Genomic DNA, 57,671 nt, shown 5'->3' on the forward strand with positions numbered 1-57,671 from the left:
AAAACAATAAAGAACTAACAGTAGGTCATCTTGAAAAAGCCATATTAGCTGGTCGTTTAGATGAAGAGGTTATAAATTTCTGAAATACAACTAATAGGAATATACACAAGCCGAGATGTATTCTCCGTATTATAACAAAACACGTACTGATAGCTCTTCTTTTAGCTTCCAGAAGGTTAACTTCCTTAAAGCAAGAGATTTTTATCCAGGACATAAAGGAAAGAAATAGTTGTATCCGGGGCATCCTTCCTATACGTTATCTCATTTTGCCCCCTTAACCATATCTGCCGCTATTTGAAGTGATGATTGCCGCGCTTTCTGAAGTGCGGCAACTTCATTTGGCGGTAACTTGCTGCTACAGCCGCACATTTTCAGTCATTTTCAGACACCTTCAAATACCTCTGAAAAAGCCTAAAGAGCTGGCGGCGCCGTTATTGAGGAATAAACAGCCGGTGTAGAACTCTTGATCTGGGAAGCAATTTCCCTGCCAGCGCAGGAGGCAGGCATCCTTAGGCCTCACCTGTTGGTGGGCTATTTTAGCCTCGATTCCTTTAAATATGTTGGCTATTTCCAACATATTATATTATTTTGTGGATAATATCCAACAAATGAAAAGTAAAAAACAAGTGTTATTTCCCAAGCACCAGAAGGTGCTGGAACAGATGGGCGAGAATATCAAGCTGGCAAGGAAACGAAGGAAACTGACAACCATCCAGGTTGCTGAACGGGCAAATATCGACAGATCGACACTCTATGAAATTGAAAAGGGAACTGGCAGTGTATCATTGGGCGCCTATTTCAATACATTACGTGTTCTGGGACTGCAGGAAGATTTTCTTAAGCTGGCTGCGGATGATGAATATGGCAGGAAATTACAGGATCTTCAACTGATAAAAAATAAATAACAGGTGGCAGGCAGGACAAACATATGGGTATATGCACATTGGTTGGGGATGCCGGAACCACAATGCATCGGTGTGCTTTCTGCACAGCAGGCTAAGGGTAGAAAAGCTTTTGGTTTTGAGTACGCTAAGGAATGGATGCATTCAAAAGCGCAAATGACACTGGATCCCGATATATCATGGTATACCGGAATCCAATATCCCAATAATAAAGAAAATTTTGGTGTTTTCATGGATTCCATGCCCGACACCTGGGGAAGGACGCTGATGAAGCGGCGTGCGGCACAACAGGCGAGGGATGCAGGAAAGCCAGCCCCCAACTTATATGATATTGACTTCTTATTAGGGGTGTATGATGAAAGCCGCATGGGAGCATTGAGGTTCAAACTTGATCCTGCTGGTCCTTTTCTTGACAACAATAAAACATCGCCAACACCGCACTGGTCTAACGTCAAGGAACTACAACATGCTGCCGCTATGATTGAATCAGATGATGATAGCGCTGAGACAAAAAAATGGATTGCCATGCTGATTGCCCCCGGGTCTTCATTGGGTGGAGCCCGGCCGAAAGCAAATATACTTGATGATGAGGGCCACCCCTGGATCGCTAAGTTCCCATCCAATAATGACACTATTGATAAGGGTGCATGGGAATACCTTGCCTATCAATTAGCGTTGAATGCGGGCATATATATGACCGAATCACGAATTGAAAAAATTGCCGGTAAGCACCATACCTTTTTTACAAAAAGATTTGACAGGCTGAAAGGTGAAAGAATACATTTTGCTTCTGCCATGACTATGACCGGTAACAATGAAGATACCATTAAAGAAAATCCAGCCAGTTATCTAGACCTGGCAGAGTTTATACAGTATGAAGGGGCTAACAACAAAGCAGATTTACACCAGTTATGGAAACGAATTATTTTCAACATAGCTATTTCTAATACGGATGATCATCTACGCAACCATGGTTTTATTATAGCAGACGATGGATGGCAACTCTCTCCAGCTTATGACATCAATCCATCTATAGATAAAGATGGACTTGCCCTCAATATCGACACTGATAACAACGCACTTGATGTTACGCTTGCTAAAAGTGTAGGTGCCTATTTTCAATTGGACAACGCGCGAATGGATGAAATTATTGATGAAGTGGCCACAGCAGTGGGGCAATGGAAAAAGATAGCCGATAACATTGGCATACACAGGACAGAGCAACAAAGAATGGAGGGGGCATTTTTAAATCTGCACAAATAAACCATGCCTGCCGATTTCAACGATAACCGTTTGGTCCCTCCGCATTTTTGGGTCGGGTAGTTGTATATTTTAAAAAATCATCTTCCACTATGCAGCACTTAAATTTTGTTTTACAAAAAACAGTACAATTGGCCCGTAAACAAAAAACATGGCCAAACAAACAGGTCCCGTTATCTGGGAAAAAACCATAGGTCCCGTCTCTTTTTACAAGAGATGCGGCGTTGGCTGTGTACGTATGAAAAGCAACCTTACCACCGAACGCTGGCGCTCCGACCCCGTCTTCGCAGGAAGCCGCAAAAGCGCCGCCCGTCTGGCGCTGGCTGCTACACTCGCCAGTGCTTTCTATCAAACCATTCCGGAACAGCACCGCAACTATCCCCACTACAAACAGCTCGTGGGCGTAGCGCAGCATATGTTCTGCAAAGGATATGATATACAACAAGTAAACAAAGTCCTGCATTTCACCATTAGCCGCTACCTCCGTAAACTGGAGGCCGCAAACCCCAACAGGAAACCCGTGCGGTCTCCTTTCGCAGCAATACATTCACTGAAAACCAAACCCGTATTTACGAAGGCGGTGCGGCATCAACTGGCAGCGCCACAGGTCAGAACCATAGCTGCCAATAGCGCCGCCTTCAAACAATGGCCCGTAATAATGCCACCCCGTGGCAGCCCAACCAGTATTACCGGCTATTGCCAAGGAACATCCGCGCTGCTATCCCATTCTGCCATCTGCTCTCTAATGGCAAGCCTCTCCATGTCCCTACCTGCTCAATCGGCTACTCTATTCCCGGATGCAACCCCAAAAACACCAGAAAAACATCCGGAAAACATTCCAGGTAACAATTTTTTGCCCTTCGGCTTCCTTATAGTCCCATAAAACAACCGTCTCCGCCCATCTACGAAGAACTACGCTTTAAATAAGAACGATAAATATACTCAAGAGCTTCTCTAAGCGAACAACTCTCCACCCACTCCCCAGGTCTTCAACTGGATCCAAAACGGGAGATACATTTTTTCAATAGTTTCCGCCAAACCATTCCTCTTCCATAGCTACCTGCTCCCCTCCACCCTAAACGATCTTGTTACCGATTCGCCGCTTTCATCCACCACGGTTATCGTATGCGGCCCTTCGCTGGGGTTGAGGGCTATTTTGTGAAATTGCCGGGTGGTGCCTACAAACTGCTCATCGAGGTGCCAGTATAGAACACTGTTTGCGTTGCGATGTGTTGCTGAGAAAATGGTGTTTCCTTTCTCTCCTGATATTTCACGGGGGATAAAGATAACAGCCCCTTCTTCGGGATATACCAGTTCCAGTGGTTTATTCGTCTCTGCATTACAGCCCGGCATGAACGGCGGCAGCGGCTTATAATCTGTATGATGCTGCTTGTAATAATACTCCATGGTGGGGGGCAGCACAAACCAGGAGGGATGCTGCATATCTGCCGGCGATTCGCAGTTGGCGGTAACGCGGTAGGTACCTGTTTTATCGAGGTGTATGCTCCTGTGATAAGGACAAACAGCGGCATTGATGGCACTGGCCGATACCAGCATGGTGTCGGCGGTAAGGCAATCAGGTCCGGCCTTGTAGCCCGACTGACGGCAGATGGGTAAATAAATAAACCCTGATTGCGGCGGATCGAACCACTGTGACGCAGGGAGTATCCTGAAGATATCAAACAACACAGGAGCCGCTGTATTAATACCCGTTAAACCCGGACGGCCCTCGCCGGAGGTATTACCAACCCACACGACTACACAATACTTTGGGGTAACGCCAATGGCCCAGCCATCCCTGAAACCGAAGCTGGTGCCCGTTTTCCAGGCTATCCGCTGCGCCGATCCGAATAATCCCCACAGCCCCTCCTCGCCGGGACGCATTACTTCCGTCATGGCATTGAACATATGCCATAACGCAGGATAATCAAACAGGCTGCCTTCGTTTGCCCGCTCCTCATTCGTTTTTTCCTTCTCCGGTTCTGCCGCCTGGTCGCCTGTCGTTCTGCCGTCTATCTTCGGCATAAACCAATCGGCGCTGTTCCATTTACCCTTGTTTTTGGCGGCGTGTTTGTACATGCGGGCCATGCTGCTGTATACGCCGGCCAGCTCAAAGGGCGTTACTTCACAGCCGCCGAGGATGAGGCTCATGCCGTAGAAGTCGGCAGGATGCGAGAGGGTGGTAATGCCGCATTGTTTAAGCACATTGTAGAAGCGGGGATACTTATACTGCTGCAGCATTTTAACGGCAGGGATATTGAGGCTTCGTGCCAGCGCCCTGTTGGCGGGAACGGCGCCATCGTAACCCAGGTCGAAGTTCTGAGGAGTGTAGCCGTTGAAGCGGGTGGGTATATCAGGAACCAGCTGCCGGGGCAGGAAACGGCCCTCTGTTAACAGCGATGCGTACAGGATGGGCTTTAATGTACTGCCGGGACTGCGTGGCGCGGCCAATACATCTACATGACTTTCCAGGGAGGAGTCTGATGGCTGGTAAATGTTGCCGGTGTAGGTAAGCACGTTGCCCGTTTCCACTTCTACCACCATGGCGGCGATATTGTTGATCTGGCTGCCTCTTAACGCGGCGTGGTGTTGCTGTAACAGCATGTTCACCCGTTCCTGCAGTTGTATGTCTATCGTTGTTTGTAAGCCGGTGCTGTTATAGGCATCAGTATGACTGTAATAAATTTTTTTAAAACGTTCGAGCAGGTGTGGCGTGATCTGCGGTAATGCCTGCGGTGCGCCGGGTAAAGGCTCCTGCATGGCCAGCATGCAGGTGGTGCTGTCGATGGTTTTATTGGCCAGCAGCTTTTCCAGCAGGGCATTTCTTTTATTCAGCAACAGGGTCCTGTTCTTGCCGGGGTGTATCACCGAAGGGGCATTGGGTAATACAGCCAGGGCTGCCATTTCGCCCCAGCTGAGCTGTGCGGCGTTGCGGCCATAGTAACGCCAGGCGGCTGCATCCAGTCCTACTACGTTGCTTCCGAAAGGGGCATTGCTGGCGTATAGTGCGAGGATCGTCTTTTTGCGATGGGTGCATTCTAATCGCACCGCCTGAATGGCTTCCACCATTTTGTTCCAGATGTTGCGGCTGTGAGGGCCGCGGCTGAGGCGCATGACCTGCATGGTGAGGGTGCTGCCGCCACTAACGGTTCTGCTGCCTTTCAGGTTCTGTACAACAGCTCTGCCAATGGCAAGCGCATCTACGCCGGGATGATAAAAGAATCGTTTGTCTTCAAAAGCAACGATGCATTTCTCGAATTTCTCCGGTACCTCTTTGTTATAAGGAAAACGCCATTGCCCATCGGATGCGATAGCCGCATTAAGAAGGTTGCCCTCCTTATCGGTTAATACAAAACTGGTGGGTTTTGTAAAAAGCCGCGAAGGAAGGCAAAACCAAAAGCAGATCAACAATACTGCTGCTATCGCTATTATTATTTTCTTCTTCTTAGTGATAAAATGTTTGTTTATACATTATTCAGTTACCGTTACCCACTTGCCTTCTACGCCGCCACTTAACGTGTAGTCGTACATAGCTTCGCAATATACGCCAGGCCAGTAGTATTTACCGGGATAAGCCGCGTTCAGCTGTACATAATAAGTCACCGATTCGCCCTGGCGAAGATCGAAATAATGATATACCCTGTCATCACGGATATCCATATAAGACGAAGGGGACGATTTATAACTGCCTTCGCTGTTATAGAGGCGGGTATTCAATATTTCCCATCCACTGGGGAAGATCTGTGCTAACGCCATGTTGCTGTACATGCCACGCTGGCCAGGGTTCGTAACAGTTACTTTGGCAACAAAGTCTGTTCCCTGTTTGATGGCTGTTGGATCAATGGACTGGCCGCTGCTGGTGAGGTAGCTTACATTCACCTGTAATACGGCGGGGTTATTATTTACAGGTACCGGAGTGGTTGCCAGCGGTTGTCCCTGGTTAATCACACGCACGTATAATACATTATTCCCCTTGTTGCTTAACTGCACTTGTCCTTTCCCGTTTTGCCAGTTGACAGCAGTTTGCGTTACCGGGCTGTTGCTGTTGATAGTGGTGGACTTGCCGTTGATGCTGATGGTTGCTTTTATTTTTTGTCCATTGGAATTGGCGCCGCTGTACTTCGCGATGGCGATAAGGGAGTAAGCAGTTGTTTGCGTGCTGTACCAGGTTTCCTGTGATAGCTGTGAAGCTATCTGGCGAACAAGCTGGTCGGCTTCTCCCTTACGTCCCATTTGCGTTAAGGTTTCCAGTACCATCGCCTGGTCGCGCAGGCTGCTGCCGAAAGTAGCGCCTGGTGTTGTTCTTGCCGGGAAACTCACCGGTAAACCGGAGATGAGTTGTAACGCCACCTTTGTTTGTCCTGCAAGGTGATAAGCTGCTGCGAGCCGCCATTTGGCTTCCGGCGTCAGGAACTTGAATTCTTTTAAGCGGTTCATGGCCCCTGTTTCCGGTGCTTTGGCCAATGCCAGCAGGTACAGGCGGTAAGCCTGTGTAAGATCGGTGCCATACCAGGCGGCAGAAGTAACATTCCACCCGGCTGCTTTGCTGCGCTCATAACTTCTCCATTGCTGCAGGAGCTGGCTGGGTACATTATATCCCCTGGCCTGCGCTTCGAGCAGGAAATGACCTGCATAGTTGGTACCCCATTCATCGCTGTTGCCATAACCCGGCCAGTAGCTGAAGCCGCCATCAGGCGCCTGGAAATTCTGCAGCTTCTGGATGGCAACTTTTACATGCCTGTCTATATCGCGTTTTTGCGTTTCATTCAATTCCAGTAATTGTCCCAACACCAGTTGCGGGAATGCCGATGAGGTCGTTTGTTCCACACAACCGTGCGGATAGTTTACCAGGTAACTTAACCGCTTTTGCAGGTTCATGGCAGGAAGGCTCGATACTTCAACAACGGCTTTGGAAGTATTGCCGGCGCCGATAATAGCGACGGTGTTGTTCCAGTTCTGACCAGACTGTACCGTACCTTCAGTTACCTGTGTGGTATAGGGGTTGGCATTGCGGATATCGATCTCTGTTTCATAAACGGTTTGCTCGTTACCACTCGACGCGGTAATGGTGAAATTGCCGATACCTGTATTTGCTTTTACCCTTGCATTGAAGTACACCTGGCGTTCTCCTGTTCCTGCGAAGCTTACCGTTTGTGTGCCGCTGGCTTCAATGAACGGATTGCTCTTAATGCTTAAGTTAACATTCCTGATATGGTTTTCTGTTGCGAAAACAGTAACGGGTATTTTAACCTCTTCAAGCGGGCCAAGCACCCGTGGCAGGGTTGCCAATAACATCAGCGGCTTTTTCACCGTAACGCTTTTCTCGGCCATGCCATAGGCAAGGCCTTTGCCCGGGTCGCCCGCAGCAATGACCATAGCTCTTACGCTACCCATATACGATGGCAGTTTAAACTGGTGTGTTTTGCCGCTGCCGGAGAAGGGGCCGAGGAATTGCACTACCGGCTTGAAGCGGTTGGCTCTTCTTGTTTTGGAAGCCAGCTCCCCTTCGCCGTCGCCACCTATGGTCAAGATCCTTTCCAGCTGTCCGCCCCATGCGCCTATCACTTCATCATACAAATCCCAGCTTTTCACACCCAGCGCTTCTTTGGCGAAGAAGGCACTATGCGGATCAGGCGTTTTAAAACGGGTAAGATCGAGCAGCCCTTCGTCGACGATGGCGATAACATAACTCATCTTTTTGCCGTTTGCTTCCGATACGGTGATATTCACCGGCTGCTCCGGCCTGATAACATCAGCCATCTTTATAACCGGTTTCAGGTAGGTGTTCTTATCTTCTATGGTAATGGGTAATACGCCATACATACGGATAGGGCGGTCGTTGACGGTTTGAGCATGTGGTTGCAACAGGCTCACGTTGGCGTAAATATTAGGCGCCATTTCCTTCTCCGCGGTGAAGGAGAAATGGGTTTGTCCCTTTTCCGTTTTTACCCAATGCGTCTTTAATACTTTGCTGCCGTTTTCAATGCTGATGAGCGCACGTCCGCCGGCACTGCTTGGAATGGTGAGCGTAATTTTATCGCCCGCCTGGTATTTTTCTTTGTCTGCCGTAAACGATAACATTGCTGCTGCCGAGGCATTGGAATTATCGCCCCTGCTTTGCCAGCCATAGTCATCGGCATAGAAGGTTTTACCCGTCGTATGCCCGCTGCGTAAATCACGAACCAGTACCAGGTAACGGCCCCAGTTCTCAGCGCCGATCTTGATGTCGTAACCGCCTTTACCATTGGTAATGGCAATGGTTTCTTCTTTTACCAGCTTGTTATAACTGTCTTGTGTAAAGTTGGTAAGGTCGCCGCCGGAATGATCCCACCACCAGCGCCATTGAATTTTATACAATTCTATTTTAAGCGTGCTGGTGCCTGGCATGGCATTACCCCTGGTATCAACATCGGCGATATCGAGCCGGTGTGTTTTGCCTGTTTGCAGGTAACCCCAGGTTTTATCGCCTTCAGGAATGCGTATGCCTGCATAAGAAGCATAAGGGTTAAAAGGCATGGCAACATTATCGATACTGAAGTTACCGCCTGGCTCAAATACTTTCACCACCAGGTTGGCCAGCAACTGGCCGGGCGCCTGCTCGCCGCTTTCAAAGGCGGGGTTGATGGCGGCCTTTCCTTCTGCACTTAAAGCACCATCGAAAATGGTTTTGCTTTGCGTGGTAAAAGAGCTGGTAGGGTTATCGAATACATAGTCTTTGAACTTGGGAAAACTGGTGGGTTTCTTATACAGCTGTGCGTCTACGCGTGCTTTCAGGTTTTCGGCAGTGGCGCCAAATAACCAGCGGGCGCTGAGTGTGGCGTTTACATTTGCATTTTTACCCAACGCCTCGATGCCGCCGAAGTCGAGGTCTATTTTCAGGCGGTTGGGCATCACCGTTTCAATCTTCAGTCTTTTCTCGAAAGTAGCGCCGCCAAGTTTTACCTTACAAAGCCAGTTGCCGGTAGGGGCGTCAACATCGGTTGCGGTTTTAAATACATTGAAACCATCGCCGGCATTGGGTTGTACCATCCGTTTGTAAAGTTGTCCGCGTGGCGATACCAGTTCCATTTCAACAGGATGTCCATCGGGTAACTGGTGGTCTTTGTCCTGTATAATGCAGCTCAGGAACAAGCTGTCGCCGGGGCGCCATACACCACGCTCTCCGAAGATGAATCCTTTGATGCCATTTTTTACTTCAGCACCGTCGACATCGAACCTGCTCAGCGGAAGTGTGTTGCCTTCGTCTAATTTGAGATAGCTTTTTTCTTCTCCTTTTTTAGCTATGAGCAGGAAAGGCCTGCGTGTAATGGGCAGCAGCGCCAACCCGTCTTTGTCGGTAGTGCCGGAGCCTATCACCTGTTGCTGGAAATCGAGCACCTTCAGTTCTACCTCGCCCATGGGATCGGTGCTGAGGATGTTGTTTACGGCAACAAACAGGCTGTTGTTATTGCGTTTGGCTGTTAAGCCAATATTGGTGGCCAGGATATTGCGGCTGGCAAAACGTTCTTTGTTGAAGTAACTGCGGGAGCAGGGATTGTCGCGTTGTTCCCAGTTATAACCATAAGGATAATAGGTATCGTAACGGCGCCAGAAGGCATCGTCTTCATCTACATTATTTTCATCGTCGCCATAGTAATAATCGTAGTCCTCTTCTTCATTGTTCTCTTTTTTGTCATCCGTAACCTGCTGGCAGGTATACAGCGAGTATTCGGGCTTAAAGCCTATGAACACGCGGTAGATAGCGCCGGGTTCGGTTTTTACATATTTATCTATGTCGAGCGAGAAGCGGTTTTTACGATGCAGGTTCAATGACGGATCGTTGTCGAGTTTAATAGTAGCCTGTACCAGCGGTTTGGCTACACGGCGTAGTTCCTGCTCGCCATCGAGATTGTTGCGTTGCAGGAATTGAAGTATATTGTTCTCATAGATCTTTATAATGGAAACGTCTACTGCCTTCAGGTTAATGGCATCGAAAGGCAAAACCAGTTTGCCGGTGCTGTTGGGCAGGATCTCGCCGCGGCCATAAATTTTAACGGAGGGAAGCCTGTTTTCAAAGAAAACATTGGCGGAAAAAGCTGTCTCTAATTTTTCTTCCCACTGATTGCGTATGCCGGGGTGCACCGCTACGGTATAATCGCCGTCGAGTTTGCCGGAGGAATACACCTTCACTTCGCTGCCCAATATAGTATAACTCAATTCTTCCTGGTTGCTGATGTTGATGAGGCCATCGAGTGTTTGTCCTATGGCAAGCATATCGCTGAACTGTACCAGTGCATATTGCTCTTCGGCCTGCACCGCTTTAATGTCAAGCACCTTGAAATCGCCGATGGCAGGAATGGCGATATCCTTGCTGTCTTTTTGCCGGGCGTTGATGGCGCTGCCGTCCCATTGCAGCGAAAGATTGCCGGCGTTGTTACTGCGGTTGATGGGGGTAATAACAAAGCCATGCGTTTTATTGGGATCGTTATGTTGCCAGGTGATCTTAGCGGCGCTGCCATTTACGGCAACCTGGAGCATCTTTTCCACTTTGGCGCCTTCTTCCACATCGGCGGTGATGATCTGCCCGCTGAAGCTCATCTCTGTTTTATTGAGGGCGCGCAAACCATTTTCCTGTACTTCAAATGCAGGTTTTATCGTCTGGATATTAAACTTAAACTCTTTGTAATCGCCGGGTACTTTCATGACCTTATCGAGCCTGAAATTCACTTCATACAATTCATCGGGTTTCAGTTCTTTTGCCGGTTTAAATTCAATGGTACGTGCATCGGTCCAGTAAGCATTGCCTTCTACTGCAGGGGAGAAGCTGAACAGCGCTTCCTTTATATTTTCGTTAAGCGTATGCGTAGTAGCGGCATCCGCGGCCAATTGAATGCGGATGGTGCTCTTTTTCGAAACCACACCAGCGCTATACGCATTGATATACTGGCTGAAGGCAGGGTTTACTTTTACAAGTTGCTTCTTGTTTGTACAGGCGCAGAATATAAAACACACAAAGGTGAGCGCAAAGAGGAAGGTAGCTTTCATACGTGTCCTAATATATTATAGACTGAAAATAAGGAAATTAAACCAGATGTTTTTATTTGTTCCGCCTACCTTTTCCCATTTGTCCGTTGTTTATATTTCTCTTATGAATAATGCCTTTTATAGTTGGCGAAAGCTGTCATGGAATTTTTCGTTCCTTGTTTGGGTGAGCGTTGCGAACGGAAAATTTCATGTACGTTTGAAAGAAAAAGTATGCCCATTCGAATGGTGGATGATCCGGACGATCAGTCGGATAATTCCAATGACGACAGGGGAGGAGGTTCCCGGTTTCCCGGTGGCGGTGGAGGCGGTGGTTTGTTTCAGTTGCTGCCGTTGCTGCTGGGGCTGGTAATACGTCGTCCTGCATTGCTGCTGGTGCTGCTTGCCGCCGGTGGTTTCTTTATGCTGCGCAATGGTTGTAACTATAGCCAAAGCCCTTCTACCCAGGAGCAGCTGGCGCAGTTTGGTACGGGTGGCGTGTTCGATCCCAAACAGTTTGATAAAGCCCAGATCTATGAAGGCCTGGATGCTTCGAAGAGCGACCTGCCTGAAATGATCTCCCTGCTGAAGTTTGCCCCCGAGCGCAAAGACCAGGGGCAGCAGGGCAGTTGTGTGGCCTGGAGCAGTGCCTATGCAGCCCGTTCCATCCTGGAAGCTGCAAGTACAGGTACCGATCCCAACAGGGTGGCTTTCAGCCCTTCTTTCATGTATAACCAGATAGGCCTTGGCGGCTGCCAGGGCAGTTATATTATCCGGGCCATGGAAAACATGACCCAGGTGGGCGCTGTACCCTATAACGAGTTTCCCTATGATGAAAATGACTGTTCGCGCCAGCCTTCCGAACAGTTGAAGCAGGAAGCCCACAACTACCGTATGCTGGGCTTTACACGCCTCACCGAAGGCGACAGGCTGAATGTACTTGACCTGCATGCCATCAAGGAACATCTCTCTAAAGATGTACCCGTAGTAATTGGCATGATGGTAGGCGGCAGCTTTATGCAGCAGATGAAAGGCAAAGAGATCTGGCATCCCAATGACGACGACTATATGCAGATGGGATTTGGTGGTCACGCCATGTGTGTAATTGGCTATGACGACAGAAAAGAAGGCGGCGCTTTCCAGATCATGAACAGCTGGGGGCCTGAGTGGGGACAAAATGGTATTGCCTGGATCAAGTATAACGACTTCAAACGTTTTGTAAGAGAGGCCTATGGTTTAAACCGGATGCCCAAAAGAGGGGCAGCTGCCGAAGAAAAGCCGCTGGAATGTTTTATAGGTCTTGTAGAAGCGAAGACAAAACAATATATCCCGCTGCGTGTTGGCGCCGGTAACAATTTCAATACGGTATCGCCGCTTGCCAGGGGTACTACCTTTAAAATGGAAGTAAAGAACAATACCGAGTGTTATATCTATGTGTTGGGTAAGGAAACCGATGGCAGCAGTTATGTGTTGTTCCCCTATCCTTCGCCGCAGGACAAAGGCAAAACAAAGTTCTCACCTTATTGCGGCATCACCGGCTATCGTTTGTTTCCAAGGGGCATGAGCATGATGGCCGATGAAGTGGGCAACCGCGATGAAATAGCTGTTGTCGTTAGCAAAGAGCCGCTGAATGTTTTCCAGCTGAACGACCAGGTGAATAACAGGCGCAGCCTTGGTTTTGGAAAAGCAGTGGAGCAGGCAGCAGGTGATGAAGTCATTGAGAATACCAGGTTTGCCAATACACCTGAAGGAACGATTCAATTGACGGCAGCGGCGGGTAAGAAGAATGCGGTAGTTTGTATCGTTGCCATAGATAAGCAGTAGGGTGCCAGGTGTGCGAATAGCGCCAGCATCGCCGGCAGCTACTGCCATGGTGGTGGTAACGGTAGCCTGGATAAACTGAAGATGTGTGGCATATTTGCGGCGAAACAGGAGTCGTAAACAAGTAACAGTTGATCCGGCAGAACGGACATTTTAATATTGTAAACAGTAAAGTATCAGTCGTATGAAAATTGCTTTTCACGGAGCGGCAAGAACTGTAACCGGTTCAAAGCACCTGCTCACGCTTGATAACGGAACCAGGGTATTGTTGGATTGTGGCATGTTCCAGGGGATGGGAAAAGAAACAGAGTCATTGAATTCCGATTTTGGTTTCGATCCCCATGAGATCGATTACCTGCTTTTATCGCATGCGCATATCGATCATTGCGGGCTTATTCCAAAACTGGTAAAGGAGGGCTTCAGGGGAAAGATCTATTGTACCCCGCCTACCAAAGACCTCGCTGCTATTCTGCTGGAAGACTCCGCAGATATCCAGCGCGACGATACCAAGTTCATCAATAAAAGAAGGGCTAAGCAACATCTGCCGCCAATAGAACCTTTATACACAGAAGCCGATGTGGCTATGGCGTTGCCCTTGTTCAACATGGTGCGTTATGGCGAATGGAAAACGATAGCGCCCGGTCTTGAAGTATGTTATACCGATGCTGGTCATATCATAGGCAGCGCTGCCGTTCATGTGCGTGTTACCGAAAACGGGAAGCTCACACAACTTAGCTTCAGCGGCGACGTAGGCCGTTACCGTGATGTTATTCTCCGCTCTCCCGAGGTATTTCCCCAGGCCGATTATATTATTCTTGAAAGTACCTACGGCAGCAGTTTGCATGAAGACGTATTCAATACACCCGACCAGCTGCTGGGCTGGATAGAGAAAACATGCGTGGAGAAAAAGGGAAAACTTATCATACCTGCCTTCAGTGTAGGACGCACGCAGGAGTTACTTTATTTCCTGAACCAGCTAAGTCTCGAAAGAAGACTTCCGCATGTGCCTGTTTATGTTGACAGTCCACTGAGCCGCGAAGCAACCGAAGTGGTGAAAAGCCACCCGGAAACCTTCAACAGCCGTATTCAGAAGGTGCTGAAGATAGATGAAGATCCGTTTGATTTCGAGGGTATGCAGTTCATTAAAACAGTTGATGAAAGTAAACAGCTGAATGAACGTCCGCAGCCCTGTATCATTATTTCGGCCAGCGGCATGGCCGATGCAGGAAGGGTGAAACATCATATCCTGAATAATATCGGCGATAAAAAGAATACTATTCTATTGGTGGGTTATTGTGAGCCCAATTCGCTGGGTGGTCATCTTATGGCAGGACGTAAATCGGTACGCATTTTTGGCGACTTCTATGATGTAAAGGCCGAGGTAGGCACCATGCACAGTATGAGTGCACATGGCGACTACGACGATCTTTGCCAGTTCCTGGCCTGCCAGCATCCGCGCGATGTAAAGCGGTTATTCCTGGTACATGGTGAATACGATGTGCAGCAGGAGTTTCAGCGCCGCCTTATAAAAAAGGGTTTCGCGGATGTAGTGATCCCTGAGCAGCACCAGGTGTTTGGATTAGAATAAGTGATACACCGTTCATAGCACGAAAAAGCTATCCGGGAAAAGACAGTAGGTCTCATTACCCGGATAGCTTTTTCGTCGTCGTGTATTCATGCTGAACTTATGCCTGCCTCCAGCCGCGTACGTATTGCTGTGGCGGTGTAATGGTAACACCCAGTTCGTAGGCGGCCGTTCTTGGCCAATAAGGGTCACGTAAGAATGCCCTTGCTATGAATACAAGATCTGCGCGTTCATTGGCGAGGATCTCTTCGGCCTGGAAGCCGTTGGTGATAAGGCCAACAGCGCCTGTGGCGATAGCGGCTTCCTTGCGGATGATATCGGCTGCACGTACCTGGTAACCGGGATAGGCGTGAATAGCTGCGGGAGCTACGCCACCTGAACTGCAGTCGATAAGATCAATACCCTGGGCTTTCATTCTTTGTGCATAGTACACCATATCTTCAATGGTACTGCCGCCTTCGGCATATTCGTTGGCCGAGATGCGGCAAAACAGCGGACCATCCCATTCGGCACGGATAGCTGTAATGATCTCTTCGAGGAAACGGTAGCGGTTTTCTTTGCTGCCGCCATAATTATCGTCGCGGAAATTGGTGAGTGGCGACAGGAACTCATTGATGAGATAACCATGGGCGCCATGGATCTCGATAACATCGAAGCCTGCTGCTTTTGCGCGGCGGGCGCCTGCACCAAAAGCTTTTACGATTTCTCCTATTTCTGCTACTGTTAGGGCAGCAGGTTCTTTCATGCCTTCAAATGCTACTGCGCTGGGGGCCACCGGCGTTTCATTCAGCTGGGCTTTACGGCCGGCGTGTGCCAGCTGGATACCTATATGTGCACCCTGCTCGTGTACCAGTGTGGTAAGATGTGTAAGGTTGGTGATATGCGCATCGTCCCATATGCCTGCATCTTCGTACGAGATACGGCCTCCGGGTGTAACGGCGCTTGCTTCAACAATGATCAGTCCTGCCTGTCCCACTGCACGGCTGGTATAGTGCGTGTAATGCCAGTTATTGAGCTTGCCATCCTGTGCCGTAACGGAATACATACACATAGGCGACATAACGATCCTGTTCTTCAGTGTAATATTTCCGATGGTATAAGGAGAGAATAGTTTACTGTCTTTCATTTATCTGTATTTTTTATTTTCTGCATATAACATATAACGAGTGAAGTTGTATTTCCTGCTCCCCCATATGGAATACGGGATCGGGCTCATGTACCATACGGATAGAGGCAAAGCCTGCATCACCCAGTACCGGTAATAATTCATCTTCTTCCCATAGCCGGAAGCCATAGGCCACAAAAGGCAGCTGTAACATACTTTCTTTTGTGCGCAACGAAATGATCGCTACACCACCTGGTTCGAGTACGCGGTACACCTCTGCCAAAGCCTGCTCCGGCTGTTCCCAGAAATAAATCGTATTTACTGTAAAGCACTTGCTGAAACTGTTATCCTCGAAGGGAAGATGATTGATATCGCCGCCAACAAAATGCGCCCGTTTATCGGCAACATAACCCTGGTTTAGGGCGAGGGCCTCGGTGATCATCAGGTCGGAAAAGTCGCAGCCGGTATAGGTAATACTATCATGGCGTGCCAGTACATCTTTACAGAAGAAACCGTTGCCCATTCCTACTTCCAATACGTTGTCATAGGCCTTCAGTTGCAGGAGCTGTATGGTATGCAGGTTGATAGCCCTATTAGTGCTATTCATATTTTCCGCTACTGTTTTTCCCTGTTCACCTTCGGGTTTTCTAAGCTGTGCCGCCAATAATTCAAAATCCATAAAGAAGTAATAGTTTTATAAAAACACGAAACATAATAGCTGTGATCTGCCACGCTAGGCTTTATCCTTCAGGATCTTTTTCCTGTGGAGGGTTCCCCATTCTTTGAGGGCTTCTATCAGGGGCATTAAGGTGGCGGCGTGCGGGGTAGGGGTGTACTCTACCGAAACCGGCAATGTATCGTATACGGTTCTTTTAATAAGCTGATGGCTTTCCAGGTCTTTCAGTTCTTTACTTAACATGCGGGCGGTGATACCCGGGATCTGGCGTTCTATATCTTTAAAGCGTTTATTGCCGTTGTTGATGGCAATGATGATCTGTAGTTTCCATTTGCCATTGATCACATCCAGTGCGTCTCTCACCGGCAATAGTATGTTCATACATTGCTTATGATCTTTCTCTCCGTCTTTACAGGACGTCATATGATAATGTTAAATTCTTTTGAATAATCTGCTATACTATAGTATAGTGGTTACAAAAGTATAGCATATACGCATAGCTTTGCATCAATATCTGAAAATTTATGAGTATCCTTAACGACCTCCAGTGGCGCTATGCTACCAAAAAGATGAACGGGCAACCTGTAGCCCAGGAAAAAGTAGACTATATTCTTGAAGCCGCCCGTTTGGCGCCCACTTCTGTAGGTATACAGCCTGTAGAAGTTATTGTGGTGACAAACAAGGCGTTATTGGAAAAAATACAGCCCATTGCTTTTAACCAGCCCCAGATCACAACCACTTCGCATCTGCTGGTATTTGCTGCCTGGGACAGCTATACTCCTGAACGTATCAATAAAGTATTCGACAGGGTAAACGCAGAAAGGAACCTGCCTTATGAAGCTACGGCAGACTACCGTCAGAAAATGCTGACCAATTTTGCCGGAAAGCCTGCTGAGGAAGCTTTCCAGCATACAGCGCGCCAGGCTTATATCAGCTTTGGGATGGCCATCGCCGCTGCTGCTGAGCAAAAAGTTGACGCTACGCCTATGGAAGGTTTTGACGCTGCTTCACTGGATAAATTGCTGGAACTGGATAAAAAAGGCCTCAGGAGTGTAACCCTGTTACCATTGGGTTACCGTGACGCGGAAAACGACTGGCTGGTAAACCTGAAAAAAGTACGTAAGCCTAAAGAGGAATTTGTGACTGTAATGAGTTAACAGGTTATCTTTACGTTAACCGGTGGACCAGCACTGCCGGCTGGTACCCATGGACATTCAGGAATATATTGGCAACGGAGCCGTATTGCAGCGTTTACACCACCACATGACGGAAGATGATCTTGCCGAGTTCAATACTTTGGCCGATCTGCATCCCGAATTGCAGCAGGAGCTTGTGTATGCTTACGATCTGTTAACAGAAATTTCTGCCAGGTATCCCCCGGACCAGGTTCATCCCAGGTTTACGGAGGCCTATAATGGTCACCTGCAACTTTATCGTGAAACACATGGCATTACTGCAACCACAGATGTGGAAGATCTGTCACATAAATATGCTTACTATGCCAATATTTATAAAGTGGTCTTTATCTTCTACCTGGTTTTCCTGGCTTTGACAATTGCGCTGACCATCTATTTCTACTACCAGGTGGAAAGCAAATAGGAGGAGTGATCCTTTATTCATAAAAAAATAATGGCAGCGATTCCGCTGCCATTATTTTTTTCAATACTACGCCATTTCTTCGGCGGCTTCGTAATTGATACTGCTTTCTGCAATATCTGTAAGCTGTGTATCGGTTTCTTTTTCTTCTTCGAGCGTTTGACGCAAGAGCTCAGCGCATTCTGTCAGGCCAAGTGTTTCGGCCAGTTGTGCCAACCCGCCATAGGTTGCGATCTCGTAGTGCTCTACTTTTTGAGCGGCCATGATAAGACCTACGTCACGGGTTGAAGTACCCTCTTCGGTTTCTTCGATAATGCTTTCGCCTTCTTTGGTAATACCTTCTATGGCTTCGCATTTTTTACCACGTGGCGCTTTTTCGAGGTAACCAAAAACCTGTTCCAGCCTGGCTACGTGCTCTTTACTTTGTTCGGTGTGCAAGTCAAATGCCTGTTTCAGCTCTTCGGAAGAAGCTGCCTTTTTCATTTTAGGCAAAGTTTTTACGATGTGTTTCTCTGCCCAATAAATATCCTTCAGAGAGTCTTCAAAAAACTCTTTCAGCATAGAATCATTGGCGCCAGCGCCTGCGTTTGCTGTTTTAGACATACTGGCTGTTCTTTTCTTCGTTGTTGTTTTTGCTGATTTAGATTGTGGCATAATGCATAAGTTTTAATATTAGGTATAATAAAAACATCGTGCCATCGTGAATGCCACTTCATTGACGGAAGGGGGGAATAGCGGATTTTCATTATCTTACCGTATGCAGCAAACTTTCTTTTTCCAGGCGATGATCTACCTCGCCGCCGCCGTGATAATGGTGCCTATTGCCAAGCGCATAGGTTTGGGGTCTGTATTGGGATATCTTGTAGCAGGTGTGATCATTGGTCCTGCCTGTCTTCAGTTTGTGGGACAGGAAGGGGAAGATATTATGCATTTTGCGGAATTTGGTGTGGTGATGCTGCTGTTTGTGATAGGTCTGGAGCTGGAGCCTTTACGTTTATGGCGATTAAGAAAGTCGATATCGGGTTTGGGTGGACTGCAGGTGGGCGTTACGTCTCTTGCGGTGATGGGTATTGCGCTGGCGTTTGGACTGGAATGGCGTCAGGCGCTGGCGTTGGGGCTTATCATGTCGATGTCGTCGACGGCTATTGTATTACAGTCGCTGAATGAAAAGGGGCTGATGAAATCTGCTGCGGGCCAGTCTTCTTTTGCCGTGCTGTTGTTCCAGGATATAGCGGTGATCCCCATTCTTGCTATTTTTCCGCTGCTGGCTACCGGTGCGGGGGGCGATCATGCGGCTGCCGCTCATGCAAAGGGGTGGGTGCAAACCCTGCCGGCAGGATTACAAACGCTGATTGTATTGGGGAGTGTAGCTGCGGTAATTGTAGCCGGCCGTTATTTACTTGGTCCTTTTTTCCGGATAATAGCCAAAACAGGATTGCGGGAACTGTTCACTGCCGCCGCGCTGTTGCTGGTGGTAGGCATTGCAGTGTTTATGACCTTTGTAGGGTTAAGTCCTGCCCTTGGCGCTTTCCTGGCGGGTGTTGTACTGGCCAACAGCGAATACCGGCATGAGCTGGAAAGTGATATAGATCCTTTCAAAGGACTGCTGCTGGGGCTTTTCTTCATGGCTGTGGGCGCCTCGGTTGACTTTAACCTGGTTCTGGCGAAACCACTGCTCATCATTGGGCTTGCGGTGGGTGTGATGGTGCTGAAAATGGTCATTCTTATGGGGCTGGGAAAACTTTTCCGGCTAACAAAAGACCAGAATGCCACGTTTGGGGTAGGGTTGAGCCAGGTAGGAGAATTTGCTTTTGTATTGTTCAGCCTGTCGCGGCAGGAGGGTATACTATCGCATGAGCTTACCAATATTATGGTGGCGGTAGTGGCTATGAGTATGGCTTTCACGCCGCTGTTGTGGCTTATACACGAGAAATTATTATTGCCGAGGCTTGGTGTGCAGGAAGAGCCGGAAGAAAAGGAAAGTGACCTGGTAGAAGAGGACAACCCTGTTATCATTGCAGGTTATGGTCATTTTGGGACCACGGTTGGCCGTTTTCTCCAGGCGCATGGCATTGGAACAACCGTATTGGATGCGGATAGCGACCAGGTAACCTCGCTGCGGCGCATGGGTTTTAAAGTGTATTATGGCGATGCCAGCAGGCACGACCTGCTTGAAATAGCCGGTGCGCGGAATGCAAAACTTATCATCATTGCGATTGGTGATGAAGAAAAGCGGCTGGAATTGATCCGTAATGTCAAGAAACATTTTCCCGACCTGCGTATGATGGTAAGGGCTTCGAACCGTTACGACGCTTACGATCTTATGAATGCGGGGATCCTTAATATTTACCGTGAAACGCTGGATACGAGTTTGCGTATGGGGGTAGATGTATTGAAGCTGCTGGGGGTTCCTCCCGAAGAAGCCACCCATTCGGCACGCACCTTTTTCATGTACGACGAGCGGATGCTGAAGCAGCTTTCGGCCATCCGTAATGAAGATGAGTATGTACTGGCCATCCGTCATAATAACGAGGAGCTTGAAAATATCATCCGTGCCGACCGTGCGGATAAGCCGGTATTGCAGGGGCAGGACCCTGTGGGGGAGAAGAACCTGGAAAAGGCGGTCAACAAAACCACTGTTTTACCCTGCCAGCAGCAGGTTCATCCCCCTGTTTAGCCGTTTCGCCCCGTGTGCCGCCGGGCGGGCAGTGTTTTTTATCATCTTTGATGTATGATAGCAAGTAAGGACGAAAAAAGGATCAGCATTTACTGCGCCGTGGTGGTGGCTGTAGTGGTGAACATTCCGCGCATCTCTGCCTTGCGTACCGGGGGGCTTGTCAACAGGGTATCTTTTTTTGAACCTGCTGAATTTTGTTTTCAACTGGGATATAATTTTTTATTCTGTTATGCGGTTTTTGCCGTTAACCTGTTATACCAGTCGCGTTTTCGTTTGCGCCTGCTTCATAATGTATTGCTGTTGCTGTTTGGTTTTGCGCTGGGTGCTTTTCTTCAAAGAACGATATTTGATCTCCAGATGCCGGTACGGCTGTACAGGGCCGGCTATTTCGGGCGTTTTTTTATATGCATGGCGGTAGAACTGCTGATGGTTCGGATCTTTTTTTTACTGCGCGAAATGAGAGCCAAAGAGGTAGAAGCGGAACAGGCCCGTACCAGGTTTGCGAAGGCCGAACTGGAGTTGATGAAGCAGCAACTTAACCCTCATTTTTTCTTCAACTCGCTTAGTACGCTTTCAGGTATCGTGCGCGAAGATCCGGCCAGGGCGCAGCGTTTTATAAGCGTGCTATCGAAAACTTTCCGTAACCTGCTTCAGAAAAAAGATGCGGTAGTAAGTTTGAGAGATGAGTTACAGGATCTCCAGCTTTACAGGGAACTGTTATATATGCGGTTTGAAAACAGCATTAGTGTCATGATCCAGATCCCGGAAGAATGGATGGATAAAAAGCTGCCGCATCTTTCATTGCAGCCGCTTATTGAAAATGCTGCTAAACACAATAAGGCTACAGAGGCGGCGCCGCTTCTTATACAATTATTTATAAAAGAAGAGAGGCTATGGGTGCAAAACAATCTGCAGCCGCTTGGTTTTGTGCAGGAGCAAAGTGGAACAGGCCTGTTTAATCTTAACGAGCGATGCCGTATCTTATTAGGCAGGGAAATCACCATTCGCAGGAACGATAGTCATTTTATTGTTATTTTACCATTCGAATAATCAACTATGCCACTACGTGTATTATTAGTTGAAGATGAGCCGGCCAATGCCCGGAACCTGGAGTTTATGCTTCATGAGGCAGATCCTTCCATAACGATAATGGATGTGCTTCCTGGTGTTGAAGATACCATTGCTTGGTTCAGGAAACAACCTGATGGCTGTGATCTTGTATTTATGGATATAAGGTTGAACGATGGGCTTTCGTTTGAAGTATTCGATAAAGTGAAAGTAGAGCAGCCTGTTATTTTTGTTACGGCGTATGACAACTATGCCTTGCAGGCGTTTAAGGCCAATGGTATAGATTATATTCTGAAACCTTATGATGAAACTGAAATACGGGCGGCGCTTGCCAAGTATAACCGGTTACAGGGTGCCGGGCCGGTAAAAGCGGATATGGGCCAGTTGGATGCCTTGCTTAAAATGATGCAGCAGGGCGCTACTTATTACAAACAGTCTTTCCTGGTACATTTCCGTGAAAAGCTGCTGCCGTTGGAAACGGCGCGTATCGCCTGGTTTTATACGGCCAATGAAATTGTATATGCCTGTACCAGCGACAAGAAACAATATGCTATAGAGTTTACTCTTGAACAGTTGCAGACCCAGCTTGATCCAGCGCAGTTCTTTCGTGCCAACAGGCAGTTTATCATACAACGTAGTGCTATAAAGGAAATAGAGCTGTATTTTAACGGGCGTCTTTATTTGAAGCTTACGCCTGAACCGGCAGAGAAGGTACTTATCAGCAAGGCGCGCGTACCTGAATTCAAAACCTGGATGAATTACTGAAAGTTCACCTCCGGTTATTGACGCTTCACCGGTTTGTTGCTGGTTAAACTGCGCTCCGCTACTGAGCTTTGCATATCACCAAACAAAAGAAATAATATGAAACTTTTCAAAATTGCGGCTTTATTTATTTGCTGCTTGATGTTGTCTGTGATGTATGTTCATGCACAGGATTTAGGAAACAGCACACCTGAAGAACGTGCGGCCATGCAAACCGAATGGCTGAAAACCAAGCTGTCGCTGAGCAGTGAACAGGAAACCAAAGTGAATGAAATAAACCTGAAGTATGCGCGTGAAATGGATCCTGTTCTCAAGGGCAGCGGCGGCAAACTTGCGAAGCTGAAAAAGGCCAAAGCCATCAACGATAAAAAAGAAGCGGAATATAAGACTGTGTTCAGCTCTGAGCAGTTTGCCACTTACCAGAAGTTAAAATCGGATATGAAGGACCAGATGAAGGCTAAGATGAAAGAAAGGAAGAATGGGTAACAGCCGGCAGGTGTTGCCGGGAGTGTTAGGGCGTGATGTGGAATGTTTAGCCGTGGTGTGTTACCATGCTATTTGTACGGAAATGGTGCCTACTGAGCGGGGCGTCATATGCTGAACTTCGCGGGTGCGGAGGCTTTGTTTCCATAAGATACCGAAGCCGCCTGATGAGGCTATGATGCCAAAATCGAGGTGGGCAAGAAAAGGTTCCGGGCGCATGGTTGCATGCGCCTGGCCGTGTATCTTACTGTTATTGTTAAGCGGGGACTGGCTATTGAGCAAGCCGCCCTGGTACATGGCCTGGTAGCCGGTCCACTGAAGGCCGGGTTGTAATATGCCGTAGAGCTGCCATTGTTTTTTGCCGGGCGTATTGGGCCGGCAATACTGTTGTATGAAACCTTCGTAATAAGAGAATTTTTTACCAAAGCGGAACAGAGTATATACCTGTGCGCTTGTTTGCAAACTGCCCAGCATGGCGGTGCCGCCGGCATTGATATCCAATCCTTCGCCGATAGCGCATAACTGCTTCTCGGCAGTGAAATTATAATTCAGTAACAAGTCGGTAGGCAACTGGTGATCCCATCCCCTGGGCGTATAAAAGCCGCCGATGCTATGAATCAGTTTCTGGAAATTGCTTGCCAGTGAGGCAGGACCCATTATTCCCAGGAGCAGCTCTGACTGCAGGTTCAGTTTCCTACGTTTATCGGCAGAATGTAAACTATGTTTTATATATAATCCTCCTCCGAAGTGATAATCGTTGGGGTCGGGGTTATAGGTCCGTATTTCTGTAGGCGTGTACATTACCTGCATTATTCCCCACCCGGAGGTGTTGAAGGCGCTATCGCCTGCTTTGGGCATCAAGGCATTTATGAAAGCGCGTGGCCGTGCTGCGGGGCGGTAAAGATCGATGCCAGTGCCATTGGTATAACCATCGTCGGTTCCCATGCCGCGGATATCGATGCCGTCGTTATCATCGAATCCTTTCAGGAGATGGCGGAATTCCTGCCCCTGTGCCGCCAGGGCGGTAACGGATACTACCAGCAATAAGAGAAAACGGTTGAAATGAGCTTTCATGTCGACGACAAATGTAAATCTATCCGACTAGTTTGCCTATTTTTAGGCTGTGCTTACTTTCCCCGATACTGAACTGCTTGATCGAGTGGCTGCCGGCGATGAGGCGGCGTTTAGCCTGCTGTTTGCGCGTTTCCGGGACCAGCTTTTCGCTTATCTGAACAAGGTCACCAAATCCCGCGAGGTAGCTGAAGAGGTGGTGCTGGATGTGTTTGTCAAGATCTGGCGTGGCCGTGCTGCGCTTACCAGCGTCAATAATTTCGAGGCTTTTCTTATTACCGTGGCGCGAAATTGTGCTATCGATTTTTTGCGCCGTGCGCAGCGTGACAAGGTTTTGCAGGAGCAGCTGCGTCATGCCATGCCGCCTGTTACGGCCGACGCCGCCGATGGTGGGATTATAAGAGAGCATACCCGCACTGCTATTCTTGCAGCGGTGGCGGAGCTGTCGCCGCAGCGTAAAATGGTTTTCCTGCTCAGTCGTGAGCAGGGGCTTAGTTATGAAGAAATTGCCGCCCGTATGGATATTTCTGCTAAAACCGTGGCAAATCACCTTTCTTCCGCCCTGCAATTCATCCGTGACAGGCTTCGTATTGATGACGGCGCTGTTAGCCTGTTGCTGCTTTGTTGTTTGCGCTAAAAAAACTTTCTTCCCGATTGGGATACACCTTTTTTTTCATCGTCTCTTTTGGTAACTGCAAAACTATTATATGGCCAAGGCAGCGGAACGAGTACAGGAACTATTATCCGGATACCTGGATAATCAGTTGACGGAGCGCGAATACAAAGCGCTCTGGCAATTGATGGCAGGTTCGAGCGACCGGGATCTAACGGAGATACTGGATTATTATTGGGATAGGGCGGCCTTTGAAGGGGAGGCGCTGCCGGCAGCGGTGTGGGAGCAGAAGATAAAGGAGCTGATAAATAATAAACAGGATACGGGAATACCGGTGACAGAACCGGGCACACGGTTGCAGACGGCGGCGCAGCAGGGAGCTAAGCCAGATAACATGGCGCAGCCGGTACCGCAAACCAAGTTACGCCGGTTATTACCAGCTACGCGCTGGTGGGCGGTAGCGGCTACCGTGTTTGTACTGGTGTTGACGGCGCTGTTGTGGCCGCGGGCAAAGAAAGGGGTATTACCTTCTGCGGCCGGTGATGGCGATGCGCCGGCGATAGCGGCTATAAAGCCTGCCACCAATAAAGCGGTTTTAACCCTGGCCGATGGCAGCACGGTTGCGCTGGACAGTGCGGTGAATGGCATTGTGGCGGCGCAGGGTGCGCTTAAGGTACAACAGCAGCAGGGGCAGCTTACCTATGCGCACCAGGCGGCGGCTGGCGAGCAGGTATTTTACAATACACTTACTACGCCGCGGGGAGGCAAATACAGGCTGTTGCTGCCCGATGGCAGCCAGGTATGGCTGAATGCCGCTTCATCGATACGTTATCCTACTGCATTTGCCGGTAAGGAGCGTGTAGTGGAGCTGACCGGCGAGGCCTATTTCGACATCGTTGCCAATGAGCGGCAGCCTTTCAGGGTCAACAGCGGCGGACAGCAGGTGACGGTGCTGGGCACCGGGTTTAATGTGAACGCCTATACCGATGAGCGTTTGATACGAACAACACTGGTATCGGGCAGTATAAAAGTGGCTGAACAAGTGCCGCAAACAGGTGCTTCGGTGGTGCTTACGCCGGGTAACCAGGCGCGTTTTGTGAAAGGCAGCATAAGGGTGAAGGAAGTGAATACGGAGGATGAAACGGCCTGGAAAAATGACCTGTTTGCTTTTAACGATGTAGACTTTGAAACTGTGATCCGTGAGCTGAGCAGGTGGTACGATGTAGAGATCACCTTCAAGGGGCAGATGCCCGGCAGGCAACTGATGGGGAATGTTTCCCGTAACTATAGTATTACGCAGGTATTGAAAATGCTGGCATTTGCGGCCCGCATCGATTACGAAATAGATGGAAGGAAAATTACTTTATCATCAAAATAAAGCTTCATGAAATAACGAAAGAACAACCAACACTAACTAAACATCTGCAGAGGAGTTATCCAAAAAAAACCGGAAGTAGTTGCAGTACTTCCGGCGGAGTATGGGTAGCTGTTACCTCTTTTGCGCGAAGTATTACATAACCCAAAACGGAACAAAGGTATGAATTTGACTAAGGTTTTTACCCGAAAAATGCTTATGATGATGAGAATGACTGCATGGGCTTTGCTGCTGGCTACAATGCATGTAAGTGCCAAGGGGCTCTCTCAGAAAGTGAGTCTGTCTGCAAAACAAAGCTCACTCGAACATTTGTTCAAGGAAATCAAAAAACAAACAGGTTACCTGTTTTTGTACGACAAGGAAGTCATTGGCCAGTCGAAGCCAGTGAATATTTCTGTGCATGATCTTTCCCTGCAACAAACGCTTGAGCTGGTATTTAAAGACCAGCCACTGGCTTACACCATTATGGAAAAGAACATACTGGTGAAAACGAAGCCGGCAGCGCCGGCTGATATTGCGGAATGGAATACGCCGCCGCCACAGGTGTCGGTTGACGGTCTTGTTATCGATTCCAAAACTGCGGAGCCTGTTGTGGGCGCCGATGTGCAGATCAAAAACACGAAGAAGGGTGTTACCACCAATGCCAGCGGTGAATTCGCCATCCGCGTGGAAACGGGTACCGTTCTCAAGATCTCCTTCGTGGGGTATGATGCGCAGGAGTATACGGTGAAGAACAATGCCAGGATCACGATCCGCCTGGTGCCGTCGGTGAATGCCATGGAAGACATGGTGCTTACCGGTGTGTATACGCGCCGCAAGGAAAGTTTTACCGGCGCTGCCACTACATTTACCGGCGACCAGCTGAAGCAGGTGAGCAACCAGAATATACTACAGGCGCTGAAGGTAATGGACCCTGCTTTTGTGCAGCTTGAGAATACGGCCATGGGATCGAACCCTAACGGCTTACCGGATATACAGATCAGGGGCGCCAGTTCCTTACCGGATCTTACGGGAGAATACAATTCCAACCCCAATATGCCATTGTTTATACTTGATGGTTTTGAAACGACACTTACCCGGATCTATGATCTCGATATCAACAGGGTATCTTCCATTACCATATTAAAAGACGCTGCTGCAAAAGCTATTTATGGTTCCAGGGCTGCCAACGGGGTTGTGGTAGTAGAAACCAAACGTCCGCAGGCGGGCAAACTCAGGCTTACGTATAATGCCGATCTGAATATCAATGCGCCTGATCTCAATAGTTACAATCTTACCAATGCTTCTGAAAAGTTACAGGCTGAGCTGGATGCCGGTATGTATACCACTACCTATCAGCCTGAGACACAACTGCTGCTGGAACAATATAATGAGCATGTAAAAGCGCTGGCACGGGGTGTGAACACCTATTGGTTGTCGAAGCCGTTACGTGTAGGCACCGGCCAGAAACATGCAATTGCGCTTGAGGGTGGCGATACTTATATGCGTTATGGGGTTGACCTGGCCTATAACAATATTGCGGGTGTGATGAAGGGTTCCGGGAGGAGTACCACTTCTGGCACCGTTACCTTATCGTACCGGATCAACAAGCTGTTGTTCCGCAACCTGCTTACGGTAAACTTCAACAAGGCCGATGATTCTCCTTACGGAACCTTCAGCGAATATGCCAGGCTGAACCCGTATTTTGAACCAACCGACGCCAATGGCAATATGAAGAAGATACTGGGCACTTATAACCCGGCGGGGCAGGCTGCGGATGAAATTTATACCAACCCGTTGTACAACGCAACATTGGGCACGAAGAACTTTTCGAAGTACACCGAGATCGTCAATAACTTTTACGCAGAGTACACCGTGTCTGCTGCGCTGAAGCTGATAGGCCGTTTCGGATTTTCGCAGAAAGAAGATGTAAGGGAAGATTTTTATCCTGCCAACCATACGCGTTTCATCACCTGGACGGGAGATGCTTTTTTCAGAAGAGGTTCTTATACCATTACCAACGGCACTACCCGTTATTTCAAACCCGATCTTACCCTTAACTATACAAAGCAGTTTGGTAAAAGCATGGTGCTGCTGAATGCCGGATGGAATATGATGCAGAATTCATTTTCTACCTATGGTATGACGGCACAAGGTTTTATGAATGACCGGGTGGATTATATTTCGTTCGCCCGGCAATACCAGGAGAACGGAAGGCCTACGGGCTCTGAGAACACTACCCGTGAAGTAGGGATGCTGGCGTCGATGAACTACTCTTACGACAACAGGTACCTGATGGATCTTACGGTGCGCCGTAACGGGTCTTCCGTTTTCGGTTCCGATAACCGCTGGGGTAATTTCTGGTCGGCAGGGCTGGGATGGAACCTGCACAATGAAGCGCCGCTCAGGGGCAATTCTGTTGTAAACCTGCTGAAGCTGCGTGGTTCTATCGGTTATACCGGTAATCAAAGCTTCAACCCTTACCAGGCCATGGCTACCTATAACTACTATACCGATATCTTCTATGATAACGTGGTATCTGCCAAGCTGATGGCGCTTGCCAACAACAACCTGAAATGGCAGCAGACAAGAGATATCAATATGGGGATAGACGCCCAGTTGTTTAAAAGAGTAAACCTGCGTTTCGATTATTATGTTTCGCAGTCGGACAAACTGCTGGTGGATCTTTCCTTACCTACTTCCACGGGCTTTTCTTCGTACCGCCAGAACGTAGGGGTTATGCAGAACAAGGGTTTTGATGCGACCATCAATTACCGTATTTACAATAACCCGCGTAAAGAAGCTTTTGTAAATGTGTTTGGAACGGTGGCGCAGAACAAGAACAAGATCGTACGCCTGAACAATGCACTGGATACCTATAACAACAAACAGGATACGACCAGTACCACCAAGCCACGTACCCGTTATAAAGAAGGGCAGTCCACTACGGTCATATGGGCGGTGCCTTCACTGGGGATCGATCCTATCACGGGGAGAGAGGTGTATCGCAAAAAGGATGGCGGCACCACCTATACCTGGAATGGCGATGACCAGCAGGTGATGGGCGATGCCACACCTGATTTCAACGGCAGCTTTGGGATCAATGCGCAGTATGGCGGTTTCAGTATCAACTGTGCATTCACTTACCGTTTTGGCGGACAGTATTATAACCAAACGCTGGTGGATAAAGTAGAGAATGCCAATATCCGCTACAATGTAGACAGCAGGGTATTCTCCGATACCTGGAAGCAACCGGGCGACAATACTTTCTATAAAAAGATAGGAGCCACACCTACGACCACTTATGCCACATCGCGTTTTGTAGAAAACCTGAATGAGTGGCAGTTGACTTCCCTGAATGTGGCTTATGATTTCAGGAATCATGCGTTTCTCAAGAAAGTGGGTATGCAGGGGCTTCGTCTTACGCTTTATACGATTGATGTCGCCAGGATGTCTACGGTAAGAGCCGAGCGGGGGACCGATTATCCTTTTGCCCGTACATTTTCTTTTTCAGTGAGAGCAAGCTTCTAAAACATCAGGAACATGAAAACAAAAAACAACTACTTTATCATATTTCTCCTGCCGGTGTTATTGGTTACCGCAGTATCCTGTAATAAATGGCTTGATGTAAGGCCTAAAGACCAGGTAAAGGATAATGAAATGTTTGCTTCGGAGACGGGGTTCAAAGAGGCGTTGTCGGGCATTTATGGCACGCTTGCTACGGAGACCCTTTATGGCAAGGAGCTTTCTTTTGGCATGCTGGGTGTGCTGGGAATGGAATGGGAAGGTGCTTCGCTGGCCTATGAAGGAGAGCGTACGTACGACTACACGCCTACTGCAACGGTGAGCAGGATCGACGCTATCTGGGCGCAGCTTTATTTTGCGATCGCCAATACCAATAAGCTGCTGAGTGCGATAGATGAGAAGCAGCAGATGTTTGCGCCGGATAACTATAAGGTCATTAAAGGAGAAGCGCTTGCGCTCAGGGCTTTCATTCATTTTGAGGTGTTGCGTTTGTTTGGTGCGAGCTTTGCGGAGAACCCCGATAAAATAGCGGTGCCTTATGTTACTGCCTATAGCGACCAGGTGTTTCCTCAGCTTTCCGTATCGGCGTTTACGAAAAAGGTGATCGATGATCTTGTGGCGGCAGAAGCGCTGCTGAAACAAAGTGATCCTATCATTACCGGCAGAACCATTACTACCATTGATGACGACGGTTATTTGCTGAACAGGCAGGTACACCTGAACTATTATGCAGTAAAGGGGTTGCTGGCGCGGGTGTACCTGTACCAGGGGACCAAAGACAAGGCGCTGGAATGTGCAACAGAAGTAATCAACTCGAATAAGTTTCCCTGGGTAAAACAGGATAATATTGTTGTCAGCACCCTTGCAGACCTGAGTTTTTCTACTGAGCACCTGTTTGCGCTTAATGTGAGCAATCTTACTGCCATTACACAGAGTTACCTGATACCGGGGCAGGCGGCTACCAACCTGTTCTCTTATTCCCGTGACTTGTTATTCACTGCCTATTTCGATAACAGGAGCGATGATTACCGTTGGCTGTACCAGTATGCCGAGAGTGCATCTTCGTATTACCTGCTGAAGTATAACCAGCTTACTACAGCCGCCTGGCCGGAGTCGTACAAGAACAAGATATGCCTGCTGCGTCTTTCCGAGATGTATTTCATTGCTGCGGAATGCCAGGCTGCTACCAATATGACAGCGGCGGCGGAGAAGATCAATACCATTCGACAGCGCAGGGGGGTACCTGCGGTGACCATCGATGCGAATAATTTTTCTGCTGTAGAGGCGGCTGAGTTTCGTCGTGAATTCCTGGGAGAGGGGCAGCTGTTCTACTACTACAAACGGATGAACAGGGCTTCCATTCCACGCGGCAGTGATTTTAACCTGGTGCAGTTAAAGGCTTATAAGCTGCCTATGCCCAGGGCTGAGTATGAAAATGCAAGCCGTGTTGATAACCGCTGATTGTAAACGTTTAATCTGAACACAATGAAAAGTATTCCATATATAGCTATAACGCTACTTACAGCAGTTGCTATGCTGTCGTGTAAGAAAACTGCATATCCTGTTTACGATGCTTCTACTCCTTTTGTGAATGTGTGGCTTGGCACCAGCGCTTATGTTGAAGACAGTGTGGTTTATAATTTCAGCCTGAAGCCTGACCGTGCTGTTGATTCTGTAATGTTCACTGCCCGGCTGATGGGATTGATCTCCGATAAGGATCGTTCGTTCACTTTAAAAGCCGTGGGTGGCGATACCAATAAAATTAGGCTTGGGGTGCATTATAAGTTTGGGCAGTACAAGATTGCGGCCAATAGCTATACGGCAGTGTTGCCTATTTATATATTAAAGTCTTCCGATTTTGCCGACACCAGTTTTTCTATACGTTTTGCGGTAGCTGCGGGTAGTGAGCTGCCTGCGGGTGTTTCGGATATGCAGGCGATGAAAGTGGTGCTTGCCGATCGTTTTCAGAAGCCTGCCAACTGGGATGCGGAAACATCTTCGGCATACACCAGGCTGGCATCGTTGTTCAAATCGTTCAGCAAGGTGAAGTTCCAGTTCATCACCAATGTAACAGGCGTGCCACCTACTTACAGGGTGCGTTATTCGGGTACTGCTGTTCCGCCGGATGAAATTCCTTATACGCAATACCAGTATTATAGCAATACCTGTAAAACAGCTTTGTTGCAATATAATGCCACACATACTACGCCCCTGACCGATGAAACGGGGCAGGCGATCAGCTTTTAAAGATTCGTTACCATTCAACTATCCATTATGCGTTTTAACCTTCCATATATAAAGCTCTCCTTTTTATTACTCGCTGTAGCAGTAATAGCGGGATGTTATAAAGACAAAGGCAATTACGATTATGTCAGTATCGATGAGGCTACTATAGATACGTCGGGACTGGCCACCAATTACTCTATACAAAGGTTCGATACTTTGACTATTGCTCCTGTAGTTACTTACCAGGGAGTAAAGGTCAATTCTGCCAAACCCCAGTTCCCCGAGCTGAAGTTTGTATGGAAGATGTACCCGGCGTCGAGTGTTCGTTTGAATGATGAGCGTACGCTGGACAGTACTGTTACGCTGCATAAAATGCTTGACCAGCCTGAAATGGCGTGGGAAGTATTGTTTACGGTGGTAAATACCAAAACTGGCGTAAAGGCGTTTGCCAAATTTGCTGTGGCGATAGCGCCTTCCCTTGCCGAGGGGTGGATGGTGCTTTACGAGAAAAACGGGCATAGCGATGTTGGTCTTATCGTAAACGACCGCATTGCCAAGGCGACAGTAAAGGAGAAGGTGTTGTACGATTTGTATGCCGCTTCGAACGGTGCGCCTTTGAAAGGGAAGCCGGGTTCTCTTATTACTTCTACGGCCAACTTTCCTACTTACCTGAGTTTGTTCATTCAGACTTCTGAGGATGTAGCATCTGTATGGCCGGGTACGTTTGAGCGAAAGGCGACATTCAGCGATACGCTTTTCTGGACAGTGCCTTCTGTGAAGACGCCTGCTTTTATCACTGCTTCGGAAGGGCGTAAGGAGTTTGTGCTGAACAATAACAAGCTTCATAAGATAGACTACCTGACTATTGCGCCGGGCAGGAGGGCGTTTGATGATGGTGCGGCAGGCACTTATGGCACGCTTGCGCCATGGGTTGCCTCGAGCGTTCATGCTACCCTTGCCACGGTAGTATATGACCAGACCAACCAGCGCTTTCTTAAGCTTACTTCTGCGGGCGCCGATATTATACCATTCACAACCAAGCAGGCGGCCAAGGGGCCATTCGATATCAATAATGTAGGGATGCAGTTCCTGTTATCGGATGTAGGGAGGAACTATTACCAGTATTCGGTGATGAAGCAAACCAGTACGGGTAAATATTACCTGCTGGCGGCGAACTTCAGGGTAGCGGATACCGACAGTACGCTTGCGAAAGGCAAGTATGATATGAGCGCCTGTCCGGAGATAGAGAATATCAATTCCATTACTGCGGGTTACCTGGGTGAAATATTTTATTACAGTGCGGGCAGCAATAAGTTCTACCAATTCAAATACAATACAGGCGTTACTGAGAACTTATGGACGGCTCCGGGTAATGAAAAGATCACCTGTATAAGGCTGCAGCGTTCTTATGGCACCAATCCTGCGCAGGATGTGTTGTATGCGCCTAAAAATGCCAATAAGGTTCTTTATATCGCCACTTATGATGAGGCTTCGGGGAATGGTAAAGTGTATGAGATGCTGGTAGATCCATCCAGCGGGGCGCTTAATACGGGTTCGGTGCGGGTATATGAGGGTTTTGGTAAAATTAAAGCGATGGCGTGGAAGCCTTTTATCTAATCATTATTCATAAATATTTATAAATTAAAGGAGAATTGAAAATGCGACGAGTACTTTTAAGTTTGCTGGCATGGCCAGCGATGGCCCTGGCAAGTAAGGGCGATAATACCATCCATATTTCCGGGAAGATGATCAATATGGAGGAGGATTATGTAAAGGTGTTTATGTTTTACACCTATGACGGTGCGAAACATCTTGACAGCGCCACTGTTGTCAACGGTATGTATCATTTTACACTGGAAGCGGAAGGCGCTTTACAGGTAAACCTGCTGGGTCGTGTGGATATGTCGAAAGTAAAGGGGCCGATGATGATCAATAACCGGAACCGTGCGCAGGTGTATGTTCAGGCGGGCAATATCGAGATTACGAATACCGATTACTTTGGTAATATCACAGTAAAAGGTTCTGCAGCGCAGGAGACTTTTGAAAAGCTTACTTCGGCGGCGGCGCCTTATAAGGAAAAGATCGGTAAACTAATGCCGGAATACTATGCGTTCAACAAGGCTGGTGATTCTGCGGCAGGTAAAAAAGTGCTGGCTGATATCAATAGCATCAGCAAAGAAATGAGCGAAAAGGTTTTTGTGAGTTTTGTAAAAAAGAATCCTTCGGATCCGATGGTGATGTATGCTTTGCAGAATATTTCCGGTGGTGGTGAAAAGCAGTCGGACATGGTAATGGAACTGTTTAAGACCCTGCCTGAGAAAGTGCAGAAATCACCGGCAGGTCATGAGTTCATTGGCCGTTTAGAAGGAAAGAAAAGGATTGCGATAGGGGCTATTGCTCCTGATTTTACCCAGGCTGATACAGCAGGCAATCCCGTTAAGCTCTCCGATTTCAGGGGTAAATACGTACTGCTCGATTTCTGGGCCAGCTGGTGCGGACCTTGCCGCAAGGAGAATCCGCATGTGGTAAAATACTATCACCAGTTTAAAGACCAGAACTTCACGGTGCTTGGCGTATCGCTGGACAAGCAGGGCGACAAAGCGCGCTGGATAAAGGCGATCCAGGACGATAAACTGGACTGGACACATGTTTCGGATCTGAAATACTGGGGTAATGAGGCTGCGCTGCTGTATGGCGTATCGGCGGTGCCGCAGAACTTCCTGATCGATCCGAAGGGGCGCATCATTGCTCAAAACCTGCGTGGCGACGCGTTGGGTGCGAAGCTGGAAGCGCTGTTGAACAAAAAATAAACAGCATCAGATTTCATATCCCCCTAAAAGGCTGTATCGTTTTTTGATACAGCCTTTCTTTTACCCGGTCTTTTCCTTCCCCCGGGTTCACATTCGTCATTCGTTTTCTGCCGTCTGTCATTCATTTGTCCTAAATAAACCCTAAAACCGCCGGAAATCTACGAGTAGTTACGTGGATTGTCGGATAGTTCTTATTTTTACCCCTTATAGTAAGGTAACAGTACCTTGTTATAGCGAGTACAATCTTATTCAAATCATTATTCAATTGAAACTCCCGATGCGCAAAATTCATTTGCTTATGGGCGTTTGCTTGTGTATGGGCATTGCTGCTACTGCACAACGTAAAAGAACGCCGGATCCTAAACCTTCGCCAACGGACACTACCCGCAAGCCTATGATGGGTGGTATGGCCAATATGCCTGGAATGATGAACCGTGGTGGCGCTCCCAGTACAGGGCCTAAACCTTTCAACGAAGTAATTACCAGCAAGGCTGTTACCCGTAAGGGCATGTTTACCGTTCATAAAGTGGAAGACCGCTACTTCTTTGAGATCCCTGATTCTGTTATTACACGTGATATATTGGTGGTAAGCCGTATTGCGAAATCGGCTGCAGGTGCCCGCGCCCGGATGATTGGTTATGCGGGAGACCAGATCAATGATAATGTCATCCGGTTTGAGCAGGGACCCAACAACCGTCTTTTCCTGAAGTTGATCTCTTATACCGAGATAAGTGCCGATACTACGGAAAATGGTATGTACAAGTCTGTTCTGAATTCAAACCTGCAACCTATTGCAGCGGCTTTTGATATCAAGGCTTTTCATAAAGATTCTGCTTCCAGGTCAAGCGCTGTCGTTATCGATGTCACTGAATTTATTTCAGGCGACAATGATATCATGTTCTTCGATCCTACTGCCAAAAGGGCGCTTGGTTTATCGGGCATGCAGGCTGGTTCATCGTATATCGATGATGTGAAGGCATTTCCGATGAATGTTGAGGTGAAGACCGTTAAAACCTATATGAAATCGCCCACGGGTGGTGGTATGGGAGCGATGATGGGCGGCGGCGGCGGAAATTCTACGCCGGCTACGTTCGAGTTAAACAGCTCGCTTGTATTACTGCCTAAAGTGCCCATGAAATCACGTTATTTCGATGAGCGTGTAGGTTATTTTGCAACGGGTTATACCGATTTCGATGCGAATCCGCAGGGGGTAAAAAAGGTAAGCATGATCACCCGCTGGAAGCTGGAACCCAAGCCGGAGGATGTAGAAAAGTATAAAAGAGGTGAGCTGGTAGAACCCCGGGAACCGATCGTATTTTATATAGACCCTGCTACTCCCAGGAAATGGATTCCTTATCTTATTGCAGGTGTGAACGACTGGCAGGTTGCTTTTGAAAAGGCAGGTTTCAAGAATGCGATCTTCGCTAAAGAAGCGCCTAAAGACGACAGTACCTGGAGCATTGACGATGCAAGGCATAATGTTATCGTGTACAAACCCTCTGATATACCTAACGCCAGCGGCCCTCACGTACATGATCCCCGCAGCGGACAGATCATTGAAACACACGTAAACTGGTATCATAACGTTATGAGTCTTGTTCGTAACTGGTATATGGTTCAGGCTGCGGCTATCGATCCGAAGGCGCGCAAGATGCAGTTTGATGATGAACTGATGGGACAGCTTATCCGTTTCGTTTCTTCTCATGAAGTTGGGCATACTTTAGGTTTGCGCCATAACTATGGTTCTTCTTCTACTGTACCTGTAGAAATGCTGCGTAACAAACAGTTTGTTGAAGCCAATGGACATACTCCTTCTATCATGGACTATGCGCGTTTCAACTATGTAGCACAGCCTGAAGACAATATCACAGAGAAAGGCATTTTCCCACGTATTGGCGATTATGATATCTGGGCTATTGAATGGGGTTACAAATGGAAACCTGAATACAAAACCGGCGCTGAAGAAGCTACCTGGTCGAACAAATGGATCATTGAAAGGCTGAAGGCCAACAAGCGTCTCTGGTTTGGTACTGAAACAGACAGGGATGATCCGCGTTGCCAGAATGAAGATCTTGGCGACAATGCTATGTTGGCAAGCGCTTATGGTATCAAAAACCTGAAACGTATACTGGTTAAATTACCTGAGTGGACGAAAGAAGCCAACGAAGGTTATGACAACCTTGGCACTATGTATAAAGAAGTAGCTGGCCAGTTTAACCGTTATATGGGGCATGTTGCAAAGAATATTGGTGGTATCATGACCACTCCTAAATTTGTGGAGCAGGCTGGTGCTGTTATTGAGTTTACACCTAAAGCGCGCCAGAAAGAAGCGATGGCATTTCTGCAGCAGCAGCTGTTCACCACGCCAACCTGGCTGATGGATTATAAGATCCTGGCTACAACGGGTATTAATCCTTCGATGTATGTTACCAATATTCAGATGGGAACACTTATGCGTTTGCTGAGCCTGCAAACAGTGAGCAAGTTGTCTATGTTTGAAGAAGCGGAGGGGCCTGCTGCTTATTCTGCTGTTGAAATGACGAATGACCTGAAGAAAGGGATCTGGAGTGAACTTGCTACGCACAAAGCTATCGAGACACAGCGTCGTGTTTTACAGAAGGCATATGTAGAAACATTGCTGGCTGTAATTACGCCTGCTCCTCCTGCTGCAAGCGGCGACGCCATGATGCCACAGGGTGGCGGCGGCGGCACTGCCAAGCTTTCCGATGCTACTTCTATCCTGAAAGGCCAGGCGCGCAGCCTGCTTTCTGAGATCAAAGCAGCTATTCCGGGCGCTCCCAACCAGGCAACCCGTTTACACCTCCAGGATGTAGCGAGCCGTTTGTCTGATGCGCTGGATAAGAAATAGAAGCGCTTATAAGCAGCTTTTTTCAGACAATACAAACAGAGAAGGGGGTGTATTCTACATAGGATACACCCTCTTTTTATTCGTATCCCTGATGGAGCCGGGCACCCATTTAAGCGATTCTCAGCGGCTATTTTTATTTATGAGCCAACCTCTTTTTTTGTGGCAGTTTGTTATTATTCATTTTCTATTGCTGCTTCTACGGGCAGGTGATCGGAGTATTGTACTTCAATGGCTTTTGACCAGATGGTTTTCAGGTGTTTGCTGATGAAGATATAGTCTATTTTTCTGTCGGGTTTGTGGGCGGGGAAGCTGAGCACGGATTGAGATACGGCGTCTGTGAATGCGCGATTCAATACACTGATTGGTTGTGCTGCGGGTGATGAATTCATATCGCCTGCGAGGATGACCGGGCCGTTGAATTGTTTTAATATTTCTGTTATAATGCCGGCCTGTTTTGTGCGGGAGGCTTCACTTCTATAGTCCATATGTACTACGGCTACGGATAAGCGTTTGTCTTCTGCTGTTTTGAGGTCTGCGATAAAGAATGCTACGGACTGTTGTGTAGCGGAGGCGTCTATGGGCAGGCGATGAAGATGGATCTTTTCTATGGGGAACTTTGATAACAGGGCCAGGCCGTATGCGCCGTTCTCAAAAGCGAAGTGGCGGACAAAAATATGATGCATGCCTGTTTGTGCGGCCAGTTCCGCAGCCTGATCCCTGTTGCCCGATCTGCGGCATACACTGTCTACTTCCTGTAATGCAACGATATCGGCACCTGAGCTTTTGATGCAGTCTGCCATTTCCTTCAGCTGGTCTTTTTCATCTTTGTCTGCGCCGTGATGGATGTTGTAAGTCATGATCTTCATTGGCGGAGCGGGATCGGGGTAGATGAGATATTTTTTCCGGGTGGTTTTATAGACTTGCAGGTCGTTTTGCCAGGAGGCTCTTATTACGGCTTCCGGCAGTCCCTGTTCTACCTGGCGCCGCAGCGTTGTGTTTCCTGCGAGCAGGTCGAAGTGCAGTTTGCTGTTGCTGGCGGAATCTTTTTCTCCGTTGAAGAAGTTTGATTTGTCCGGGAACAGGCGATACATGTTTATCAGCCATTGGAGGTTTAATTGTCCTCCGGGGCCAAATACTTCCGTGGGATAGTTGCGCAGGTCGGGGCCATAGCAGGTGTCGCCTTTGTGGCGGGGATCTTCGTTCATTCCTTTTATGGGAGCGGGTACAAAGGAGAAAGCATATTGCGCTTTAAGTAAGGGATGCCCGATGGCCTGAAAAGGAAAATAAGTGCCCCTTCCGTCGCTGATAGCTGTGGCGCCGAACCAACATAGTGATGGATAGAGATAAATGGCTCTAAGGGTATTTAAATTAGGGGAAGGGGGGATTGAAAAATGATAAGGCTGGCCGTGGCGGTAGTTTGTCATTTTTATTACCGTCAGGTTACAATGAACGTTGTTGCTTAGCCAGCGTTCGCCATTGATCATTTGCGCGTATTCGCCGATGGTAAGTGCGTGTACAATGGGGATAGGGTGCATACCTATGAAGCTTTCGAAGCCTTTCTGCAAAACGGGGCCGTCTATATAACCATCGTTGGGGTTGGGGCGGTCGAATACGATGAGGGGAATGCCTTTTCCGGCGCAGGCTTCCATGACGTAGTGGAGGGTGGAGATGTAAGTGTAGAAGCGAACGCCAACATCCTGCATGTCGAACAGCATCAGGTCTATGTTTTCGAGTTCGCGGGAGGTGGGTTTTACATGTGTACCGAAGAGTGAGACGACGGGGAGCGCAGTGCGTTCATCTTTACCGGATGCTATAGCGGTATTGGCTGCAATGCTTCCGCTGGCGCCGTGTTCGGGGCCGAACAGCCTGACTACTTTCATTTTATGTGCCAGCAATACATCGACACTTCTTTTGCCGTTTATGACGGAGGAGTGGTTGGCTACGAGGCCGAGGCGTTTGCCTTTTAGCAGGGGCAGGTAACGGTTTAGTTGTTGTATGGCTGGGATACCGCTGGTTGTATCGGTTTCTGTGCCTGCTGTTGTTGTTACGTTTGTTGTCGTTGTTAGTGTTGTGTTTGCTGTTGTTGCGTTTGATGTCGTTATTGTCGCTGTGTTTTTTGTAACTGTTTTTGCAGCGTCTTTTGCGGTTGCGTTTGCTACTGTTGCTGTGTTTGCGGTTTGGGGATTTGCAAAGAGCGATAAGGAGCAACAGTTAACGGCAAGTGCCAATGCACCTGCCGTTAATTGAGTAAATAGTTTTGTTTTCATTTTTATCAGAGCGTTTATTCCCATCCTTTATTTTGTCCGAGTTTGGGGTTTAGAACATAATCGGCGTTTGCGATGGGCCTGAAGTATTTCTTATCGGGAAAGCTTCTTTTTTCATCGTCGCGCCAGGTTACAAAGCCTTTGGTGCCTTCGGTGAGGCGTGCTGCGCTGCCGTCGATGACGTAGTAAACAACGCCGGGGACTTTGGTGGCCGGGATTGTTTTTACGAACGATACGTCGGGAGTGCCATTGCCATCGAGGTCCATTGGCTGGTCCATAGCCGGAACATAAATGCCTTTCCATTGCATTTCGAGTAAATGACCTTTTTTCCAGCGCAGGAGGTCGGCATAGCGGAAGCCTTCATATACCAGTTCTATGCCCCTTTCGCGGCGGATCTCCAGGAGGAATGGGTCGGAGATCTCCGGGAAATAGACCTGTTGCAGGTATTTGTCGGCCGTTGCTGGCGGTTGTGTGCCGGTGCCTGCGCGTTTGCGTAATGCTGCTATGGTTGTGTTCCAGAGGTCGTTGTTCATTTCTCCCAGTTCTGCTTTTGCTTCGGCATAGTTCAACAATACTTCAGCGTATCTTATCAAGGGTATGGCGTTGAAAGCTTCGGCTGTGCCATCATAGTATTTATCGTCGAGGCTGTACTTGTAGATATGATAGCCAGTGAATGTATAGCCAAAGTTAGGTGGTGCTGCGGTTCCGTCGCTTCTTTTATACCCGAGCGCTCTTATAGTTTGTGCAAGTCGTGCATCTCTTCCGTTCATTTCCCTCACAAACTGGATGGTGTCGAAGCCTTCTTTATCGGTGAAGCGGGAGCCGTCGGTGTTCAGGTAAGTGTTGATGAACTGTTTGTTGAGGCCCCAGCGGGCGCCATAGGTGGCGCTGCTGAATTTCCAGGTAATATCGTGCCACTTGCGTAAGGCGTTGTTGTATACTACTGCCCACAGCACTTCCTGTGATACGGGTGCTTCTGTTGTAAACAATTTGCGGTAGTCGGCGCGTGGGGTGGCGGTGTTATAGATGCTGTATTGCTTTCCGTCGATCACCAGTTTTGCTGCTTCTGCGGCCTGTTTCAGCCATTCTGCTGCGCTGGCTGTGAGGCCCAGCTCCGTATGGTATTTGCGGAAGGTGCCTTCGAAGAGGCAGACCCTTGATTTGTAGGCCAGGGCTACCAGTCGTGTAACCGTAGAGGCGCTGTTGTCTTTGGCATCCCTGATATGAGTGCAGGCGAAGTCGAGGTCTTTTAATACGGAGTCCATGACCAGCGTTCTGGGGTCGCGGCCTTTATAAAGCTCATCGATATCGCTTACATCGAGCGGGGTGGAGTACCAGGGAACATCGCCATAGGTTTTTACTTTATCGAAATAGAAATAAGCCCTGAAGAAGCGGGCCAGTCCTTCGTAATGGTCGCGTGCTTCCTGTGCGATAGCGGGGTTATGCATTTTCTGCAGGAAGTAGTTGATGTTCCTTAGATCGGACCATGACCATGCGGCCTGGTCGACAGCGGAAAAGCTGCCGGCTATGAATGCAGGAGAGTTTGATTTGGAGGTGTAGTCGCCCATTTCATCGGCGATGGCAACGGATAGTCCTGTGGGTACTGCCTTTTCATAGAATGAATTGGCGTAGAGTTTCAGTTCTGCCTCGGTGCTGAAGAAGGAGGCTGGCACCAGTTTATCGAAAGGCTCTTTGTTTAAAAAGTCTTTGGTGCATGACAGGGCGGTAACAACGCAGATTATTACTGCAAGTAGTTTTGTATTTCTGTTGAATGATTTCATTACAGTAAATATTTATTACAGGTAGTATTAGAAGTTAAGGTTCAGGCCCAGGGTGGTTGTTTTGAGCATGGGGTAGGCATAGCCCTGACCGCTATTGTTGAGCAGGTCGCCTACGGGGTCTTCTATCACTTCTACATCTATGTTGCGTGTGTACTTATACATACCTGATAAGGTGAACAGGTTTTGTGTAGAGAAAAAGACAGAAGCTCCTGCAAGGTGCAGGCGTTGCAGCCATGCCTGTGGCAAGGTATAATCTATGGTAAGCGTTTTTAAGCGCAGGTAGCTGGCGTTTTGCAGGTAACGGGTTTGAGGTGCGCCCAGGGAGCGGTTGGCGGCGTTGGCGGCATAACCTCTTAAGCGTGGGAAATAGCCGTTGGGGTTTTCTTCTGTCCACCTGTTGTTCATCATTTTTTCGGACTGGTAGCCGTAAGGGCGGTTGTATAATCCCCAGAAGAGGCCTGCTTCCGGTGCAAAGTACCAGTCGCGTTTACCGATGCCCTGGAAGAATGCCGAGATGCCGAAGCCTCTCCATTTGGCAGACAGGGTGAAGCCAAACTGATAACGGGGGGCGTTGTTACCTATGATGCTTCTGTCGCCGGGTTTGTAGATGGTGTTATCTCCCTGGTTAATGAAGCCATCGTTGTTGACGTCAACGAATTTGATATCACCGGGTAAGAGTTTGCGGTTGTTGGAGTTTTGCAGGAAGTCCTGGTTGGCATGGTGTGCTATTTCATCTGCGGAGGTGAACAATCCTGCTGTGGTATAACCCCATATTTCGCCGATGGTATGGCCTACGTAATAAGTAGAAGCCAGTGTTCCTGTAGGGTTGTTGAACCTGGTGATCTTTGATCTGCTATCCCATAAAGAGCCTGTGATCCCGTATTCGAATGGTTTACCCATCAACCGGCCTTTGTCGCGCCAGGACAAAGAGAATTCCCAGCCTTTGGTTGACATATCGGCGTAGTTGCCGTAGGGTACTGTTGCGCCAAAGGTGTTGGGTAAGGGCTGACCTGCGGTGAACATGTCTTTGGTGTTGCGGTTGTACCAGTCGAAGCTGGCTGTCAGGCGGTTTGACAAGGCGGATACGTCCATGCCGAGATCGAATGTGGATGAGCGTTCCCAGGTAAGGCCTGCGGGGATCACACCGGGCAGTTGCGTGTAGTTGTCCTGGATGCCGTTGAGGATCACACTCATCTTACTCACGTTCATTTGTTCGAGGTAGCGGTAAGGCTGTACATTGCCATTACCCAGGGAGCCGTAAGAGCCTCTTATCTTCCAGTCGTTCAGCCATGAGCGGGTGCTGCTCATGAAAGCTTCTTTTGTAATGCGCCAGCCTGCCGATACGGAGGGGAAAAAGCCATAACGCTGTTTTGCGGGGAATTTGGAAGAGCCGTCGTAGCGGCCATTTACCTCCAGAAGATAACGTTCCCTGAATGCATAGTTGAAGCGGTAAAACAAACCCAGGTAAGCCCATTCATTACCGCCGCCGGTGATGGTATAGTTGAGGCCATCCATCAGGTTGAAGTCGGGCCTGTTTGGTACGAGGAGGCCGTCCCTGCTGGCGTTGAAGATCCTTGTGGTTGAGGTTTCAATGTTGGAGCCGATCAATGCTTTCAGGTCGTGCTGGTTGCCGAAGTTGTTATGGTATTCGGCTGTAAAGTTGGAGGCGATATAATTCCTGTTGTTGGTAAGCTGTTGCAGCAGGCTTCTGCCAAGCCTCGATACCTGGCCGGGAGCAGTGCTATAGTTCACGAAATTGTTGACCCTTGTTTCTTCATTTGTTTCGCGGGAATAAGTGAAGTCGCCTTTGACGGTGAGATAGTTTTTCCAGGGGCGTGCTACCAATCCTATGGTATTCCGGAAGTAGACATTTTTTGTTTTCGACTTATTGTTACCGTCGATAAAAGCGCCTATGCCTGAATATACGCCCGTATGAGAAAGAGTACCATCGGGGTTGTAAATGGTTGCCATAGGGAAAGACAAGAGGTCCATCATACGCCAGATGGTTTGGTTGTCCCTGTCGGCAAGCATGGGATAAGTATAGGTGTAGTTCGATAGCTCGAAATTATTTTGTGCGGTAAGCCAGGGGCTGATGGCTATTTCGCCTTTTGCGCGGAGGTTGTATTTGTTGAATTTATCGGGGTTGGGTTTGAAGATGCCGTCCTGGAAATAGTAGCGGCCTGATAAGAAGTAGTTGGCTTTTTCGGAGCCGCCTGCTACGTTAATGGCCTGTTCTGTAGAAGGTATATTGTCGTTGTATAGTTCTTTATACCAGTTGGTGTTACCGAAGTATTCATACCTGCCTAATGAGGCGTTATACTCTACTTTTGAGAGCGCGGGATTTTCGTCGTGTTCGCGCAGCCTGTCGAGATATTCCAATGAGAAAGGGAAGATGTTGTTAACTACGGTAGGGTGTGAGTTATAGTCGTACCAGGCGTTGAACGATTCGTCGAAGTTTTTGGCCCAGGTATAGCCGTTGGTAATGAGGTCGGGAGTAACGGTGCGCTGGTTCATGGAGTAGCTGGAGTTGACGTTCACTTTTACGGTGCCTTTTTTGGGTGATTTAGTAGTGATGAGCACTACGCCGAAGGCAGCTCTTGAACCGTAGATGGCAGCGGAGGAGGCGTCTTTCAATACGGTAACACTTTCTACGTCATTGGGGTTGATGAATTCGGGGTTGCCTTCTACACCGTCGATGAGCACCAGTGCGCTGCCGCCGGCGCCTATAGAGGTGGTGCCGCGTATGTTATATACAGCGCCTCTTGTGGGGCTGCCGTCGACCATTTTGAGGTTGAGGTTGGGGAGGGTGCCTTGCAGTAATCTTGTAAGACCCGGCGCCGGCCTGTCTTCCAGCACTTCCGACGTTACCTGGGATACGGCGCCGGTTACCATGGCGCGTTTCTGGGTGCCATAACCTGTTACTACTACCTCGTCGAGCAGTTTGTCGGCTGTTTTGAGGTTTATGAGCAGGCTATTGCCGATGCCGGCGCGCATGATGAAATCTTTTTGCTGGTAGGCGGCGTACCCGATTGCTGTGCAGCTGATCTGATACTTTTTACCTGCGGTGAGTCCTGTAAAGCTGAATACGCCGTCTTTGTCTGTTACGGTAGTACGTTTTTGCGCTGTTGCCGTTTCTGTAAGCACTACGGTGGCTCCCTGTACGGGTTCTTTGCCTGTGCCCAGTACTGTTCCGGTGAATGAAGTTGCCTGAAAAGCATGAGCTGTGACAGCTGTCATGAATAAAATGCAGCAGCTGCATAAGCGATGAAGCCAAAGCTGCACAGGCAGTTTTTTCCGCGATGGTTGTAACATAATTGGTTTCGGTTTATGAAAAGTTTGCCCCTTCTGCCTTATGGAGGCAGTTGACAGGGAGAAAATGAAATCCTGACTATTTATTAAAAATTATAATTGAGTTGTTGTCGTGCCTGAACTGCAGGCTATTCATATTACATATGGATGTAAGGATCATATCAAGCGGATCAGCTGCTTCGAAGCTTCCTGTAAACCAGCGCTGCGACATTTCTTTTTCTGCAAAGCGGATAGGGGTATGGAAGCGTTGTTCCAGCTGACGGAACACTTTGTTAAGCGGTTGTTGTGCAAATTCGAATGTTCCTGTTGCTGCCAATGTATCTGGCGCTGTGTTGCCGGCCGCTACCGCTGTTTTCCGGTTTGGCGCAGGTAGTATCAGCTGTGCCGTGTGCTGCAGCAGGTTGATGTTCAGCTCCTGCCCGGGAAGGAGGTAGGTGGCTTTCGCCATAAAATGATCCTGCGAGGTGCCGTCTATTTTTACTTTACCTTCTACCAGTTTTATTTTAAGAAGATGACTGCTGCTTATATCTATACGGAAGATGGTACCTAAGGCTGTGGTGCGGGTAGTGCCTGCTATTACGTTGAAGGGCGCTTTGCTGCTTGCGGCAACATGGAAACGGGCTATACCTGCGGTAAGTGTTATTTGCCTGTTGGCAGCGCCATAGTTATTGTTATAGCTTATAACAGCGCCGGGTTCCAGTAGTGCTGTTGAGCCATCGGGCAGTGCTACTTTCCTGGATATACGGGTATTGTTCTTCTCTTCGATAAAACTGTTCTTGTGTTGCGGAGAAGATTTGGCTGGTAATACGGCTATCTTATTTTCATTGTTGTGCGGGCGTTGAATGAAAAGGAATAGTGTTGCCGTCGCCAGTACAAATATTGCTGCAACAGCTTGCCATGCTGCTGGCCTTATCGGCCAGCGTGTGCTTGTTATCGTGCGTATATTGCCAGCCTCTTCCGCGCTGTGTTCCTGGTTGCGTTGTGCTATTTTATGTTGTAATGTTTCGAGCTGGTTTTTAAACCATTCGTCTGAAGCTGACACTTCTTCATTGGTTTCAAGCGAATGATCCCAGGCTTGCTGTAAACGTTGTTCCCACCCTGTTTCGGGGTAGGAGATCTTTTCCAGTAATGCCTTTTTTTCGGCATCTGATGCTTGTCCTGACCAGAATGATTGTATTAACTTGTCCATATGCTTCCGATATTTCTAAATACTCAGGAAGGGGAAGAATCGAAACGGATTTTGTGTTACCAAATTATTAACAGCAGCGGGTAAAATATACCGGTGCCTAAATTATTATTCTTTTGTAAATGTGGAACTTTGATACAATCCCTAAAAAAGTATTATGACCTTAAATAATCAACGTGCTCCCAGGTACAGGATGCTATTCCGGAGTTTACTGGTAATGACTTTGGTTGTACTGTTTAGTTGTAATGAGGTTGTGAACGAGCAACCGATGCAGTCTGTAGCAGCTGATTCAGCTATAGCGCCGCCCGGCAGTGTTTACGACAGCGTTGAGCAAGCGGAGTGGGGCGCTGCTATCGCGTATTATGAGAAGTGCAGACTGCAGGCTTTAACTGAAAAGCAAAGAGATAAGTCGTATTTTTTCAGTATCAAAAAGAAAGGCACTGCGATAGATGAAATTGCTGTGAAGTACCTGGGTGATATTGTGACTACGGCAAAAGACACATTGAGGATCGTAAATGCTATCAACTATGCTGGCCCGTCTGAAGGAGCGCGGCGTGCAACGGGCAGGGTTTTTATTTATGATGTTACAAGCAGGCTGATAGGTTCTTATTATTTAGGCGGTGCGGATGGCGTTCCTGTGAAAGTAGAAAACGGCGCCATGGTGTTTAAATATAATGATGTATCCTGTGATAAAACAACTACTATAAGTTTCAGGGATAGCATACCTAAGATGATCTATATAAAATGTACTGCGCACGGCGGTAATATCTATCATTTTGAGCCGGCCGGCAGCTGAGGGCTTCTTTTGAGAGAAGCAGGTGTGAGATTGTTACCCGACGAAAAACAGCAGCAATACTGTTGCTATAGAAGAGGCCCCCGGAGCTGTTTGCAGGTAGGTTCTTACCAGGCGAATAGATTGTTTCAGGTACTCTTTAACGGTTGCCGGGCTGAGTTCGAGCTCGGAGGCTATTTCTTCTACTGATTTTCCTTCAAACTTATTCAGCTGGAATACTTCTTTGCGTTTATCGGGAAGTTGTGCCACGGCGTTTCTTATAATGGATAACTGGTGACTGGTGATCTCTTCCTGATCGATAGTTGTGTCTGCGGTTTGCAGTATGGCTACTTCCTGTTCTGAAACGAAAATAGATTCTTTCAGTTTTTTGCGCAGGCAGGATATCGATTTGTTGTGACTCACCACGAATAACCACGGGGCGATAGATGCAACGTTTTCTGCCTTGTGCAGGTTGATCCATAAAGCCATGAATACTTCCTGGAAAACATCTTCGACGCCCTGCGGGTCCTGTATTATTTTACAGATATTGGCATAGATAGCCTTATGATACCGCTGGTAGATCTTATTGAAAAAATCCTGGTTTTCCTTGTTAAGGGTGGTATGTTGCTGACGGGTGAACACGCTGGATAATGATTTGCAGATGCCGGTGGCTATCTGGCAACAAATCTATTCCAGTAGTTTGCGCTATCAATGTTATCTTTTTATGAATGCGGTGAAGGCATTACTGTCTGCTTCGGCGATCTATTGTTTTACCATTCTATACCGGCCAGCAATTCGAATGATTTCAGCCTGTCTTCGTGCTGGTCGCAGATGGTGGCTACCATGATTTCATCTACGTCATATCTGTCTGCCAGGTCCTGCAGTTTTTGTTTCATTTGCTGAGGGGTGCCGCATATCATGCGATCCCTGTTATAGAGGATGCGGTCTTGTTCTGCTGCCGTATATTCTGTTTGCAGGATTTCTTCGTAAGAAGGGGGAGGTGTTGTCAAGCCTTTTTCTATGTTGAGGATGCGTGCATCCATTTCGATCTGCCAGCGTCGTACTTTTTGTTCGTCTTCGGAGCAGAAGGCAAATATGCCTACCTGTGCATATGGTTCTGAAAGTGATGCTGATGGTTTAAAGTTGGTGCGATAGCGCTCTACTGCTTCGGGACCTCCAAAGGGATTGATGAATTGTGCAAACGACAATGCGGTGCCGAAGTATGAAGCAAGCTGGCTACCACCGCCGCTCGAGCTCAGCATCCATAGTTCGGGAACTGTTGGCGCCTGTGGTATGGCTTTTATTTTTTCGTGCACTGTTCCCGGCTCATTGCTGTCGTTTAAAAATCCGCGCAGGTCTTTGATCTGCTGGATGAAAGCGCGTTCGTCGAATTCGTTCGAAGGGTTTAAGACATGCGCTGTATAGCGATCGCCACCGGGTGCACGGCCAATACCGAGGTCGATACGGCCGGGGAAGATGGTTTCGAGCATCCTGAAGTTTTCGGCTACTTTCAATGCGCTGTGGTTGGGGAGCATGATACCGCCTGATCCTAATCGTATGCGTTCTGTTTCTCCTGCAAGGTGGGCTATCAATACTTCCGGCGTTGAGCCGGCCAATAAAGTGAAGTTATGATGTTCGGAAACCCAATAACGGGTGTATCCTAATTTGTCGGCGTGTTTTACCAGGTCTACGCTTTCAAGTATTGCTTCTCTTGCGTTGCTGCCTCTTCTTATCTGCGATTGATCCAAAATACTCAGTCTTATCTTTCTGCCCATATCTGCACTTATTTTACCTGTAAAGGTACCATAATGTTGTTTTGCATGGGGGGCGGTATCATGGCTGTAACCTGCTCCCGCTTGCAGTCCGGCAAGAAAATTGCAGAAATGGAGCTAACTAATCTCCTCAATAAAACCAAGATCGCCCTATGTTTAAACAGAAACTGACCGCTACACTGGTATATACTTTTATGGTTGTTCTGGCTGTTATCACCGGTTTATCAAGCAAAGCGCAGTATGTGCAACCTGAAAGAGATGATACGGTTCGCCTGATGGCAAAAACGCCTTTCGATACGTCGTACGCGAGGGCTGCATTGGCCAAAGGAACGGGAACTATCAAAGGGGTTGCTTTTCAGCGAACGAAAAATGGTTATGGTATGAAGGTGGGGAAACCCATTTATGCGCGTAACAGTAAGATCCTGTTGTTTCCTGTAACACCTTATTTTCTTGAATTCCTGGAATTGAAGAAAAAGGAAAATCCCAAGAAGCTGAAGTTTGCCTACCTCTCGAAAGAGGCCTGGTTCTTCAGGCTGGAGGCTATTTCGAATAGTGCGGGAGAATTTACTTTTCCTGATATGAAGCCGGGTAAGTACTACCTGGAATGTGTGCTTAACTGGTCGACAACGGGTTCTTACAACCGATATACGGGTACTGGTTACAATAATTACGGTGGCAGCACCAACTATTATACCCGTGAATATTATACGCGCAGCCATAGTGATTTGCTGTCGAAGTTCGTAGAGATAACGGAAGAGGGGCAGGTGCTGGAAATTAAACTAAAATAGCGGAGTGGTATAGAGAGGGCCGTTCTTAGTGTTGCTAAGGGCGGCTTTTTCGTTTTGAGGTGAGGGTGAATAGTGGCGGGGACGCATGCTGAGATGGAATATTGCTTTAATACTGGTTGGATGCGGCATTATTACGGGCATGTTTCGGGCTGGTTGCGGCTCCATTGCATATTGATAGCTGCTCTGTAACGGGCTTGTCCCGGCTATATAAAGCGTTCTTTTTCGGAGATGTGTTTTATGGCTGATTTCCTGCAAGGCAGTGGGCTGTTTGCGGGGTATAACATATGGGGAGGGCAAAGATATTCATTTGAGTTTGCCGGAGAAGAGCGTGGAGGCGTTGGTGTGAACAGGATATGGTTTTGGGGTTATTAGGCAGAAGGCATTGATAACGCCAGGTCCAGGGGGGATGGAGGGAAGCAAACGGGGCGATATTTTGCATTCCCTGTTTTTATAAGTGGTTATAGCAAGGCTGGTTTATTGCTGTGTTTGCTGTTCGAGCTGTTCGATAAGTTTGCTTTGTACGGTGATGGTGTATTCCAGTGCGGCAATTGTTTTGTCTTTTTCGGCGCAGAGGTCGAGCAGGAAGCTATCAGGAGATGCGAGTTCTTTCCTGGGTATCATATCGCCGGTGCCTGAGAGGAGCCAGTTGGCGTTTACCAGATGGGCAAATTCTCTGACGGTGCCTTGCAGCACTTTCAGGCCTACCTCAGTACGTCTTTTATTGATTTCGGTCATCACGGAAGAAGCGATGCCGAGTTTTTTGGTGAAGTCAGATGCGTTTTTAATAATTTTTTTGTCCAGCAGGTAGTTGTAAAATATTAAAAATCTATCTGTTACATCTTGCATTAATAAATATTTAAAGAATTTTGTATTAAATGATTTCTTTTTACAGAGCTTTGTATTCTAGCCAGCGAATACCATCCATGTCTTATAGCAGATTAGTACGGACGGCCTAAGGTAAGTAATTATTTTCGGGCTGTTATGTGAGTGTATTCCCTTATTTGTGGGCATTAAAGTGCCCTGTAAGTGTTGATTTTCTCCCTTATTCTGCAGTATAACGGTCAAAATCTCTTTTTTGTGCAGGGCGAGCATGATCAAGCGGGTTGATGGGGCGCTGTTTTCTTACTATTTAAACCCGTTTACCTGTGTCAGTTTCAGTTATCATCGCCCTTATTGCTTCAGGCATTGCCTATACTTTCCTTTGTATTAAGAACGCTGAAATAGCTCCGGATGATGAAGAGGGGTTTTAGGAAGACCATTTTTAGTCTGCTGCATTTTCATTTCTGCAGCTATGTCCTTATACACGCAGAACAACGAAATATCTTTGGAAGTTCAGAACATATATGTAAATTCATTCACGTTGTCAGAAAATTGCGTGTCAAAGTGCTTTTCTTTTAAATATGCCCAACTAATAAGTTGTTTAAGCTCTCAGAATTTATACCTAGATAGATGATATCTGCTACACGGCTTACTATTTCTTCGAATAATTATAAGAAAATATCTTTGATTATTATCGATCAAATTAATAAGCTATGCTTAGAGTATACTGCGATAGCAATATTTTTAGATACCTGAAACCAGAACACCCGTCTTTTTCTAAAGACTTATTAGAGGCATTCGAAACACTTAGGGATAAAATGGTATTTACATTTTCGGAAGCCCACTTCAACGACCTAAAGGATTCTGATCCTGACTATGCAGCGAAAGATTTGGTATTAATGGAAAGGTATGTCAAAGATCATTATTTTAAGCACGACTTCATAACGTCCAAACAAACCGTGTGTTGTTTAACAACTCCTACCTACGGTTTTAATCAATATGACTGGGATGCTTATAGAAATGCGGGACAAAAAAATATGTTTGATTTGGATACCTTGTTTCCGGATTCCGAGGAAGATGAACTGGGGCTTATGAAATTATTGAAACAATCAATGGGCTTATTGTATGACATGCCAGTTAGTCCATTGATACAGAACATGAATATTGACAAGATGGAAGGGGGCCACAAAGAATACTTTCAAAAATTGCTACCCAATTATAGCGAGAGTATGACTTTGGGAGATCTTATGAGAGGTCTATGGCCCTATGGGCAAAAGCTTTTAAATGACCCACAGGAACTTAGTGCATTGCGCAAATATATCTCAGAATATGAGAATAGGGATGATTATAGCTTTGAAAAATGGGGAATGGATTTTAATGAACGGCTGATGGACACTAGTATGGGGAAAACATTTGAAGAGTTTATAAACGGCTTACTTACAGAAAATCAAAAAAGTAATCTTTATTATAGATTTAATTATACTTATACATTGCTTGAAATGTATAACATTACCCAGGAAAGAATTGGTCGAAAAGGTAAACCCAAAAAATTCAATTTTGAAAGTCTTAATGTGGATGCACTACATGCCTGGTTCGCATCATTTAGTGATTATTTGGTTACTGATGATAAAGGGATGCAGGTAAAAGCAGCCATTACTTATCACCTGTTAGGCATTCCCACGAAGATTTTATCGTCTGCAGATTTTTTAAATCTGTATTTGAACTTTAATGAAGAGGAGGCTGCTAGTAATCTTCTTACTAAAGTAATCAACGATGTAAAAAATCAGCACCTGATTAACGACGTCACAAATAGGAACTTATGTTGTAAAACATTTAAATCTACCCAACATTATCTAAATTATGCTAACCGTTTTCAAATAGTTGAATTTGAAAACGAACTTCATATTACTCTTTATTGTTATCGTGAAGATTATATTTACGGGTATATGTATGCCGAAGTGAGGGTCTTGGTTAACAAATTGCTCCATATACTAGGAATAGATGACGAGAGTAAAGGAAGCTTTGAATTGCCATGTGACGATATACCGCCGGGTACTGTGATTAGAAAATGGACCAAAGATTTATTGACTTGGAGTATTGAAGCTTCAGATAATACTCATAATACGCTTTTTATTAATATAAAGCTTCCTAAGCCGTAATGCAAAATTCTTCAGTTTTGGTTAGAATTACAACAGTAATTAACTACCAAAACGTACTGTCTATAACTGATGAAGGCTTATATATCTTCAATAAAATTACAGCAGCCTTTGGATAAAAAACATGGAGGACGAAAGGCATCAAGCTAAATTGATTTTTTGATCTGGAAATCATGTGATTATGTACTTTCTCTTTTGCGCTTATACTGATGTTGTTAAGGGAAGTATCGAAAACAATACAATTAGTTGTTGTGTAGGTATTGTTTTCGTTACTTTGTATCATGAAAGCACGGGACGTGATTAAGATTGTCGAGCAAAGCGGATGGTACTTTGAACGGCAGCAAGGCTCCCACAAAGTATTCAAACATCCAACCAGATCGGGGATAGTAGTAATTCCCGATCATGGTAAAAAGGATGTTCCGGTAGGCACTCTTAATTCTATTCTAAAACAGGCAGGGCTAAAATAGCCCTGACCTGGCTTTCATAACTCTTTTTAAAAATTTCTACGTTATGAAGCTTCAAGTGATTATTGAAAAAGGCGACGATGTCTATGCTGGTAGAGTTGAGGGGCGTAAAGATTTTTTACCAGTTACAATGGCCGATGATATTCCGGGGGTTCTGCAAAATTTGAAAGAGCTTATTGAGGATTACAAAAAGCATGAAGGAAAAGGCGATAAGTTCTGGGATAAGATTAATGTAGAAAATCTGGAATTTGATCTGGTGTACGATCTGCAGGTGTTTTTCCAGGAACATGAATACCTGAATATTGCTGCTATTGCTCGCCGGGCGGGGATGAATGAAACGCTTTTGCGGCAGTATGCGAGAGGGTATAAGTTCCCGTCTGCCGAGCAAGCAAAGAGAATAGAGGCGATAGTTCATAGCATTGCCAGTGAGCTGCAGTCTGTTTCTATAGGTGTGTAGCTATCGTTTTAAAAATGGTATTATACCGTTTCATCCTGTAGCTATCAAGATTTTTGACATATTCTTGTGTGCCTGAGATAGTATAGGGGTGGCTCCATAAATAAAATTAGCTTTAATTGTTAACGGATAGCCTGCGTTATCAGGCATGCGAAAGAGAAGTTCGTTGTATCGGACTTACGATATATGGTACTATGAGGGATTGAATTGTTTCTGATAACTAATTTCTATGAGCTGAGGCTGCATGAACTGATTGTTTTGAATTAACGACTCCAATTACTGTTATATCATTGGTATTGCAGAACTATGGATTGTATAACAGGCGGTATGGTTGTAAGATGTTATACCGGAATAGTTTATTTGAAAGTGGCTTCATATTGCCATGTGTCCGGTTTTAAAATCTTCGAAGTCTTTTGCGAGGATCATTGTGCGGGGCTTATTCTATTCAAAGCTGACTTGTTCATTCGCTGCCCTTTCGTAAGCATTTGAGATATAAGAAAGGTTACTGCTTCCGCTCTTTTACGAACAGGCTGTGATAGCCAGTAGGTAAGGTCGTTCAAGCCGTCTGCGGCTTCTTTCATTTTTACCCTTCTCACTACAGGTGCTATATTTCTGGTATTAGGTTCCTGCATACTCAAATTTAATTAAATCCATTGATCTCTAAAAATCCGGGCATAAAAAAAGCCTCTCTAATGAGAAGCTTTTTTTTGTAGCGCGTACGGGAGTCGAACCCGTCATTCCTCCGTGAAAGGGAGGCGTCTTAGCCGATTGACCAACGCGCCATCGTATTTTTTTTCTTTTCACCCTCACGCTTTTCGTGATTGGGAGTGCAAAGATAGGGTTATCTTCATTTCCTCCAAATATAATTTGAGTTTTTTTGAAAAAAGTTTGAATAACAGAAAGTTAGCAGGTTACAAACAAGGACTTTTTGCCCCATAAATCTTATCTGTCCAGTAAAGGGGATAAGTGGTGTATTTCAGGACGGGCGTGCTTTTCAGCTGGATGGGTTGTTGGAGGCGGGAGTGAAGGGCGGCAAGTCTCCAACCTTGTCCGATGCGTTAATTTTTTTTGAAGGTCAACAATTTCCGGGGCTGCTCTGTTTAAAATGTCCAAATGACACGATCTCCGGCAACGATCCCGGAAAGTGACATAAATGATTTGAAGAACGATATTTGTCATCTTATGGGATGATATAAATTTTGTATGCAGTTCATACAATACCTGTAAATTCGCGATGCTTTTATAAAACCAATAAACTTGTAATCATGAGCACAGTAAAAGTTGCGATCAACGGTTTTGGACGGATTGGTCGCCTGGTATTTCGCCAGATCTATAACATGGAAGGAATTGAAGTAGTAGCTATCAACGATTTAACGAGCCCTAAAGTATTGGCACACCTGTTAAAATATGACAGCGCTCAAGGTCGCTTCGATGCCGATGTTACTTTTTCTGACAATTCAATCACTGTAAATGGTGAAGAAGTAAAAATATATGCACAGAAAAACCCTGCTGAAATCGGTTGGAAACAACACGATGTAGACGTGGTTCTGGAATGTACCGGCTTCTTTACCGATAAAGCAAAAGCAGAAGCTCACCTTGCTGCGGGTGCTAAACGCGTAGTTATTTCAGCTCCTGCCACAGGCGATCTGAAAACTATCGTTTTCAACGTTAACCACGATATTCTCGACGGTAGCGAAACTGTAATCAGCTGCGCTAGCTGTACTACCAACTGTCTGGCTCCTATGGCCCAGGTTCTGGAAAAATCATTCGGCATCGTTGCTGGTACTATGACTACCATCCACGCTTATACCAATGATCAGAACACACAGGATGCTCCTCACGCGAAAGGTGATTTGCGTCGTGCCCGTGCTGCTGCACAGAACATTGTTCCTAACAGCACTGGTGCTGCTAAAGCTATCGGCCTGGTATTACCTTCTCTGAAAGGCAAACTGGACGGTTCTGCTCAACGTGTTCCTACCTTAACTGGTTCTTTAACTGAACTGGTTACTGTTCTGGGTAAAAAAGTTACTGCAGAAGAAATCAATGCTGCTATGAAAGCTGCCTCTAACGAAAGCTTCGGTTATACTGAAGACGAAATCGTAAGCTCCGATATCATCGGTATCAGCTACGGTTCTCTGTACGACGGTACACAAACCAAAGTGATCAATTCCGGTGACGTTCAACTGGTGAAAACTGTAAGTTGGTACGATAACGAAATGAGCTACGTAAGTCAGCTGGTTCGTACCGTTAAATACTTTGCAGGCTTAATCAGCAAATAATAAATAAGAAGCCGGACCACAAACTCCGGCTTTTTATTTGCTTTCTTCTTTACGAACCATTTGAAAAATTATTTATGAGCAAATTCTCAGCATACAATTTTGCCGGTAAAAAAGCTTTGATAAGGGTTGATTTCAACGTACCTATCAAAGGCGGAAAAATTACCGATGACACCCGTATCAAGGCTGCATTGCCTACTATCAAGAAAGTATTACAGGATGGCGGCAGTGTTATTCTGATGAGCCACTGGGGCCGTCCTATCAAAGACATGGAGAAGAAACCTGAGCTTACCAAAGCTGATTTTTCTCTGGAACGCGTGGTGAAACATCTGTCCGATTTGCTGGGTAAAGAAGTGATCTTTACCGCTGATTGCATTGGTGAAGACGCTCAGCAAAAAGCTGCTGCGCTTCAGCCCGGCCAGGTTTTGCTGCTCGAAAACCTCCGTTATTATAAAGAAGAAGAAAAAGGTGGCGCCGACTTCGCCGGGAAATTGGCGAAACTGGGTGATGTTTATGTAAACGATGCCTTTGGTACTGCGCACCGTGCGCACGCTTCTACTGCTGTGATCGCCCAGTTCTTCCCTGCCGACCAACGCGTATTTGGTTTGCTGATGGAAGCTGAGGTTACCAGCGCCGAAAAAGTATTACACCAGTCCGAGAAGCCTTTCTGCGCTATCATCGGCGGTGCTAAAGTTTCCGATAAGATCCTCATTATCGAGAACCTGCTCGAAAGGGCTTCCGATATCATCATTGGTGGTGGTATGGCTTACACTTTCATGAAAGCCAAAGGCGGCAAAATAGGTAACTCTCTTTGCGAAGACGACCGTTTGCAAACTGCGCTTGAATTGCTTGATAAAGCGGAGAAGAAAGGTGTTTGTATTCACCTGCCTGCAGATTCTATCATTGCCGATAAATTTGACGCGAACGCTGAAACTTCTACCTCTACCAGCGACAATATTCCTGATGGCTGGATGGGCCTCGATATCGGACCTATTGCTGCCGACCAGTTCGCCAATGTGATCAAATCATCCAAAACCATTCTCTGGAACGGTCCTATGGGTGTATTTGAAATGGAGAAATTCCAGAAAGGAACCAAAGCGGTTGCTACTGCCGTGGCTGAAGCTACACAGTCCGGCGCTTTCTCTCTTGTAGGCGGCGGTGACAGTGTTGCAGCTGTTAACCAGTTTGGTTATACTGATAAAGTAAGTTATGTAAGCACCGGCGGTGGTGCCCTGCTCGAATATTTCGAAGGCAAGGAACTGCCCGGTATCGCTGCTATCAAATAAGACCGGCGTTTTATATTGCCGGTTACTTGTTAGAAAGAAACCAGATGCATTGCGGCTGTTCCTGTACCGGAACAGTGCAATGCATTTTTTCTTACCGGCAGGTACTGTATTTCGTATTTTCGCTGCTGTAGAACCTGAACCCAACAACCTGAATCCAACATGAAAAATCTACTACGGCTTTCCGTGGCTGCTATTGCTGTTACGTTCCTGGCGTCTTTTGCGCCTTACAGCTTCGATAAACTTTATGCCGAGATGGAGACGCGCCAGTTGAAGGCTGGTAAATATGTTACCATTAAAGGAGAGGTATGCTACTCTTCGTCCGGCGATATGATCACCCATTATTCCCTTCCCAGGAACTATGTTCTTGTTTCCAATAAACAGGGAGAGGTGAAGTTGTATGAACCTGCCGCCAACACCGTGATATTATCACAGAATACGATGTTCAGCTCTCAAACTTCTTTGTTCTATTATTTTCTTTCCGGTAAAGCGGCCGATATGGGGCTTACAGAAATGGGATATGTGCAGGACAAGGTTTACCGTGATAAAGAGATGCTGGTATCGGAATGGCGTTTGAAGAAGCCTGCAAAAAAAGAGCTGGTGCAGAAGATAAAACTGGTGCATAAAGACCAGAACCCGGTTTATATGCACTACCAGGATGCAGGCGGAGCTATCATTCGCAAGGTGTATTATTATGGCTACACTACGCTCGATCATATCAGCTTTCCCGCTACAAGCACTGATATTACTTTCCAGGGGAAAGATTCATCGGTTTCGAAAACTGTGTTTCATAATTTTAAAATGAATCAACAGGCCAACAGTCCATATTTCAACTTTCAGATCCCTGCCAATGCGAAAATCAAACGCCTTTAAATCCAGGCTATTCCTCTATTGCCGGCTGGTGCTTTGCGTTTCTTTTTTCTCCTGCAGTTGCTTTTGGATAA

The 57,671-nt window shown here is 47.1% G+C and carries 44 protein-coding genes and 1 tRNA gene (2 of these 45 cut by a window edge); 29 read left to right on the forward strand and 16 right to left on the reverse strand.

All coding sequences use genetic code 11. The features are described 5' to 3' along the window. The 4 genes from ESB13_RS21100 to ESB13_RS21115 form a co-directional block, all read left to right on the forward strand. Positions 1–83, forward strand: the final stretch of a protein-coding gene (locus tag ESB13_RS21100) for a DUF1493 family protein (RefSeq protein WP_164974302.1). The gene continues 229 nt to the left of window position 1, outside the view; the window shows 83 of its 312 coding nt (coding positions 230–312); its start codon lies off the left edge, out of view; the stop codon is at positions 81–83. A 525-nt stretch (positions 84–608) separates the two neighbouring features. Continuing rightward, entirely contained in the window at positions 609–905 is a 297-nt protein-coding gene (locus tag ESB13_RS21105) for a helix-turn-helix domain-containing protein (RefSeq protein WP_129005682.1), read from the forward strand. A gap of 48 nt (positions 906–953) precedes the next feature. Further along, entirely contained in the window at positions 954–2,165 is a 1,212-nt protein-coding gene (locus ESB13_RS21110) for a type II toxin-antitoxin system HipA family toxin (protein ID WP_129005683.1), read from the forward strand. A gap of 148 nt (positions 2,166–2,313) precedes the next feature. Further along, positions 2,314–3,045, forward strand: a complete 732-nt coding sequence (locus ESB13_RS21115) for a hypothetical protein (protein ID WP_129005684.1) — start codon at positions 2,314–2,316, stop codon at positions 3,043–3,045. A 173-nt stretch (positions 3,046–3,218) separates the two neighbouring features. Here the strand turns inward: ESB13_RS21115 and pbpC are convergent, their stop codons facing one another. Continuing rightward, on the reverse strand, positions 3,219–5,573 hold the full coding sequence (pbpC, locus tag ESB13_RS21120; RefSeq protein ID WP_246022643.1) for a penicillin-binding protein 1C: 2,355 nt from the start codon (positions 5,571–5,573) through the stop codon (positions 3,219–3,221). Positions 5,574–5,633: 60 nt separating this feature from the next. Further along, a complete protein-coding gene (locus ESB13_RS21125; protein WP_129005686.1) occupies positions 5,634–11,186 on the reverse strand; it encodes an alpha-2-macroglobulin family protein in 5,553 nt (1,850 codons plus the stop codon). Positions 11,187–11,396: 210 nt separating this feature from the next. Here ESB13_RS21125 and ESB13_RS21130 point away from each other — a divergent pair, with 210 nt between their 5' ends. Both ESB13_RS21130 and ESB13_RS21135 read left to right on the forward strand, forming a co-directional pair. Beyond that, positions 11,397–12,986, forward strand: coding sequence for a C1 family peptidase (locus ESB13_RS21130; protein ID WP_246022644.1), 1,590 nt, complete (start codon positions 11,397–11,399; stop codon positions 12,984–12,986). Between the two features lie 181 nt (positions 12,987–13,167). Then, complete coding sequence (locus ESB13_RS21135; protein ID WP_129005687.1) at positions 13,168–14,571, forward strand: MBL fold metallo-hydrolase RNA specificity domain-containing protein; 1,404 nt, start codon at positions 13,168–13,170, stop codon at positions 14,569–14,571. Between the two features lie 97 nt (positions 14,572–14,668). Here ESB13_RS21135 and namA read toward each other — a convergent pair whose 3' ends face one another. From namA to ESB13_RS21150, 3 genes are read right to left on the reverse strand one after another with little or no spacing between them, the layout of a single operon-like run. Beyond that, positions 14,669–15,694 carry an NADPH dehydrogenase NamA gene (namA, locus tag ESB13_RS21140; protein ID WP_129005688.1) on the reverse strand — a complete coding sequence of 342 codons (1,026 nt, stop codon included), beginning with the start codon at positions 15,692–15,694 and terminating at the stop codon, positions 14,669–14,671. A gap of 13 nt (positions 15,695–15,707) precedes the next feature. After that, complete coding sequence (locus tag ESB13_RS21145) at positions 15,708–16,352, reverse strand: class I SAM-dependent methyltransferase (RefSeq protein ID WP_129005689.1); 645 nt, start codon at positions 16,350–16,352, stop codon at positions 15,708–15,710. A gap of 54 nt (positions 16,353–16,406) precedes the next feature. Then, positions 16,407–16,772 carry a winged helix-turn-helix transcriptional regulator gene (locus ESB13_RS21150; protein ID WP_220399734.1) on the reverse strand — a complete coding sequence of 122 codons (366 nt, stop codon included), beginning with the start codon at positions 16,770–16,772 and terminating at the stop codon, positions 16,407–16,409. Between the two features lie 101 nt (positions 16,773–16,873). On the opposite strand from ESB13_RS21150, the gene ESB13_RS21155 reads away from it, so the two are divergent. Next, positions 16,874–17,506, forward strand: coding sequence for an NAD(P)H-dependent oxidoreductase (locus tag ESB13_RS21155; RefSeq protein ID WP_129005690.1), 633 nt, complete (start codon positions 16,874–16,876; stop codon positions 17,504–17,506). Between the two features lie 49 nt (positions 17,507–17,555). Then, positions 17,556–17,948: a hypothetical protein gene (locus ESB13_RS21160; protein ID WP_129005691.1), complete on the forward strand. Its 393-nt coding sequence runs from the start codon at positions 17,556–17,558 to the stop codon at positions 17,946–17,948. Positions 17,949–18,014: 66 nt separating this feature from the next. On the opposite strand, the gene ESB13_RS21165 is transcribed toward ESB13_RS21160, so the two are convergent. Continuing rightward, positions 18,015–18,599 carry a YciE/YciF ferroxidase family protein gene (locus ESB13_RS21165; protein ID WP_129005692.1) on the reverse strand — a complete coding sequence of 195 codons (585 nt, stop codon included), beginning with the start codon at positions 18,597–18,599 and terminating at the stop codon, positions 18,015–18,017. Positions 18,600–18,645: 46 nt separating this feature from the next. On the opposite strand from ESB13_RS21165, the gene ESB13_RS21170 reads away from it, so the two are divergent. The 4 genes from ESB13_RS21170 (at position 18,646) to ESB13_RS21185 (ending at position 22,938) form a co-directional block, all read left to right on the forward strand. Beyond that, on the forward strand, positions 18,646–20,622 hold the full coding sequence (locus tag ESB13_RS21170) for a monovalent cation:proton antiporter-2 (CPA2) family protein (RefSeq protein WP_246022645.1): 1,977 nt from the start codon (positions 18,646–18,648) through the stop codon (positions 20,620–20,622). A gap of 54 nt (positions 20,623–20,676) precedes the next feature. Further along, on the forward strand, positions 20,677–21,672 hold the full coding sequence (locus tag ESB13_RS21175; RefSeq protein WP_129005694.1) for a sensor histidine kinase: 996 nt from the start codon (positions 20,677–20,679) through the stop codon (positions 21,670–21,672). A gap of 6 nt (positions 21,673–21,678) precedes the next feature. Continuing rightward, positions 21,679–22,455, forward strand: coding sequence for a LytR/AlgR family response regulator transcription factor (locus ESB13_RS21180; protein WP_129005695.1), 777 nt, complete (start codon positions 21,679–21,681; stop codon positions 22,453–22,455). A 96-nt stretch (positions 22,456–22,551) separates the two neighbouring features. Beyond that, entirely contained in the window at positions 22,552–22,938 is a 387-nt protein-coding gene (locus ESB13_RS21185; RefSeq protein ID WP_129005696.1) for a hypothetical protein, read from the forward strand. A 60-nt stretch (positions 22,939–22,998) separates the two neighbouring features. Here ESB13_RS21185 and ESB13_RS21190 read toward each other — a convergent pair whose 3' ends face one another. Further along, positions 22,999–24,009, reverse strand: coding sequence for a lipid A deacylase LpxR family protein (locus tag ESB13_RS21190; protein WP_129005697.1), 1,011 nt, complete (start codon positions 24,007–24,009; stop codon positions 22,999–23,001). 49 nt (positions 24,010–24,058) lie between these two features. Here ESB13_RS21190 and ESB13_RS21195 point away from each other — a divergent pair, with 49 nt between their 5' ends. The 8 genes from ESB13_RS21195 to ESB13_RS21230 all read left to right on the forward strand — a co-directional run bounded on the left by ESB13_RS21195 (position 24,059) and on the right by ESB13_RS21230 (position 37,403). Next, a complete protein-coding gene (locus ESB13_RS21195) occupies positions 24,059–24,643 on the forward strand; it encodes an RNA polymerase sigma factor (RefSeq protein ID WP_129005698.1) in 585 nt (194 codons plus the stop codon). Between the two features lie 70 nt (positions 24,644–24,713). After that, positions 24,714–25,997, forward strand: a complete 1,284-nt coding sequence (locus ESB13_RS21200; protein WP_129005699.1) for a FecR family protein — start codon at positions 24,714–24,716, stop codon at positions 25,995–25,997. A 159-nt stretch (positions 25,998–26,156) separates the two neighbouring features. After that, the gene (locus tag ESB13_RS21205) at positions 26,157–29,504 is read left to right on the forward strand and encodes a SusC/RagA family TonB-linked outer membrane protein (RefSeq protein ID WP_129005700.1); all 3,348 of its coding nucleotides are present in this window, start codon (positions 26,157–26,159) and stop codon (positions 29,502–29,504) included. A 12-nt stretch (positions 29,505–29,516) separates the two neighbouring features. Continuing rightward, complete coding sequence (locus tag ESB13_RS21210) at positions 29,517–30,959, forward strand: RagB/SusD family nutrient uptake outer membrane protein (protein WP_129005701.1); 1,443 nt, start codon at positions 29,517–29,519, stop codon at positions 30,957–30,959. Positions 30,960–30,983: 24 nt separating this feature from the next. Next, a complete protein-coding gene (locus tag ESB13_RS21215; protein WP_129005702.1) occupies positions 30,984–31,745 on the forward strand; it encodes a DUF4843 domain-containing protein in 762 nt (253 codons plus the stop codon). Between the two features lie 27 nt (positions 31,746–31,772). Continuing rightward, positions 31,773–33,341 (forward strand): PKD-like family lipoprotein, encoded by a 1,569-nt coding sequence (locus ESB13_RS21220; RefSeq protein ID WP_129005703.1) that lies wholly within the window; start codon positions 31,773–31,775, stop codon positions 33,339–33,341. A 41-nt stretch (positions 33,342–33,382) separates the two neighbouring features. Further along, positions 33,383–34,534 carry a TlpA disulfide reductase family protein gene (locus tag ESB13_RS21225; protein ID WP_129005704.1) on the forward strand — a complete coding sequence of 384 codons (1,152 nt, stop codon included), beginning with the start codon at positions 33,383–33,385 and terminating at the stop codon, positions 34,532–34,534. A 277-nt stretch (positions 34,535–34,811) separates the two neighbouring features. After that, positions 34,812–37,403 (forward strand): zinc-dependent metalloprotease, encoded by a 2,592-nt coding sequence (locus ESB13_RS21230; protein WP_129005705.1) that lies wholly within the window; start codon positions 34,812–34,814, stop codon positions 37,401–37,403. A 173-nt stretch (positions 37,404–37,576) separates the two neighbouring features. On the opposite strand, the gene ESB13_RS21235 is transcribed toward ESB13_RS21230, so the two are convergent. The 4 genes from ESB13_RS21235 to ESB13_RS21250 all read right to left on the reverse strand — a co-directional run bounded on the left by ESB13_RS21235 (position 37,577) and on the right by ESB13_RS21250 (position 45,946). Next, a complete protein-coding gene (locus ESB13_RS21235) occupies positions 37,577–39,670 on the reverse strand; it encodes an exo-beta-N-acetylmuramidase NamZ domain-containing protein (RefSeq protein WP_129005706.1) in 2,094 nt (697 codons plus the stop codon). 14 nt (positions 39,671–39,684) lie between these two features. After that, entirely contained in the window at positions 39,685–41,448 is a 1,764-nt protein-coding gene (locus ESB13_RS21240) for a RagB/SusD family nutrient uptake outer membrane protein (protein ID WP_129005707.1), read from the reverse strand. Positions 41,449–41,475: 27 nt separating this feature from the next. Then, positions 41,476–44,685: a SusC/RagA family TonB-linked outer membrane protein gene (locus tag ESB13_RS21245; protein WP_129005744.1), complete on the reverse strand. Its 3,210-nt coding sequence runs from the start codon at positions 44,683–44,685 to the stop codon at positions 41,476–41,478. Between the two features lie 151 nt (positions 44,686–44,836). Continuing rightward, the gene (locus ESB13_RS21250; protein WP_129005708.1) at positions 44,837–45,946 is read right to left on the reverse strand and encodes a FecR family protein; all 1,110 of its coding nucleotides are present in this window, start codon (positions 45,944–45,946) and stop codon (positions 44,837–44,839) included. Between the two features lie 154 nt (positions 45,947–46,100). On the opposite strand from ESB13_RS21250, the gene ESB13_RS21255 reads away from it, so the two are divergent. Then, positions 46,101–46,739: a hypothetical protein gene (locus tag ESB13_RS21255; RefSeq protein WP_129005709.1), complete on the forward strand. Its 639-nt coding sequence runs from the start codon at positions 46,101–46,103 to the stop codon at positions 46,737–46,739. A gap of 33 nt (positions 46,740–46,772) precedes the next feature. Here the strand turns inward: ESB13_RS21255 and ESB13_RS21260 are convergent, their stop codons facing one another. Both ESB13_RS21260 and ESB13_RS21265 read right to left on the reverse strand, forming a co-directional pair. Next, positions 46,773–47,357 carry an RNA polymerase sigma factor gene (locus tag ESB13_RS21260; protein WP_164974303.1) on the reverse strand — a complete coding sequence of 195 codons (585 nt, stop codon included), beginning with the start codon at positions 47,355–47,357 and terminating at the stop codon, positions 46,773–46,775. 128 nt (positions 47,358–47,485) lie between these two features. Further along, the gene (locus tag ESB13_RS21265; RefSeq protein ID WP_129005711.1) at positions 47,486–48,490 is read right to left on the reverse strand and encodes an LLM class flavin-dependent oxidoreductase; all 1,005 of its coding nucleotides are present in this window, start codon (positions 48,488–48,490) and stop codon (positions 47,486–47,488) included. 149 nt (positions 48,491–48,639) lie between these two features. On the opposite strand from ESB13_RS21265, the gene ESB13_RS21270 reads away from it, so the two are divergent. Continuing rightward, positions 48,640–49,275, forward strand: coding sequence for a hypothetical protein (locus tag ESB13_RS21270; RefSeq protein ID WP_220399735.1), 636 nt, complete (start codon positions 48,640–48,642; stop codon positions 49,273–49,275). A 474-nt stretch (positions 49,276–49,749) separates the two neighbouring features. Here ESB13_RS21270 and ESB13_RS21275 read toward each other — a convergent pair whose 3' ends face one another. Next, complete coding sequence (locus tag ESB13_RS21275; RefSeq protein WP_129005712.1) at positions 49,750–50,121, reverse strand: hypothetical protein; 372 nt, start codon at positions 50,119–50,121, stop codon at positions 49,750–49,752. A 686-nt stretch (positions 50,122–50,807) separates the two neighbouring features. Here ESB13_RS21275 and ESB13_RS21280 point away from each other — a divergent pair. From ESB13_RS21280 to ESB13_RS21290, 3 genes are all read left to right on the forward strand, one after another. Continuing rightward, a complete protein-coding gene (locus ESB13_RS21280) occupies positions 50,808–52,253 on the forward strand; it encodes a hypothetical protein (RefSeq protein ID WP_129005713.1) in 1,446 nt (481 codons plus the stop codon). Between the two features lie 278 nt (positions 52,254–52,531). After that, on the forward strand, positions 52,532–52,717 hold the full coding sequence (locus ESB13_RS24335) for a type II toxin-antitoxin system HicA family toxin (RefSeq protein WP_129005714.1): 186 nt from the start codon (positions 52,532–52,534) through the stop codon (positions 52,715–52,717). 43 nt (positions 52,718–52,760) lie between these two features. Then, positions 52,761–53,171: a MerR family transcriptional regulator gene (locus ESB13_RS21290; protein WP_129005715.1), complete on the forward strand. Its 411-nt coding sequence runs from the start codon at positions 52,761–52,763 to the stop codon at positions 53,169–53,171. Positions 53,172–53,590: 419 nt separating this feature from the next. Here the strand turns inward: ESB13_RS21290 and ESB13_RS21295 are convergent, their stop codons facing one another. Next, positions 53,591–53,800 (reverse strand): hypothetical protein, encoded by a 210-nt coding sequence (locus ESB13_RS21295; RefSeq protein WP_129005716.1) that lies wholly within the window; start codon positions 53,798–53,800, stop codon positions 53,591–53,593. A gap of 78 nt (positions 53,801–53,878) precedes the next feature. Next, positions 53,879–53,950: transfer RNA gene (locus ESB13_RS21300), tRNA-Glu, on the reverse strand. A gap of 483 nt (positions 53,951–54,433) precedes the next feature. Here ESB13_RS21300 and gap point away from each other — a divergent pair. The 4 genes from gap to yidD all read left to right on the forward strand — a co-directional run. Beyond that, positions 54,434–55,447 carry a type I glyceraldehyde-3-phosphate dehydrogenase gene (gap, locus tag ESB13_RS21305; protein ID WP_129005717.1) on the forward strand — a complete coding sequence of 338 codons (1,014 nt, stop codon included), beginning with the start codon at positions 54,434–54,436 and terminating at the stop codon, positions 55,445–55,447. A 74-nt stretch (positions 55,448–55,521) separates the two neighbouring features. Beyond that, positions 55,522–56,730: a phosphoglycerate kinase gene (locus ESB13_RS21310; RefSeq protein ID WP_129005718.1), complete on the forward strand. Its 1,209-nt coding sequence runs from the start codon at positions 55,522–55,524 to the stop codon at positions 56,728–56,730. A gap of 159 nt (positions 56,731–56,889) precedes the next feature. Further along, on the forward strand, positions 56,890–57,600 hold the full coding sequence (locus ESB13_RS21315) for a LolA family protein (protein ID WP_129005719.1): 711 nt from the start codon (positions 56,890–56,892) through the stop codon (positions 57,598–57,600). Continuing rightward, positions 57,578–57,671, forward strand: the start of a protein-coding gene (yidD, locus tag ESB13_RS21320; protein ID WP_129005720.1) for a membrane protein insertion efficiency factor YidD. Its footprint extends 407 nt past the window's final position; the window shows 94 of its 501 coding nt (coding positions 1–94); its start codon is at positions 57,578–57,580; the stop codon falls past the right edge of the window. Before ESB13_RS21315 ends, yidD begins: the two co-directional genes overlap by 23 nt.

The organism is Filimonas effusa (genome assembly GCF_004118675.1).
Taxonomy (GTDB): domain Bacteria; phylum Bacteroidota; class Bacteroidia; order Chitinophagales; family Chitinophagaceae; genus Filimonas; species Filimonas effusa.

What these genes read in the sequence shown, in the direction of transcription:
- ESB13_RS21315 (WP_129005719.1), top strand. Translation starts at nt 56,890, where the DNA reads ATGAAAAATCTACTACGGCTTTCCGTGGCTGCTATTGCTGTTACGTTC.
- ESB13_RS21210 (WP_129005701.1), top strand. Translation starts at nt 29,517, where the DNA reads ATGAAAACAAAAAACAACTACTTTATCATATTTCTCCTGCCGGTGTTA.
- ESB13_RS21265 (WP_129005711.1), bottom strand. Translation starts at nt 48,490, where the DNA reads ATGGGCAGAAAGATAAGACTGAGTATTTTGGATCAATCGCAGATAAGA.
- ESB13_RS21135 (WP_129005687.1), top strand. Translation starts at nt 13,168, where the DNA reads ATGAAAATTGCTTTTCACGGAGCGGCAAGAACTGTAACCGGTTCAAAG.
- ESB13_RS21255 (WP_129005709.1), top strand. Translation starts at nt 46,101, where the DNA reads ATGACCTTAAATAATCAACGTGCTCCCAGGTACAGGATGCTATTCCGG.
- ESB13_RS21245 (WP_129005744.1), bottom strand. Translation starts at nt 44,685, where the DNA reads ATGACAGCTGTCACAGCTCATGCTTTTCAGGCAACTTCATTCACCGGA.
- ESB13_RS21165 (WP_129005692.1), bottom strand. Translation starts at nt 18,599, where the DNA reads ATGCCACAATCTAAATCAGCAAAAACAACAACGAAGAAAAGAACAGCC.
- ESB13_RS21275 (WP_129005712.1), bottom strand. Translation starts at nt 50,121, where the DNA reads ATGCAAGATGTAACAGATAGATTTTTAATATTTTACAACTACCTGCTG.
- ESB13_RS21160 (WP_129005691.1), top strand. Translation starts at nt 17,556, where the DNA reads ATGGACATTCAGGAATATATTGGCAACGGAGCCGTATTGCAGCGTTTA.
- ESB13_RS21240 (WP_129005707.1), bottom strand. Translation starts at nt 41,448, where the DNA reads ATGAAATCATTCAACAGAAATACAAAACTACTTGCAGTAATAATCTGC.
- ESB13_RS21250 (WP_129005708.1), bottom strand. Translation starts at nt 45,946, where the DNA reads ATGGACAAGTTAATACAATCATTCTGGTCAGGACAAGCATCAGATGCC.
- ESB13_RS21225 (WP_129005704.1), top strand. Translation starts at nt 33,383, where the DNA reads ATGCGACGAGTACTTTTAAGTTTGCTGGCATGGCCAGCGATGGCCCTG.
- namA (WP_129005688.1), bottom strand. Translation starts at nt 15,694, where the DNA reads ATGAAAGACAGTAAACTATTCTCTCCTTATACCATCGGAAATATTACA.
- ESB13_RS21295 (WP_129005716.1), bottom strand. Translation starts at nt 53,800, where the DNA reads ATGCAGGAACCTAATACCAGAAATATAGCACCTGTAGTGAGAAGGGTA.
- gap (WP_129005717.1), top strand. Translation starts at nt 54,434, where the DNA reads ATGAGCACAGTAAAAGTTGCGATCAACGGTTTTGGACGGATTGGTCGC.
- ESB13_RS21115 (WP_129005684.1), top strand. Translation starts at nt 2,314, where the DNA reads ATGGCCAAACAAACAGGTCCCGTTATCTGGGAAAAAACCATAGGTCCC.
- ESB13_RS21180 (WP_129005695.1), top strand. Translation starts at nt 21,679, where the DNA reads ATGCCACTACGTGTATTATTAGTTGAAGATGAGCCGGCCAATGCCCGG.
- ESB13_RS21175 (WP_129005694.1), top strand. Translation starts at nt 20,677, where the DNA reads ATGATAGCAAGTAAGGACGAAAAAAGGATCAGCATTTACTGCGCCGTG.
- ESB13_RS21200 (WP_129005699.1), top strand. Translation starts at nt 24,714, where the DNA reads ATGGCCAAGGCAGCGGAACGAGTACAGGAACTATTATCCGGATACCTG.
- ESB13_RS21230 (WP_129005705.1), top strand. Translation starts at nt 34,812, where the DNA reads ATGCGCAAAATTCATTTGCTTATGGGCGTTTGCTTGTGTATGGGCATT.
- ESB13_RS21270 (WP_220399735.1), top strand. Translation starts at nt 48,640, where the DNA reads ATGTTTAAACAGAAACTGACCGCTACACTGGTATATACTTTTATGGTT.
- ESB13_RS21235 (WP_129005706.1), bottom strand. Translation starts at nt 39,670, where the DNA reads ATGAAAACAAAACTATTTACTCAATTAACGGCAGGTGCATTGGCACTT.
- ESB13_RS21145 (WP_129005689.1), bottom strand. Translation starts at nt 16,352, where the DNA reads ATGGATTTTGAATTATTGGCGGCACAGCTTAGAAAACCCGAAGGTGAA.
- ESB13_RS21280 (WP_129005713.1), top strand. Translation starts at nt 50,808, where the DNA reads ATGCTTAGAGTATACTGCGATAGCAATATTTTTAGATACCTGAAACCA.
- ESB13_RS21130 (WP_246022644.1), top strand. Translation starts at nt 11,397, where the DNA reads ATGCCCATTCGAATGGTGGATGATCCGGACGATCAGTCGGATAATTCC.
- ESB13_RS21290 (WP_129005715.1), top strand. Translation starts at nt 52,761, where the DNA reads ATGAAGCTTCAAGTGATTATTGAAAAAGGCGACGATGTCTATGCTGGT.
- ESB13_RS21190 (WP_129005697.1), bottom strand. Translation starts at nt 24,009, where the DNA reads ATGAAAGCTCATTTCAACCGTTTTCTCTTATTGCTGGTAGTATCCGTT.
- ESB13_RS21185 (WP_129005696.1), top strand. Translation starts at nt 22,552, where the DNA reads ATGAAACTTTTCAAAATTGCGGCTTTATTTATTTGCTGCTTGATGTTG.
- ESB13_RS21220 (WP_129005703.1), top strand. Translation starts at nt 31,773, where the DNA reads ATGCGTTTTAACCTTCCATATATAAAGCTCTCCTTTTTATTACTCGCT.
- ESB13_RS21215 (WP_129005702.1), top strand. Translation starts at nt 30,984, where the DNA reads ATGAAAAGTATTCCATATATAGCTATAACGCTACTTACAGCAGTTGCT.
- ESB13_RS24335 (WP_129005714.1), top strand. Translation starts at nt 52,532, where the DNA reads ATGAAAGCACGGGACGTGATTAAGATTGTCGAGCAAAGCGGATGGTAC.
- ESB13_RS21110 (WP_129005683.1), top strand. Translation starts at nt 954, where the DNA reads ATGCCGGAACCACAATGCATCGGTGTGCTTTCTGCACAGCAGGCTAAG.
- ESB13_RS21150 (WP_220399734.1), bottom strand. Translation starts at nt 16,772, where the DNA reads ATGACGTCCTGTAAAGACGGAGAGAAAGATCATAAGCAATGTATGAAC.
- ESB13_RS21310 (WP_129005718.1), top strand. Translation starts at nt 55,522, where the DNA reads ATGAGCAAATTCTCAGCATACAATTTTGCCGGTAAAAAAGCTTTGATA.
- ESB13_RS21105 (WP_129005682.1), top strand. Translation starts at nt 609, where the DNA reads ATGAAAAGTAAAAAACAAGTGTTATTTCCCAAGCACCAGAAGGTGCTG.
- ESB13_RS21205 (WP_129005700.1), top strand. Translation starts at nt 26,157, where the DNA reads ATGAATTTGACTAAGGTTTTTACCCGAAAAATGCTTATGATGATGAGA.
- ESB13_RS21125 (WP_129005686.1), bottom strand. Translation starts at nt 11,186, where the DNA reads ATGAAAGCTACCTTCCTCTTTGCGCTCACCTTTGTGTGTTTTATATTC.
- ESB13_RS21155 (WP_129005690.1), top strand. Translation starts at nt 16,874, where the DNA reads ATGAGTATCCTTAACGACCTCCAGTGGCGCTATGCTACCAAAAAGATG.